The 55,094-nt window shown below is 72.1% G+C and carries 54 protein-coding genes (2 of these 54 cut by a window edge); 38 read left to right on the top strand and 16 right to left on the bottom strand.

What is annotated here, in order from left to right:
* The 4 genes in view from LPC08_RS19015 to LPC08_RS19000 are tightly spaced (at most 14 nt apart) and all read left to right on the top strand, a layout consistent with a single transcriptional unit that may run on beyond the window.
* Positions 1-263, top strand: partial view of an ABC transporter ATP-binding protein gene (locus tag LPC08_RS19015; RefSeq protein WP_230449804.1) — the end only. Its footprint begins 769 nt before the window's first position; 263 of the gene's 1,032 nt are visible here — the last part of the coding sequence; its start codon lies off the left edge, out of view; the stop codon is at positions 261-263.
* On the top strand, positions 260-1,531 hold the full coding sequence (locus tag LPC08_RS19010; RefSeq protein WP_230449803.1) for an ABC transporter substrate-binding protein: 1,272 nt from the start codon (positions 260-262) through the stop codon (positions 1,529-1,531). The genes LPC08_RS19015 and LPC08_RS19010 overlap by 4 nt, the downstream gene beginning before the upstream one ends.
* Before the next feature lie 8 nt (positions 1,532-1,539).
* Positions 1,540-2,481, top strand: coding sequence for an ABC transporter permease (locus LPC08_RS19005; RefSeq protein WP_230449802.1), 942 nt, complete (start codon positions 1,540-1,542; stop codon positions 2,479-2,481).
* 14 nt (positions 2,482-2,495) lie between these two features.
* Complete coding sequence (locus LPC08_RS19000; RefSeq protein ID WP_230449801.1) at positions 2,496-3,392, top strand: ABC transporter permease; 897 nt, start codon at positions 2,496-2,498, stop codon at positions 3,390-3,392.
* Between the two features lie 550 nt (positions 3,393-3,942).
* Here LPC08_RS19000 and acs read toward each other — a convergent pair.
* On the bottom strand, positions 3,943-5,880 hold the full coding sequence (gene acs, locus LPC08_RS18995) for an acetate--CoA ligase (protein ID WP_230449800.1): 1,938 nt from the start codon (positions 5,878-5,880) through the stop codon (positions 3,943-3,945).
* 169 nt (positions 5,881-6,049) lie between these two features.
* A complete protein-coding gene (locus LPC08_RS18990) occupies positions 6,050-7,747 on the bottom strand; it encodes an L-lactate permease (protein WP_230449799.1) in 1,698 nt (565 codons plus the stop codon).
* Between the two features lie 375 nt (positions 7,748-8,122).
* Here LPC08_RS18990 and LPC08_RS18985 point away from each other — a divergent pair, with 375 nt between their 5' ends.
* Positions 8,123-8,941, top strand: coding sequence for an FCD domain-containing protein (locus LPC08_RS18985; protein WP_230449798.1), 819 nt, complete (start codon positions 8,123-8,125; stop codon positions 8,939-8,941).
* Here the strand turns inward: LPC08_RS18985 and LPC08_RS18980 are convergent.
* The 4 genes from LPC08_RS18980 to LPC08_RS18965 form a co-directional block, all read right to left on the bottom strand.
* Complete coding sequence (locus LPC08_RS18980) at positions 8,935-9,231, bottom strand: hypothetical protein (RefSeq protein ID WP_230449797.1); 297 nt, start codon at positions 9,229-9,231, stop codon at positions 8,935-8,937. The genes LPC08_RS18985 and LPC08_RS18980 overlap by 7 nt on opposite strands.
* A gap of 690 nt (positions 9,232-9,921) precedes the next feature.
* Positions 9,922-10,269: a Rieske (2Fe-2S) protein gene (locus tag LPC08_RS18975; RefSeq protein ID WP_230449796.1), complete on the bottom strand. Its 348-nt coding sequence runs from the start codon at positions 10,267-10,269 to the stop codon at positions 9,922-9,924.
* Entirely contained in the window at positions 10,266-10,679 is a 414-nt protein-coding gene (locus LPC08_RS18970) for an EVE domain-containing protein (RefSeq protein WP_230449795.1), read from the bottom strand. The genes LPC08_RS18975 and LPC08_RS18970 overlap by 4 nt, the downstream gene beginning before the upstream one ends.
* Positions 10,680-10,684: 5 nt before the next feature.
* Positions 10,685-10,978, bottom strand: a complete 294-nt coding sequence (locus LPC08_RS18965) for a YciI family protein (RefSeq protein WP_230449794.1) — start codon at positions 10,976-10,978, stop codon at positions 10,685-10,687.
* A gap of 84 nt (positions 10,979-11,062) precedes the next feature.
* Between LPC08_RS18965 and ccmC the strand changes: the two genes are divergently transcribed.
* From ccmC to ccmI, 7 genes are all read left to right on the top strand, one after another.
* Positions 11,063-11,854 (top strand): heme ABC transporter permease CcmC, encoded by a 792-nt coding sequence (gene ccmC, locus LPC08_RS18960; RefSeq protein WP_230449793.1) that lies wholly within the window; start codon positions 11,063-11,065, stop codon positions 11,852-11,854.
* A complete protein-coding gene (gene ccmD, locus LPC08_RS18955; RefSeq protein ID WP_230449792.1) occupies positions 11,851-11,985 on the top strand; it encodes a heme exporter protein CcmD in 135 nt (44 codons plus the stop codon). The genes ccmC and ccmD overlap by 4 nt, the downstream gene beginning before the upstream one ends.
* 2 nt (positions 11,986-11,987) lie before the next feature.
* Positions 11,988-12,497 carry a cytochrome c maturation protein CcmE gene (gene ccmE / locus LPC08_RS18950; protein ID WP_230453114.1) on the top strand — a complete coding sequence of 170 codons (510 nt, stop codon included), beginning with the start codon at positions 11,988-11,990 and terminating at the stop codon, positions 12,495-12,497.
* Between the two features lie 79 nt (positions 12,498-12,576).
* The gene (locus tag LPC08_RS18945; protein ID WP_230449791.1) at positions 12,577-14,547 is read left to right on the top strand and encodes a heme lyase CcmF/NrfE family subunit; all 1,971 of its coding nucleotides are present in this window, start codon (positions 12,577-12,579) and stop codon (positions 14,545-14,547) included.
* Entirely contained in the window at positions 14,544-15,122 is a 579-nt protein-coding gene (locus tag LPC08_RS18940) for a DsbE family thiol:disulfide interchange protein (RefSeq protein ID WP_230449790.1), read from the top strand. Before LPC08_RS18945 ends, LPC08_RS18940 begins: the two co-directional genes overlap by 4 nt.
* Positions 15,119-15,574 (top strand): cytochrome c-type biogenesis protein, encoded by a 456-nt coding sequence (locus tag LPC08_RS18935; RefSeq protein WP_230449789.1) that lies wholly within the window; start codon positions 15,119-15,121, stop codon positions 15,572-15,574. Before LPC08_RS18940 ends, LPC08_RS18935 begins: the two co-directional genes overlap by 4 nt.
* Positions 15,571-16,362 (top strand): c-type cytochrome biogenesis protein CcmI, encoded by a 792-nt coding sequence (gene ccmI, locus LPC08_RS18930; RefSeq protein WP_230449788.1) that lies wholly within the window; start codon positions 15,571-15,573, stop codon positions 16,360-16,362. The genes LPC08_RS18935 and ccmI overlap by 4 nt, the downstream gene beginning before the upstream one ends.
* A 5-nt stretch (positions 16,363-16,367) precedes the next feature.
* Here ccmI and LPC08_RS18925 read toward each other — a convergent pair whose 3' ends face one another.
* A complete protein-coding gene (locus tag LPC08_RS18925; RefSeq protein ID WP_230449787.1) occupies positions 16,368-16,904 on the bottom strand; it encodes a CHAP domain-containing protein in 537 nt (178 codons plus the stop codon).
* 192 nt (positions 16,905-17,096) lie between these two features.
* Here LPC08_RS18925 and LPC08_RS18920 point away from each other — a divergent pair, with 192 nt between their 5' ends.
* Positions 17,097-17,642 (top strand): carboxymuconolactone decarboxylase family protein, encoded by a 546-nt coding sequence (locus tag LPC08_RS18920; protein WP_230449786.1) that lies wholly within the window; start codon positions 17,097-17,099, stop codon positions 17,640-17,642.
* Positions 17,643-17,678: 36 nt separating this feature from the next.
* Here the strand turns inward: LPC08_RS18920 and LPC08_RS18915 are convergent, their stop codons facing one another.
* Positions 17,679-17,945: a hypothetical protein gene (locus tag LPC08_RS18915; RefSeq protein ID WP_230449785.1), complete on the bottom strand. Its 267-nt coding sequence runs from the start codon at positions 17,943-17,945 to the stop codon at positions 17,679-17,681.
* Positions 17,946-18,030: 85 nt separating this feature from the next.
* Entirely contained in the window at positions 18,031-18,588 is a 558-nt protein-coding gene (locus LPC08_RS18910) for a histidine phosphatase family protein (RefSeq protein ID WP_230449784.1), read from the bottom strand.
* 194 nt (positions 18,589-18,782) lie between these two features.
* On the opposite strand from LPC08_RS18910, the gene LPC08_RS18905 reads away from it, so the two are divergent.
* The gene (locus tag LPC08_RS18905) at positions 18,783-19,415 is read left to right on the top strand and encodes a Tim44/TimA family putative adaptor protein (RefSeq protein WP_230449783.1); all 633 of its coding nucleotides are present in this window, start codon (positions 18,783-18,785) and stop codon (positions 19,413-19,415) included.
* 487 nt (positions 19,416-19,902) lie between these two features.
* Here LPC08_RS18905 and LPC08_RS18900 read toward each other — a convergent pair whose 3' ends face one another.
* The 3 genes from LPC08_RS18900 to LPC08_RS18890 all read right to left on the bottom strand — a co-directional run bounded on the left by LPC08_RS18900 (position 19,903) and on the right by LPC08_RS18890 (position 22,629).
* On the bottom strand, positions 19,903-20,601 hold the full coding sequence (locus LPC08_RS18900; RefSeq protein ID WP_230449782.1) for a type 1 glutamine amidotransferase: 699 nt from the start codon (positions 20,599-20,601) through the stop codon (positions 19,903-19,905).
* An 8-nt stretch (positions 20,602-20,609) separates the two neighbouring features.
* Positions 20,610-21,716, bottom strand: a complete 1,107-nt coding sequence (gene mtnA, locus LPC08_RS18895; RefSeq protein ID WP_230449781.1) for an S-methyl-5-thioribose-1-phosphate isomerase — start codon at positions 21,714-21,716, stop codon at positions 20,610-20,612.
* Positions 21,717-21,819: 103 nt separating this feature from the next.
* Complete coding sequence (locus LPC08_RS18890; protein WP_230449780.1) at positions 21,820-22,629, bottom strand: S49 family peptidase; 810 nt, start codon at positions 22,627-22,629, stop codon at positions 21,820-21,822.
* Between the two features lie 101 nt (positions 22,630-22,730).
* Here LPC08_RS18890 and LPC08_RS18885 point away from each other — a divergent pair, with 101 nt between their 5' ends.
* Entirely contained in the window at positions 22,731-23,105 is a 375-nt protein-coding gene (locus LPC08_RS18885) for a hypothetical protein (protein WP_230449779.1), read from the top strand.
* Between the two features lie 569 nt (positions 23,106-23,674).
* On the opposite strand, the gene LPC08_RS18880 is transcribed toward LPC08_RS18885, so the two are convergent.
* Entirely contained in the window at positions 23,675-24,133 is a 459-nt protein-coding gene (locus LPC08_RS18880) for a DUF1489 family protein (RefSeq protein WP_230449778.1), read from the bottom strand.
* Between the two features lie 75 nt (positions 24,134-24,208).
* Between LPC08_RS18880 and LPC08_RS18875 the strand changes: the two genes are divergently transcribed.
* The 20 genes from LPC08_RS18875 (at position 24,209) to LPC08_RS18780 (ending at position 48,873) form a co-directional block, all read left to right on the top strand.
* Positions 24,209-26,530 (top strand): methyl-accepting chemotaxis protein, encoded by a 2,322-nt coding sequence (locus LPC08_RS18875; protein WP_230449777.1) that lies wholly within the window; start codon positions 24,209-24,211, stop codon positions 26,528-26,530.
* A gap of 101 nt (positions 26,531-26,631) precedes the next feature.
* Complete coding sequence (locus LPC08_RS18870; RefSeq protein WP_230449776.1) at positions 26,632-27,174, top strand: hypothetical protein; 543 nt, start codon at positions 26,632-26,634, stop codon at positions 27,172-27,174.
* A gap of 120 nt (positions 27,175-27,294) precedes the next feature.
* On the top strand, positions 27,295-28,326 hold the full coding sequence (locus LPC08_RS18865) for an aspartate-semialdehyde dehydrogenase (protein ID WP_230449775.1): 1,032 nt from the start codon (positions 27,295-27,297) through the stop codon (positions 28,324-28,326).
* A gap of 413 nt (positions 28,327-28,739) precedes the next feature.
* Positions 28,740-29,051: a YMGG-like glycine zipper-containing protein gene (locus LPC08_RS18860; RefSeq protein WP_230449774.1), complete on the top strand. Its 312-nt coding sequence runs from the start codon at positions 28,740-28,742 to the stop codon at positions 29,049-29,051.
* Positions 29,052-29,251: 200 nt separating this feature from the next.
* Positions 29,252-29,701, top strand: a complete 450-nt coding sequence (gene sdhC, locus LPC08_RS18855) for a succinate dehydrogenase, cytochrome b556 subunit (RefSeq protein ID WP_230449773.1) — start codon at positions 29,252-29,254, stop codon at positions 29,699-29,701.
* 13 nt (positions 29,702-29,714) lie between these two features.
* On the top strand, positions 29,715-30,110 hold the full coding sequence (sdhD, locus tag LPC08_RS18850; RefSeq protein ID WP_230449772.1) for a succinate dehydrogenase, hydrophobic membrane anchor protein: 396 nt from the start codon (positions 29,715-29,717) through the stop codon (positions 30,108-30,110).
* A gap of 246 nt (positions 30,111-30,356) precedes the next feature.
* A complete protein-coding gene (gene sdhA, locus LPC08_RS18845; RefSeq protein ID WP_230449771.1) occupies positions 30,357-32,174 on the top strand; it encodes a succinate dehydrogenase flavoprotein subunit in 1,818 nt (605 codons plus the stop codon).
* Positions 32,175-32,189: 15 nt separating this feature from the next.
* Positions 32,190-32,972 (top strand): succinate dehydrogenase iron-sulfur subunit, encoded by a 783-nt coding sequence (locus tag LPC08_RS18840; RefSeq protein ID WP_230449770.1) that lies wholly within the window; start codon positions 32,190-32,192, stop codon positions 32,970-32,972.
* A 100-nt stretch (positions 32,973-33,072) separates the two neighbouring features.
* On the top strand, positions 33,073-34,266 hold the full coding sequence (locus LPC08_RS18835) for a PQQ-dependent sugar dehydrogenase (protein WP_230449769.1): 1,194 nt from the start codon (positions 33,073-33,075) through the stop codon (positions 34,264-34,266).
* Positions 34,263-34,853 carry a c-type cytochrome gene (locus tag LPC08_RS18830; RefSeq protein ID WP_230449768.1) on the top strand — a complete coding sequence of 197 codons (591 nt, stop codon included), beginning with the start codon at positions 34,263-34,265 and terminating at the stop codon, positions 34,851-34,853. Before LPC08_RS18835 ends, LPC08_RS18830 begins: the two co-directional genes overlap by 4 nt.
* Before the next feature lie 63 nt (positions 34,854-34,916).
* Positions 34,917-35,165 carry a DUF2171 domain-containing protein gene (locus LPC08_RS18825; protein ID WP_230449767.1) on the top strand — a complete coding sequence of 83 codons (249 nt, stop codon included), beginning with the start codon at positions 34,917-34,919 and terminating at the stop codon, positions 35,163-35,165.
* A 413-nt stretch (positions 35,166-35,578) separates the two neighbouring features.
* Complete coding sequence (gene zapE, locus LPC08_RS18820; protein WP_230449766.1) at positions 35,579-36,766, top strand: cell division protein ZapE; 1,188 nt, start codon at positions 35,579-35,581, stop codon at positions 36,764-36,766.
* Between the two features lie 20 nt (positions 36,767-36,786).
* On the top strand, positions 36,787-37,374 hold the full coding sequence (locus LPC08_RS18815; RefSeq protein WP_230449765.1) for a hypothetical protein: 588 nt from the start codon (positions 36,787-36,789) through the stop codon (positions 37,372-37,374).
* A gap of 280 nt (positions 37,375-37,654) precedes the next feature.
* Positions 37,655-38,608 carry a malate dehydrogenase gene (mdh, locus tag LPC08_RS18810; RefSeq protein WP_230449764.1) on the top strand — a complete coding sequence of 318 codons (954 nt, stop codon included), beginning with the start codon at positions 37,655-37,657 and terminating at the stop codon, positions 38,606-38,608.
* Positions 38,609-38,738: 130 nt separating this feature from the next.
* Positions 38,739-39,932, top strand: coding sequence for an ADP-forming succinate--CoA ligase subunit beta (gene sucC / locus LPC08_RS18805; protein WP_230449763.1), 1,194 nt, complete (start codon positions 38,739-38,741; stop codon positions 39,930-39,932).
* 3 nt (positions 39,933-39,935) lie between these two features.
* The gene (gene sucD, locus LPC08_RS18800; protein ID WP_230449762.1) at positions 39,936-40,826 is read left to right on the top strand and encodes a succinate--CoA ligase subunit alpha; all 891 of its coding nucleotides are present in this window, start codon (positions 39,936-39,938) and stop codon (positions 40,824-40,826) included.
* Positions 40,827-41,067: 241 nt separating this feature from the next.
* Positions 41,068-42,396 (top strand): MFS transporter, encoded by a 1,329-nt coding sequence (locus LPC08_RS18795; protein ID WP_230449761.1) that lies wholly within the window; start codon positions 41,068-41,070, stop codon positions 42,394-42,396.
* 321 nt (positions 42,397-42,717) lie between these two features.
* Positions 42,718-45,612, top strand: a complete 2,895-nt coding sequence (locus LPC08_RS18790) for a 2-oxoglutarate dehydrogenase E1 component (protein ID WP_230449760.1) — start codon at positions 42,718-42,720, stop codon at positions 45,610-45,612.
* Between the two features lie 18 nt (positions 45,613-45,630).
* Positions 45,631-46,881 carry a 2-oxoglutarate dehydrogenase complex dihydrolipoyllysine-residue succinyltransferase gene (odhB, locus tag LPC08_RS18785; RefSeq protein ID WP_230449759.1) on the top strand — a complete coding sequence of 417 codons (1,251 nt, stop codon included), beginning with the start codon at positions 45,631-45,633 and terminating at the stop codon, positions 46,879-46,881.
* 687 nt (positions 46,882-47,568) lie between these two features.
* On the top strand, positions 47,569-48,873 hold the full coding sequence (locus LPC08_RS18780; RefSeq protein WP_230449758.1) for an MFS family transporter: 1,305 nt from the start codon (positions 47,569-47,571) through the stop codon (positions 48,871-48,873).
* 102 nt (positions 48,874-48,975) lie between these two features.
* Here LPC08_RS18780 and LPC08_RS18775 read toward each other — a convergent pair whose 3' ends face one another.
* Positions 48,976-49,212: a CsbD family protein gene (locus tag LPC08_RS18775; protein ID WP_230449757.1), complete on the bottom strand. Its 237-nt coding sequence runs from the start codon at positions 49,210-49,212 to the stop codon at positions 48,976-48,978.
* Positions 49,213-49,390: 178 nt separating this feature from the next.
* Here LPC08_RS18775 and trpS point away from each other — a divergent pair, with 178 nt between their 5' ends.
* On the top strand, positions 49,391-50,392 hold the full coding sequence (trpS, locus tag LPC08_RS18770; protein WP_230449756.1) for a tryptophan--tRNA ligase: 1,002 nt from the start codon (positions 49,391-49,393) through the stop codon (positions 50,390-50,392).
* A 134-nt stretch (positions 50,393-50,526) separates the two neighbouring features.
* Entirely contained in the window at positions 50,527-51,138 is a 612-nt protein-coding gene (gene metW / locus LPC08_RS18765) for a methionine biosynthesis protein MetW (RefSeq protein WP_230453113.1), read from the top strand.
* A 637-nt stretch (positions 51,139-51,775) separates the two neighbouring features.
* Here the strand turns inward: metW and LPC08_RS18760 are convergent.
* Both LPC08_RS18760 and LPC08_RS18755 read right to left on the bottom strand, forming a co-directional pair.
* Positions 51,776-52,585 carry an IclR family transcriptional regulator gene (locus tag LPC08_RS18760; RefSeq protein WP_230449755.1) on the bottom strand — a complete coding sequence of 270 codons (810 nt, stop codon included), beginning with the start codon at positions 52,583-52,585 and terminating at the stop codon, positions 51,776-51,778.
* A gap of 299 nt (positions 52,586-52,884) precedes the next feature.
* Positions 52,885-53,844, bottom strand: a complete 960-nt coding sequence (locus LPC08_RS18755) for a Bug family tripartite tricarboxylate transporter substrate binding protein (protein WP_230449754.1) — start codon at positions 53,842-53,844, stop codon at positions 52,885-52,887.
* A gap of 170 nt (positions 53,845-54,014) precedes the next feature.
* On the opposite strand from LPC08_RS18755, the gene LPC08_RS18750 reads away from it, so the two are divergent.
* On the top strand, positions 54,015-55,094 hold the 5' portion of the coding sequence (locus tag LPC08_RS18750) for an MmgE/PrpD family protein (RefSeq protein ID WP_230449753.1). It continues 228 nt past the right edge of the window; the window shows 1,080 of its 1,308 coding nt (coding positions 1-1,080); the start codon lies at positions 54,015-54,017; the stop codon falls past the right edge of the window.

The raw sequence follows: 55,094 nt of genomic DNA, 5'->3' as shown, positions 1-55,094 counted from the left end.
TGCTGGTCTCGCACGCCGCGTCCGGGGAGCCGGGCCTCGCGGCACGGGTGGCGATGGTGGAATACCAGGGGACCTACGTGCAGCTCCGCCTGGAGGTGCCGGGCCGCCCCGACCTGATCGCCGTGCTGGCGGACGACGTCTTCGACGCCGCCCCGCTGGCCGAGGGCGACGCGGTGACCGTCGGCTGGAGCCCGGCCGACGCGCACCCCGTGCGTGACACGACCATGGCGGCGCCGGTGAGCGTCGCGGAGGAGGCCGTATGAACGACAAGACCAACGCCACCCGGCGCGGGCTGCTAAAGGGCGCCGCGGGGCTCGGCGCGGCCGTGGCCGCCGGGCGGCTCGCCGCCCCGGCCGTGCACGCGCAGGAGCCGGTGACGCTGCGCTACCTGGGCACGGCGGTGAACCAGAGCGCCGAGATCGCTGCCAAGGTGAAGCAGGACCTGGGCATCACCATCGAGTACATCCCCGTGGTGACGGACGACGTCATCCGTCGCGCGGTGACCCAGCCCAACACCTTTGACCTGCTGGACATGGAGTACTTCTCCGCCAAGCGCGTCCTGCCCTCCGGCAACATCCAGGGCATCGAGGCGAAGCGGATCAAGGAGTTCGACAACATCACCCCCGTCTTCACGCGCGGCACCATCGCGGGGAAGACCATCGGCGACCAGGGCACCGCGCCGAAGAAGGTGCAGTTCCTGACGGGGAAGAACTCCAAGGAGTTCGCCTCCTCGCCCACCGAGTGGATGACGCTGATCCCGACCACCTACAACGCGGACACGCTGGGCATCCGCCCCGACCTGATCGGCCGGCCGATCAACTCCTGGGCGGAGCTGCTGAACCCGCAGTTCAAGGGCAAGGCATCCATCCTGAACATCCCCTCGATCGGGATCATGGACGCGGCGATGGTCGTGGAGGCCACCGGGCAGTACAAGTACCCGGACAAGGGCAACATGACCCGGGCCGAGATCGACAAGACCATGGCGATCCTGACGGACGCCAAGAAGGCCGGCCAGTTCCGCGCCTTCTGGTCCGACTTCAACGAGAGCGTGAACCTGATGGCCTCGGGCGAGACGGTCATCCAGTCGATGTGGTCGCCCGCCGTGACCAAGGTGCGCAGCCAGGGCGTGCCCTGCATCTACCAGCCGCTGAAGGAGGGCTACCGCGCGTGGGCCTCGGGCTTCGGCATGCCGCGCACGCTGGAGGGCCGCAAGCTCGACGCCGCCTACGACTTCATCAACTGGTTCCTCTCCGGCTGGGCCGGCGCCTTCCTCAACCGCCAGGGCTACTACTCCGCCGTGCTGACCACGGCGAAGGCGAACATGGCGCCCTACGAATGGGCCTTCTGGATGGAGGGCAAGCCGGCCGAGCAGGACATCAAGGCGCCCGACGGCTCGCTGCTGGAGAAGGCGGGCACCACGCGCGACGGCGGCTCCTACGAGGACCGCATGGGCGCGGTGGCCTGCTGGAACGCGGTGATGGATGAGAACACCTACCTCATCCGCAAGTGGAACGAGTTCATCGCCGCCTGAGGTCTGAAATGGACATCCACCCCGGCTCGGCCGGAACGGTCGCGGCCGGGGTGGGTGCCCCGGTTGCCAGGTCCGCGGCGCCCCGGCGCCGCACCGGGCTGTGGCAGGCGCTGCCCTTCGCCGCCGTCTTCCTGGTCTTCTTCGTCGTGCCGCTGGCGCTGACGGTGATGGTCTCCTTCTGGGAGTACACCGAGTATTCCATCAACCCGGCCTTCACCCTGGACAACTACCGCGAGGTCTTCGACGGCTGCCTGGCGAAGCTGCCCGACCTCTGCGTCACCTTCGCGACCTACCTCTCGACGCTGCGCTTCAGCCTGATCGTCTGGGCGATCACCCTCGTGCTGGGCTTCGCCATCGCCTACTTCCTGTCCTTCCACATCCGCTCGACCACGGTGCAGATGGCGCTGTTCCTGGTCTGCACGGTGCCGTTCTGGACCTCCAACGTGATCCGCATGATCGCCTGGATCCCGCTGCTGGGCCGCAACGGGCTGGTCAACCAGACGCTGCAGGCGCTGGGCGTGACGAGCGGCCCGCTGGACTGGCTGCTCTATTCCGAGTTCTCGGTCACGCTCGCCTTCGTCCACCTCTACACGCTGTTCATGATGGTGCCGATCTTCAACTCCATGGCGCGCATCGACCGCTCGCTGATCGAGGCGGCGCGCGACGGCGGCGCCAGCGGCTGGCAGACGCTGTGGAGCGTGATCGTGCCGCTGTGCAAGCCGGGCATCGTCATCGGCTCGATCTTCGTGCTGACCATCGTGATGGGCGATTTCGTGACGGTGGGCATCATGGGCGGGCAGCAGATCGCGTCCGTCGGCAAGGTGATCCAGGTGCAGATGAGCTACCTGCAATTTCCCATCGCCGCCGCGAACGCCGTGGTGCTGCTGGGCATCGTGCTGATGATGATCTGGGCGCTGACGCGCCTCGTCGACATCCGGCGGGAGCTGTGACGTGAGCCGTTCCCATGAATAAGCATGGCGAGAGGCGCCCCGCCGCCTTCTGGTGGCTGGCAGCGCTGTTCACCCTCTTCGTGCTGTTCCTCTACGGCCCGATCCTGACGATCATGGTCCTCAGCTTCCAGGGCCCCTCGGGCGGGCTGACCTTCCCGATGAACGGCGTCTCCACCTACTGGTTCTCCCGCCTGTGGCAGGGGGTGGGGGTGGTGGACATCTGGGCCGCCTTCGGCCGCTCCTTCCGCCTCGGGGTGGTGGTGATGCTGCTGACCGTCGCCTTCGCCCTGCCGGCGGGCCTCGCCTTCCGCAAGCGCTTCCCCGGCCAGTCCGCGCTGTTCTACGTCACCATCGCCAGCCTGATCGTGCCCTCCATCGTCGTCTCGCTGGGCATCGGGCTGGAGTTCCGGCTGATCGATGACGCGATCAAGGCGCTGGCCGAGAGCACCGGCTGGGGCTTCCTGAAGGGCTACGAGACGGCGGCCGGGCTCTACACCTCCGCGCTGGGCGCGCACCTGACCTGGACGCTGCCCTTCGGCCTGCTGATCCTCTTCGCCGTCTTCAACCGCTTCAACCCCGCCTATGAGGAGGCGGCGCGCGACCTGGGCGCCAACCCCGGCGGAGTCCTGCGCCACGTGGTCATCCCGATCATCGCCCCTTCCCTGGTCGGCGTGGCGCTGTTCGGCTTCACCCTGTCCTGGGACGAGGTGGCGCGCACCAGCCAGGCGATCGGCGGCCGCAACACCCTGCCGCTGGAACTGCAAGGGCTGACCACGACGGTGACGACGCCGGAGATCTACGCCCTCGGCACGGTCACCACGGGCATGTCGCTGCTGGTGATCGGCGTGGCGCTGGGCTCCATGTTGCTGATCCAGCGGCGGCGCGCGCAACGCATGGCGCCGAAAGGCTGACGCGGATCGCCGCAAGGCAGCCTGTTCCGCGCCGCCCCTTGTCGCTTGTCCGGTAGCGTCGGACCGGGGGGAGGCGCTGCCTCCCCCTCGGACCCCCCTCCGCCGGGGCCACAAGCGGGCCCCGGTCCCCGCTGGGAGTCTGGCTCTCCGTGGTGAGCGTCAGCCTCCGGGCTCAGCCCTGACGGAACGTGGACAGGTGGAACTCTGAAAAAAGCTTTCAGAGGGCGTCAGCGAGTGCGGCGACCGGTCCCGCCGAGGAGCATGACTCCTCGGCGCCTCGACCCCGTCGCAGGCTGTCCCGCGGCAGCGCCGATCGGGTCCAGGGCCCGCAGGGTCCTGGCGGAGTGGGGGTATCGGGGGCGAGGCGGAGCCTTGCCCCCGGGGAGTGGGCGCAACGGCCAACACGGGGCAGCCCGGCGCGCCGCCCGCATCATCGGTGCTCCAGGCAGCAGGAACGCGCCGTGTATCGTGCTTGGCTAGGGCGGCGAGGGTCGCACAGTGCCACCCGCCCTGGCGTGACGAAGGGCTGACCGGGAACGTCCCGGCCGGGTCACGTTGTGACCCGTGTTTCGATGAGGTCCTGGACGACGGTGGGGTCGGCGAGGGTGGAGGTATCGCCCAGGCCGTCGACCTCGTTGGCGGCGATCTTGCGCAGGATGCGGCGCATGATCTTGCCCGAGCGGGTCTTGGGCAGGCCCGGCGCCCAGTGGATGGCGTCGGGCGCGGCGAAGGGCCCGATCTCCTTGCGCACCCAGGCGACGAGCTCCTTGCGCAGCGCCTCGGTGGGCTCCTCCTGGGCGATCAGCGTGACATAGGCGTAGATGCCCTGGCCCTTGATGTCGTGCGGCATGCCGACCACCGCGGCCTCCGCCACCTTGGCGTGGGCGACCAGCGCGCTCTCGATCTCGGCCGTGCCCATGCGGTGGCCGGAGACGTTGATCACGTCGTCCACCCGGCCGGTGATCCAGTAGTAGCCGTCCGCGTCGCGCCGCGCGCCGTCGCCGGTGAAGTAGGTGCCGGGGAAGGTGGAGAAGTAGGTCTGCACGAAGCGCTCGTGGTCGCGGAAGACCGTGCGCATCTGCCCGGGCCAGCTGTCGGTGATGACGAGGTTGCCCTCGGTCGCGCCCTCCAGCCGCTTGCCCTCGCCGTCCACCAGCGCCGGCTGCACGCCGGGCAGCGGCAGGGTGGCGGAGCCGGGCTTCTGCGCCACCGCCCCGGGCAGCGGCGAGATCAGGATGCCGCCCGTCTCCGTCTGCCACCAGGTGTCGACGACGGGGCAGCGCTCGTCGCCCACGACGCGGTAGTACCACAGCCAGGCTTCCGGGTTGATCGGCTCGCCCACGCTGCCCAGGATGCGCAGCGACTTGCGCGAGGCCTTCTTCACCGGCGCCTCGCCGTCGCGCATCAGGGCGCGGATGGCGGTCGGCGCGGTGTAGAAGATGTTCACCTGGTGCTTGTCGATCACCTGCCAGAAGCGGCCGTTGTCCGGCCAGGACGGCACCCCCTCGAAGACCAGGCTGGTCGCGCCGTTGGCGAGCGGGCCGTAGACGATGTAGGTGTGCCCCGTCACCCAGCCCACGTCGGCGGTGCACCAGTAGACCTCGCCGGGGCGGTAGTCGAAGACCGTCTCGTGCGTGAAGCTGGCCCAGACCATGTAGCCGCCGGTGGTGTGCAGCACGCCCTTCGGCTTGCCGGTGGAGCCGGAGGTGTAGAGGATGAACAGCGGGTCCTCCGCGTTCATCCGCTCCGGCTCGCAGACCGGCTCGGCCGCCGCGCAGAGCGCCTCCCAGGAATGGTCGCGCCCCTCCTGCATCGCGACCTCGCCGCCGGTGTTGGCGGCGACGATCACGTGGCGGATGGTCGGGCAGGTCTTCAGCGCCTCGTCCGCATTGGCCTTCAGCGGCACCTTGCGGCCGCCGCGCCGTCCCTCGTCGGCGGTCAGCAGCAGCACGCTCTCGCAATCCTGGATGCGGCTCGCCAGGCTCTCGGCCGAGAAGCCGCCGAAGACGACGGAATGGATCGCCCCGATCCGGGCGCAGGCGAGCATCGCCACCGCCGCCTCGACGATCATGGGCAGGTAGATCGTCACCCGGTCGCCCTTGCCGACGCCCAGGCCCCGCATGGCATTGGCCAGGCGGCAGACCTTCTCGTGCAGCTGGCGGTAGGTGACCCTGGCATCGCTCTTCGGGTCGTCGCCCTCCCAGATCAGCGCGACCTGCTCGCCGCGGCTCTCCAGGTGCCGGTCGAGGCAGGAGACGGAGGCGTTCAGCTCCCCGTCCTCGAACCACTTGATCGACACGTCGCCGGTGAAGCTGGTGTTCTTGATCCGGGTCGGCTCGCGCATCCAGGCAACGCGGCCCATCTCCTCCCGCCAGAACCCCTCCGGGTCCTCCCCCGCACGGCGCACCATCGCCTCGCGGACCTGCTCGTTCACGCGTGTCGTCCCAGCAATCTCGGGCTTGACGGCAATCAGCAGATCGTCAGCCATCCTCTCCCCCCTCCGGAACCCTGTTTGGTGAAGCTTGCCATGATCCGGCCGGATGTCAGCCGGGAGCGATGCATATTCCTGCGCTGGCCATCGCGATCGCGTGACGGCCGGCGCAGGCTTTGGCGGGGCGGGCGGCGTGCCCGCCCCCGGGTCTGGTCCCGCGGCGACGCTACAGCGCCATCAGGGTGAAGGGCCAGAGGTAGGCCTGCGCCATGATCAGCAGGCCGACCAGCACGGCCAGGGCGATGGAATGGAAGAAGACGTAGCGCAGGATGTCCTTCTCGTGCCCGTACCACTTGGTGGCGGTGGAGGCGACGACGATGCTCTGTGCGTCGATCATCTTGCCCATCACGCCGCCCGAGGAGTTGGCGGCGGCCATCAGCACCGGCGAGAGGCCGAGCTGCTGCGCCGTCACCTTCTGCAGCCCGCCAAACAGCACGTTGGAGGCGGTGTCGGAGCCGGTCAGCGCCACGCCCAGCCAGCCCAGCAGCGTGCCGAACAGCGGGTAGATCCAGCCGGTCTGCGCGAAGGCCAGGCCCAGCGTCGCATCCGTGCCGGAATAGCGGGTGACGAAGCCCAGCGAGAGCATCGCCGCGATGGTCAGCAGCGAGTAGCGGATCGCCCAGAAGGTGCGGCCATAGGCCCGGAGCAGGGCCACCGGCCCGTAGCCCATGACGAGGCCCGAGATCACCGCCGCCAGCAGGATGCCGGTGCCGGTCGCGGACATCAGGTTCAGGGCGTAGATCGCGGGCTCCGGATGCGCCTGGGCGACCACGGGCGGCACCTTCATGACCATGTTGTGCAGCCCGGCGACGGGGATGCGCCAGATCCACAGCCCGTCCAGCCAGGCCTTCATCTGCGGCACGCCCCAGGCGAAGACGCAGACGGTCAGGATCAGCCAGGGCAGCCAGGCGCGGAAGACCTGGCCGGAGGTGTAGGGGCCGCCGGGGCCTTCGACGGGCTTGGCGTCCATGTCCATCACCGCCGCGGCACCCAGGGAGCGCGCCGCCACCGGCACCGCATCCCTGTCGCGGGAGGTCGAGAGCCACAGCTCCTTCGGGTGCCAGATGCGCAGGAAGCCGGCGAGGCAGAGCATGGAGATGATCGCCGCCACCACGTCCACCAGCCAGGGGCCGTGGAAGTTGGAGACGAGAAACTGCGGGACGGCGAAGGAGACGCCCGTGACCAGCAGCGCCGGCCAGACCTGCAGCATGCCGCGCCAGCCGGCGAAGGCCACGATCAGCCAGAAGGGCACGATTAGCGAGAAGAAGGGCAGCTGGCGCCCGATCATGGCGGAGAGGTCGAGCAGGTCGAGGCCCGTCACCGCCGCGAGCGCGATCACCGGCGCGCCGAGCGCCCCGTAGGCGACCGGCGCGGTGTTGGCGATCAGCGACAGGCCGGAGGCCGCGAGCGGCGCGAAGCCCAGTCCGATCAGCATGGCGCCCGTCACCGCGACAGGGGTGCCGAAGCCGGCCGCGCCCTCGAAGAAGGCGCCGAAGGCGAAGGCGATGAAGAGAAGCTGCAGGCGCCGGTCCTGGGTGATGCCGGCGATGCTGTCGCGCAGGATGGCGAACTGCCCCTTCTCGTCCGTCAGCCGGTACAGGAAGATGACGTTGAGGATGATCCAGCCGATCGGCAGCAGGCCGTAGGCGGCGCCGTAGACCGCCGTCATCCCGGCCATCTCGCCCGGCATGCCGAAGCCGATGATGGCGATGGCGAGCGCTGCGACCAGGCCCAGTATGGCCGAGACATGCGCGCTGATGCCCAGCAGGCCGATGCAGCCGAGCAGCACCACGATCGGCACGGCGGCCAGCAGCGTGGAGAGCAGCATGCTCCCCATCGGGTCGTAGACCTGGGACCATGTCATGAGGCGGCGTGTCCTCTCCTGGGGGGTGATCGGCAGGCCGCGCGGGCGTGCCGGGGCGTCAGGCGTCGCGGCGGGTGGGCCGGCTGGCCCGCGGCGCCGGTCCGGGCGTTCCCGCCTCCACGGCGCGGCTGGCCGGAACGAAGGCCGCCGGGTTGGCGGCGCACGGGGTGCCAGGGTCCGGGGCCAGCATGCGGGATTCTCCTCCCTGTCCGGCAGGCGCGCCGAAGCCGCCATCGGGGACATGGGTCTTATCCATCTTTTTCGGTTGGTAATTTGTTTTGACCAAAGTGGTCAAGAAGGAAAAATATCGTTTCCGAACTTTTCTTCCTGGTCCACTGCCCTACCCTGTCCTTGGGAAGCGGACAGGAAACCAGCGTGCGGAAGGAACGAGTCAAGCCGGGGCGCGCCGCCGAGGCGGTGGCACGCCACATCGAACAGCTCGTGCGGGAGGGTGCGCTGCGCCCGGGAGAGCGACTGTTGCCGGAGCGCGAGCTGGCCGAACGTCTCGGCGTCTCGCGTCCCACCTTGCGGGAAGGCCTCCAGTCCCTGGAGCGGGACGGCTTCCTGGCCAGCCAGACGGGGAGCGGCACCCGTGTCGCGGCGCTGGGCACCAGCATCACCGACCCGCTGACGCGCCTCCTGGCCACGGACGGCGACGCCTCGGCCGGGGACTACCTGGAATTCCGCGCCATGATGGAGAGCTCTGCGGCGGCCCTGGCCGCCGAACGGGCGACGACGGTGGATCTGGCGGCCATCCACGCCTGCATGGAGCGAATCGATCGGGCGCATGGGCTGCAGGATCCGTCCGACGAGGCGGAGGCGGATGCCGACCTGCACATCGCGATCTACGAGGCCGCCCACAACCTCGTGCTGCTGCACGTGATGCGGGCCCTGTCGGGCATGCTGCGGGAGGGCGTCTTCTACAGCCGGGAGGCCCTCTACGCCCGGCCGGAGGTGCGGGAGCTGCTGCGGGACCAGCACCGGGCCATCAGCGAGGCCATCCTGGCCCGCGACGTGCCGTCCGCGCGCCTGGCGGCGGAGCGGCACATCCGCTTCACCCAGGGGGCGCTGCGGACGATCCGCGAGGCCGAGGCCCGGCTGCAGGTCTCACTGCGGCGGATAGGGGATGGCCGCATCGCCGCCGCGGACAGCCGCGACGGCGACGCGCCCCTCTCCCCCGACCCGGCTCAGTAGCGCGGCGGGCCCCAGGGGCGCGGCGGCGGCCGGTGCCAGTGCCGCGGCGGGGGCGGTGGACGGCGCCAGTGCGGCGGCGGTGGCCGGTGATAGTAGCCCCGCTGCCAGTGGGGCGGTGGCGGCGGCCGGTGCCAGCGCGGCGGTGGCGGCCGGTAATACTGCACCTCCTGCACCAGCCCCGGCGCGGCCTGGGGAGCCAGGGCCACCGGGCCCGCGGCCGCGGGGGCCATCGGGGCCAGCGGTCCACCCAGCAGGCCTGCCAGGACCGCGAGGCCAAGGAAGCGTCGCATCGGCTCCTCCTTCGGATCGCTTTCGATACCCCCACTCAACGCGAGAGGCTGGGCGAGGGCGCGGCCCGAATGCGGCAGGTCCGCGGCAAGGGGCCGAGGCACGAAAAGGTGACCCTGACCCTCGGACCGATGGCCGGATGACCCGTCGTGCTGTGGTGTTCGGGCGGCGGACCGGGAGGGGACGCCGTCCCCTCCCAGACCCTCCCCGGCCGGGGCCACAAGCGGGCCCCGGTCCCCGCTGGGAGTCTGGTGCTGTGCGGCTGTCGTCAGCCTGCGGGCTGATCCCAGACGGAGCGCGGACAAGCGGGACTCCAGAATAGTTTTGAAGGCGTCAGCGAGTGCTGCGGCCGGTCCCGCCGAGGAGCCATGCTCCTCGGCGCCTTGACCCCGTATCAGGCTGTCCCGCGGCAGCGCCCATCGGGTCCAGGGCCCGCAGGGTCCTGGCGGAGTGGGGGTATCGGGGGCGAGGCAGCGCCTTGCCCCCGGGGAACGGGCACCACGCCGGTACGGATCAAGGCTTCGCACCGACCGTATCAGGCGGGGCCGCGCTCCGCTGGTCGGTTGCGGCGGTCCGGGCCGGTTCCAGGGCGCCCTGGATCCTGGCGGACAGGGAGGCTGGGGAGGGGGCAGACCTTCCTCCGGGCCGCAGGCGCGACATCCGCCACAGGCCGGCGAATCGGGCCGTCCTCGTCAGAGACCGGCGTCGGCCGGGACGAGCACGTCGCCCCCGGCAATCCGTACGGGCACCGCCTCCAGCTCATCCCCGGCGCAGGGGCCGGCGACGCAGAACCCGTCCTCCACGCGGAAGCGGGCGCCATGCGCGGCGCAGACCAGATGCTCGCCACGGCCGTCCAGGAAGCGGTCTGGCAGTGCCTCCAGCGGCAGGCCCAGATGCGGGCAGGCGTTCACGTAGACCCGGACCTCGCCGTCCCGCCGCACCGCCACCAGCCCGGTGAAGCCGCCGGGGGCGGGGGGGAAGCCACGGGCGGCCCCCTCGGCCAGCTCGTCCAGGCGGCAGAGGCGGCGTTCGTCGCTCATCCCGTCCAGCCGGCCATCCCAGCCAGGATCGCCCAGTGCTCGTCCGAGACGGGCGAGACGGACAGGCGCGAGAGCCGCACCAGGGCGAGCCCGGCCAGGCGCGGCTCCGCCTTGATCGCGGCCAGCGTCACCGGGCGCGGCACCGGGCCCACGGCACGGACGTCGACGCAGACCCAGCGGCCGCTCTCGTCGGTGGGGTCGGGATAGGCCTCGCGGACCACCTCGACGACGCCCACGATCTCCTTGCCGATGTTGGAATGGTAGAAGAAGGCCCGGTCGCCCGCCTGCATGGCGCGCAGGTTGTTGGCGGCGGCGGCGTTGCGCACCCCCGTCCAGGGCTCGACGCCGTTGGCCACCTGCTGCTGCCAGGAGAAGGCGTCGGGCTCGCTCTTGACCAGCCAGCCCGCCATGCGCGTCAGCCGACCTTGGCGCCGTCCTTGTAGACGGTGCGGAAGGGGCTGACCGTGCTGCGCGCGAAGAGGCCGGCCTCGACATAGGGGTCGGCGGCGGCGAAGGCCCTGGCGGCCTCCAGGTCGGGCTTGTCCACGATCAGGACGCTGCCCTTGGGCTTGCCCTCCTCATCCAGCATGGGGCCGACCATGATCAGGTCCGCGACCTTCTCCTCCAGCCAGACCAGATGCTTCGGCCGCGCGGACATGCGCAGGTCGAAGGAACCGGGCTTGTCCTCGTTCAGGATGACGAACAGCATGCAGGCGAGTCTCCCCCACTCATGAGCGGGCGGCACTCAAGCCCGGATGAGGGCGCGCTTCAATCCTGCGCGGTCCGGGATTACATGGCGCGCGTGAGCGCCTCTTCCAGCCCGATCCGAGCCCCGCGCCCTGGCGGCTGGCACCGCTTCGCCAATCCGGGCCGCTTCCTGCGCCTGACCGACGGGCTGATGCCCTGGCTCTGGGCCGCGGCTGGCCTGACGCTGCTGCCCGCCATCGCCTGGGCGCTGCTCTGGTCGCCGCCCGACTGGCAGCAGGGCGAGACCGTGCGGATCATGTACGTCCATGTCCCGATGGCGTGGCTGGCAATGGGCGGCTACGCCCTGCTGGCCCTGGCCTCCGCCTCGGCCCTGATCTGGCGGCATCCGCTGGCCGATCTGGCGGCACGCGAGCTGTCCCCCCTGGGAGCCGCCGTGACGGGGCTCTGCCTGCTGACCGGCAGCCTGTGGGGCCGGCCGATGTGGGGCGCCTGGTGGGTCTGGGACGCGCGGCTGACCTCCGTGCTGGTGCTGTTCTTCTTCTGGATGGGGCACGCCACCCTGGTCCGCGCCTTCGAGGACGAGGAGCGCGGCGCCCGGATGGGGGCGATCCTGGCCCTGGCGGGGGCGGTGAACCTGCCCATCGTGAAGTTCTCGGTGGAGTGGTGGAACACGCTGCACCAGCCGGCCTCGGTCGCGCGGCTGGGGGCGCCGGGGCTGCACGTGGACATCCTCTACCCGCTGCTGGCCTGCACCGTCGGCTTAAGCCTGCTCTTCGCCGCGCTGCTGCTGTCGCGCACCCGCAGCGCGATCCTGGAGCGGCGGGTGCAGTCGCTGCGCCTGGCCCGCGCCCGGCGCCTGGACGCGGAGGCCGCATGAGCCCCCATCTCTGGTACGTCGCCCTGGCCTGGGGGGCGTCGGCGCTGGTGTTCGGCGGGCTGGTCCTGGCCACGCTGCTGCGCCAGCGTGCCGCCCGCCGTGACCTGGCCGAGCTGGAGGGGCATCCGTGAGCCTGTCGCGCAAGCAGCGGCGCATGTGGGTGGTGGGCCTCTGCCTGCTGGGGCTGGGCAGCGCCACGGGGCTGGCGCTGTCCGCCTTCCAGGACAACCTCGTCTTCTTCCGCTCGCCCAGCGACATCATGGCCGCCGATCCCGGGCCGGACCGCGCCTTCCGCCTGGGCGGGCTGGTCGAGGCCGGCAGCGTGGTGCGGGAGGTGACGGCGGATGGCCGGCCGGAGGCGCGCTTCCGCGTCACCGACGGGCCGGCCGCCATCCCCGTCACCTATGTCGGCGTGCTGCCGGACCTGTTCCGGGAGGGGCAGGGGGTGGTCACCCTGGGCAAGCTCGGCCGGGACGGGGTGTTCCAGGCCAGCGAGGTGCTGGCACGGCACGACGAGACCTACATGCCGCCCGAGGTGGCCGACGCGCTGAAGCGCAGCGGCCACTGGCAGCCGGAGGCCGGGGCGCCGCCGCCGGCGGCCTCCTGGAACACCCTCTCGGCCGAGCCGAAGCGCGGCGGCTGAGGGCAGCGGAGACGGTCATGGCGAGACGCTCGAACGGCGCCGGCGCGCCTGCCTGCCCGAAGCCCGGGCGGCGTCCGGCATGATCCCGGAGCTGGGGCACTTCGCCCTCGCCCTGGCCTGCGTGCTGGCCCTGGCGCAATCCGTCCTGCCGCTGGTGGGCGCGCAGCGTGGCGAGGCGCGGCTGATCGCCGCCGCCCCCGCCCTGGCGCTGGGCGGGCTGCTGGCCATCGCGGCGGCCTTCGGCGCGCTGCTGTGGTGCTTCGCGCAGAACGACACCTCGGTGGTGGGCGTGGTGCAGAACAGCCACTCCGCCAAGCCGCTGCTCTACAAGCTGTCCGGGGCCTGGGGGAACCACGAGGGCTCGATGATCCTCTGGGTGCTGATCCTGGGGCTGTGCAGCGGCGCGGTCGCGGTGTTCGGGCGCGACCTGCCGGGTGCGCTGCGGGCGCGGGTGCTGGCGGTGCTGGGCATGGTCAGCCTGGGCTTCCTGCTGTTCATCCTGGCGACCTCGAACCCCTTCGGCCGGGTCTGGCCGCCGCCGCCGGACGGCCGGGGGCTGAACCCGGTGCTGCAGGACCCGGGCCTCGCCTTCCACCCGCCCATCCTCTACGCCGGCTATGTCGGCTTCGCCGTCACCTTCGCCTTCGCCGTCGCGGCGCTGATCGAGGGCCGGGTGGACGCCGCCTGGGGCCGCTGGGTGCGGCCCTGGGCGCTGGCCGCCTGGGCCTTCCTGACGCTGGGCATCGCGCTGGGCTCCTGGTGGGCCTATTACGAGCTGGGCTGGGGCGGCTACTGGTTCTGGGACCCGGTGGAGAACGCCTCCCTCCTCCCCTGGCTGGCCGGCACGGCGCTGCTGCACACGGCGATCGTGGTGGAGAAGCGCGAGGCGCTGAAGATCTGGGCCGTCTTCCTGGCCATCCTCGCCTTCGGCCTGTCGCTGCTGGGCACCTTCCTGGTGCGCTCGGGCGTGCTGAACTCCGTCCACGCCTTCGCCAACGACCCGGCGCGCGGCGTCTTCATCCTGGCGCTGCTGGGCGCCTACCTGGGCGGGGCGCTGGCCCTCTTCGCCTGGCGGGCGCCGGCCATGGCCCCCGCCGGGCGCTTCGCGCCGCTCTCGCGCGAGGGCGCGCTGGTGCTGAACAACCTGCTGCTCTGCTCGATCGCGGCCGTGGTGCTGGTCGGCACGCTCTACCCGATGTTCGCGGACCTGGTGCTGGGGGCGAAGATCTCGGTCGGGCCGCCCTTCTTCAACAGCGCCCTGCTGCCGCTCTTCATCCCGCTGGTCGCCGCCACCGCCGCGGGGCCGCTGCTGGCCTGGAAGCGCGCCCGGCTCTGGCCGGTGCTGCAACGGCTGTGGTGGGCCGCGCTCCTCGCCGCCGGCGGCTTCCTGCTCTGCCTCGCCCTGCAGGGCCAGCGGCTCGGCCCGGCCCTGGGCTTCGCCGGCGCCCTCTGGCTCGTCGCCGGGGCCGCCGCGGACCTCGCCGGGCGGCTGGCGCTGTTCAGCCGGCCGCGCGGGGCGCTCGGCCGCGCCCGCTCCCTGCCGCGCTCCGCCTGGGGCGGGGCGATCGCCCATGCCGGGCTGGGCGTGACCCTGGCCGGCCTGGCCGGGATGGGGCTGGCGACCGACCGCCTCGTCGCCCTCAAGCCCGGCGGCAGCACCGCGCTCGCCGGCTACACCTGGCAGTTGACGGAGGTGCGGGACGTGGTCGGTCCCAACTGGACCAGCCGCCGCGCGACGCTGCTGGTCACCCGCGACGGCCGCCCGGTCGCCACGATGCAGCCCGAGCGCCGCTTCTTCCCCGTGGCGGGCATGAACACCACCGAGGCCGCCATCCACACCACCTGGCTCTCCGACCTCTATGCGGTGCTGGGCGAGGAGGGCGAGGGGCGCGCCGTCCTGCGCCTGCACCACAACCCGCTGGCGCCGTGGATCTGGCTGGGCGCGGTGGTGATGGCCCTGGGCGGCGGGCTCTCCCTCTCCGACCGCCGCACCCGCGTCGCCGCGCCGGGACGGAAGGCGGCGGCGAAGCCGGCGGCGGTGCCGGCATGAGTGGCGGCGAGGCGATGCCGCGCGGCCGCCGGGCGCTGCTGTTCCTGCCGCTGGGCCTGGCGGCCGGGGCGGGGATCGGGTTCTGGGCGATGCTGCGGGGGCTGCGGGACGGCTCCTACAACCCGACGGGCGTGCCGTCCGCTCTGATCGGCAAGCCGGCGCCGGGCTTCACCCTGACGCCGGTGGAGGGGGTGGAGCTGCCGCCTTTCCCCGCCGAGGCGCTACGCGGGCTGGAGCGGCCGGTGCTGGTGAACTTCTGGGCCTCCTGGTGCGTGCCCTGCGTGATCGAGCACCCGCAGCTGATGCAGCTGCAGCGCGAGGGGGTGCCGGTCTTCGGCATCAACTACAAGGACAAGCCGGCCGATGCCGCGTCCTTCCTGCGACGGCACGGCAACCCCTTCGCGCGGCTCGGCGCGGACGGGACGGGCCGGGTCGGCATCGACTGGGGAGTCTATGGCGTGCCGGAGACCTACCTGATCGACCGCGGCGGCATCATCCGCTGGCGCTGGGCCGGGCCGATCACGCCCGAGGTGGTCGCGCAGGACCTGCACCCCCTGTTGCGGCGCCACGCGTGATCCGGCTGGCCCTCGCGCTGCTGCTGCTGCTCGGCCCCGCCGCCTGGGGGATGAGCCGGCCGGAGGAGCTGCTGCCCGATCCGGCGCAGGAGGAGCGCGCGCGGGAGATCGGACGCGAGCTGCGCTGCATGGTCTGCCAGAACCAGTCCATCGAGGACAGCGACGCCGACCTGGCGCACCAGCTCCGCCTGATCGTGCGCGAGCAGGTGGCGGCCGGGCGCAGCGACGCCGAGGTGCGCGAGTACCTGCATGCCCGCTACGGCGATTTCGTGCTGCTGAAGCCGCCGCTGAACGCCGCCACCCTGCTGCTCTGGGCCACGCCGGCGATCGCGCTGCTGGGCGGGGTGGCGGCGGTGTGGTGGCTGCGCCGGCGCCCGGCCGCGCCGCTGCCGCCCCTGAACGCGGCGGAGCAGGCGCGCCTCGCCCGGCTGGAGGCGGGACGGGACACGTGACCTGGCTCCTGTTCCTGCTGCTGTCGGCGCTGTGCCTGGCGCCGCTGGGCCTGTCGCTGTGGCGCCCGGCCATCCCGCGTGGCCGGCACGAGGCGGACCTCGCCCTCTACCGGGCGCAGCGGGCGGAGCTGGACCAGCAGCTCGCCGAGGGCCGGCTCGAACCCGGCACCCACGCCAACGCCGTGCTGGAGGTGCAGCGCCGCATCCTCGCCGCGCCGCAGGAGGCGCCGGTGCGGGCCGGGCGAGGCGGGGCGGCGCTGGCCACGGCGCTGCTGCTGGTGCCGGCCGCGGCGCTGGGCGTCTACCTCTGGCACGGCTCGCCCGGCCTGCCCTCGGCCACGCTGGGCGAGCGGCGGGAGGCGGCGGCGCAGGAGGAGGCGCTGATCGCCCAGCTGCGTGGCCGGATCGAATCGCTCGACCCGGCCAGCCCGGCGGCTTGGCGGGGCTGGCTGCTGCTGGGCAATGCGGAGCGCTCGCGCGGCCGGCCGGAGGCGGCCCTCGCGGCCTGGGGCCGGGCCCTGTCCGGGCGCTTCGACCCGGCCCTGGCGGCGGACATGGCGGAGCTGGAGCTGGAGCAGGGCCGCGCGGCGCCGGCCGAAGCCTTGCTGCGCCGTGCGCTGGACGCCCAGCCCGGCGAGCCCCGGCTGCTCTTCCTGCTGGGCCTGGCCATGCAGCGCCAGGACCGCCCGGAGGAGGCGCGCCGCCTCTGGCAAGGGCTGCTGGAGGCGACGCCGCCCGGCGCGCCCTGGCGCGGCATGGTCGAGGAGCAGTTGCGCGGCCTGCCGTGAGGCGGTCAGCCCTGGCGGCCGGGGAGGCCGGCGGTCAGCAGGTCGTGGTGGACGAAGCCGTAGGTCGGGAAGACCGTGTTCCCCACCACCCCGGCGGGCGGGTACCAGACGCGCACCTGGGTCCAGTCGTTGCGCGGCGAGACGTCGAGCACCAGCTGGTCCCGCGCCACCAGCCCCTTGAGCCCGCCAGAGGCCCAGTTGGCGTGATCCACCCGGATCTCGCGCGGCGACACGACGCGGGAGACGACGGCGACATGCCCGTCGCGCAGCCGGCCGGCGCTGCGGAAGACCAGGACGCTGTCCACCCGGGGCGTGTTGCCCCGCGCATACCGGCCTGCCGCCGCATCCCACCACTGCCAGCCATCGCCGCGCAGGTCGATGCCGGAGCGGGCGCGGGCATAGGGGACGCAGGAGAGGGTGCCGCGGCCGGCCTCGTAGCCCATCGCCACGGGATCGAGCCGCGGTCCGGCGCAGGCCGCGAGCCCCAGCACCAGCACCAGACCCGACGCGGCGCGCCATGCCCCCTGCATCCGACCGACCATCCCCCATCCCGTGCGGCCGGGGCCCCCACCCCGTCCGGCACCGGCGGAGAGTAATGCGGGCCAGGGCGGTTCCGCGACCGGAAAGCGTCCGCGCCGGGGCAGGCGGTTGGCCACCCCGCCGAAACCGCCCTAGGCTGGGGCAGGCGTGACACGGCCCCGGCAGAGGGCCGCCCATCCGCCGGGAGGGAATGCTTGGCCCGAATCCCCTATGCCGACCCGGACCGGCCGGACCGCAGGCCGCTCGTCGAGCGGATCGTGCGCGAGCGTGGCGCGCTGCTGCACCTCTACGCCATGCTGCTGCACAGCGGCCCTGTGGCCGAGGGCTGGCTGCGCTTCCTCACCGCCATCCGCCACGAATGCGCGCTCCCCGGCGCGCTGCGCGAGATGGTCATCATGCGCATCGCCCACCTGAACGGCGCCCTCTACGAGGCGGAGCAGCACGCGCCGATCGCGCGGCGCGAGGGGCTGAGCGCGGCGCAGGTGGCGGCGCTGTCCGGCGACATCCCGGACGGTCTGTTCGATGCGCCGCAACGCGCCGTGCTGGCCTATTGCGACGCCATGACGCGCGAGATCCACGTGCCGCCGCCGGTCTTCGCGGCGGTGCGCGCCGTGCTGCCGGAGCGTGAGCTGGTGGAGCTGACGGCGACCATCGGCGCCTACAACATGGTCTCCCGCTTCCTGGAGGCTCTGGGCGTGGACGCGAAGGACCCGCTGCCGGGCGTGCCCCGCGGCCGCTGAGCAGGCGGAGCCGGGGCCGCCGGGTCGGGCCGCCGGTCAGGCGCCGGCCTCCCCCAGCCCCGCGAACCAGGCGGCATAGGGGGTGTTGCGCGCCAGCCGGCGGTTGAGGTCGGGCGCGCCATCGGTCCACCAGACCGGCCCGCGCTCGCCCAGCGCCCGCTTGGCGGAATCCACGGCCTGCCGGGCTTCCGCCAGGGCGGCCGCGTCGCCGGCCCGCCGCGCGGTCCCGACCGCCCGGCGGGCGGCCATGAGGTCCCGGGTCAGCGCCGCGCGACGCTCCGCGGGCAGGGCCGGGTCGGCCATCCGCCAGAGCCGGCCGCGCACGACGAGGTAGCGGCCATCGGGGGTGACGGGATGGCCCAGGGGCCGGGGAGCCTGCCTGGCCGCGTCAGTGGTGCTTCCAGATCACCTCGGCCGGTTCCGGACCGGTGGGGTCGCAGCGCAGCCACTGCCCGTTCGTCACCGACTGCCCGGTCATCGCCAGGATGAAGCCCCAATGGCTGACCACCACCGTATGGGCCCAGTCCGGACGGACCGCCATCTCGCCCCGGAAGCGCCGGGCGCGGGCGGCGACGGCTTCGGGCGGCTCCTCCTCCTGCGGCCACCAGACCTCCTCGATCGCGGCGAAGTCGTGCTCCGGCCAGTCGGCGGTCAGCCGGCTGATCGGGCTGCCGACGTCGCAGGTGAAGGCGTAGCGCTCCCGCACCAGGGGCTGGACCAGCACCGGCAGGCCCAGGCGCTTCGCCAGCGGGGCGGCGGTCTCCAGCGCCCTGGTATAGGGGCTGGCGAGGATGCGGGTGATGCCCTCCCCGGCCAGGGCCACGGCGGCGGCTTGTGCCTGCTCGTGGCCCAGGGGCGTCAGCCGCGGGTCCTGGATGCCCGGATCCTTCCGGGTCGCGGTGAAGTGCAGGTTGAATTCGCTCTGGCCATGGCGCAGCAGGATCATGCGGCGAAGTTGGCGCGGGCGCCGGGATGCGGCAATGGGCGCTGCCGGACCGATGATCGGGCCGGAGGCCCCTTGGCCGTGCGTGACGGTCGGGGCGATCCGGCGTTGTGTGAACTGCTTGTCATCCCCAGATGGGCATGACAGAGGAGAGAATGATGCAGGGCGGCTTTCCCCTAGATCTGATTCTGTTCGGGATGGTCGCGGCATTCCTGGTGCTGCGGCTGCGCTCCGTCCTGGGCAAGCGCACGGGCTTCGAACGGCAGCCGGAGGCCCAGGCAACCCCAGGCTACAAGCCCCGCGCCATCGAGGGCGAGGCGGCGGAGCTGCCCCCTGCCGCGGCCACCGCCGGCACCCGCTACGCCGTGCCCGATGCACGCAGCCCGGCCGGACAGGCGCTCGCCCGCATCCGTGCCGAGGATCCGGGCTTCGACCCGCGCGCCTTCCTGGGCGGCGCGGAGGGAGCCTTCCGCATGATCGTGGAGGCCTTCGCGCGTGGCGACCGCACCGTGTTGCGCGACCTGCTGGGCGACGAGACCTGGGCCGGGTTCGAGCAGGCGCTGAACGCCCGCGAGGCGGCGCACCAGACGCAGCGCACGGAGATCCGCGCGCTCCACGAGGCGTCGATCGAAGCGGCGGACCTGCGCGGCAGCACCGCCGATGTCACCGTGCGCTTCGTCTCCGACCAGGTGAACATGACCTCCAACGCCGACGGCACGCCGGTATCCGGAACCGATGCCGTGACGGAGCTGAACGATCTCTGGACCTTCCAGCGCGACCTGCACAGCAGCGATCCGACCTGGAAGCTGGTGGGCACCCGCTCGGCCTGAGCCAGCCCGCCCGCCTCAACTGAAAGGGTCGGTCCCCACGGGACCGGCCCTTTTTCTTGTCCGGCCGCCCTAGGGCCCGGCTCATACGGGCGGCGTGATGCGCCGGTGCGGGGGGCGCCCGTGGCCCGGGGGCAAGGCTCTGCCTCGCCCCCGATACCCCCACTCCGCCAGGACCCTGCGGGCCCTGGACCCGATGAACGCTGCCGCGGGTCAGCCGGACACTGGGTCGAGGCGCCGAGGAGCATTGCTCCTCGGCGGGTACGGTGTCCGTTCTCGCTGACGCGCTCTGAACCTTTTTCGGAGTCCCGCCTGTCCGCGCTCCGTCAGGGTTCAGCCCGCAGCTGACGGCGGCCATGAAGCACCAGACTCCCAGCGGGGACCGGGGCCCGCTTGTGGCCCCGGCAGGGGAGGGTCTGGGAGGGGACGGCGTCCCCTCCCGGTCCACCGCCGGAACACCACAGCGCAACAGGCCCTGCTGCTGCCGGTATCAGGCAGCCCGTGCGAGGCCGGTGACGCCGCAGCGGTTCAGCACCTCGTCCAGCAGCGCCTCGCGGGCAGGGGCATGGGACACTTCGCGCGCACGGGTCAGGGCGAGTTGGGCCTGCGTGTCCACGCCGCGCAGTCGCTCGGGCGGTGTCATCGCGATCCAGTCGGCGATGCAGCCGGCATTGGCCTCCGGGTGGAATTGCAGCCCGACGGCGCGGCGGAACTGGAAGGCCTGGATGGTGTCGTCGGCGCGGGCCAGCACCTCGGCACCGGGCGGCAGGCGGACGTGGTCGCCGTGCCAGCGCATCCAGGGGCCGCGCCAGACGGAGGCCGCGCCGCCCGGGGCCGCGCCGTCCACGATCTCCGTCCAGCCGGCGTGCAGGGTGCCGGTGGCCTCGACGCGGCCGCCGATGGCGGCGGCGAGAAGCTGGGCGCCGAAGCAGATCCCGAGATAGGGGCGATCCGCCGCCACCGCACGGCCGAGGTAGCCCACCTGCCAGCGGATCCAGTCGTCGCCGTCATAGACCGCCTTGGGCGAGCCCAGGCCAACGAGGAAGTCCGCCGAATCCAGCGCCGCCGCGTGATCGGCCAGCGTCGGGCCGGGCAGGATGTCGAGCCGCGCGCCGCGCCGCGCCAAGGCCTCCCCCAGCAGGCCGAGGGGCGCGAGGGGGGAGTTCTCGATGACGGCGACGCGCAGCATGGCGGGGACTATGCCGCCTCGGGATAGAGGCCGGCCAGCCCCGCGGCGGACGCGTCGCAGCGGCCGCGCTCCGTCACCAGCCCGGTGACGAGGCGCGCGGGCGTCACGTCGAAGGCGGGGTTGGCGGCGGCGCTGCCCTCGGCCACCACGCGCACCGTGGCGATGCCGCCATCGGCGAGGCGGCCGGTGACCTCCGTCACCTCCGCGCCGGATCGCTCCTCGATCGGGATCTCCCGCACCCCGTCCGCCACGCGCGGGTCGTAGGTGGAATGCGGCAGCGCCACCCAGAAGGGCACGCCGTTGTCCTTCGCCGCCAGCGCCTTGAGGTAGGTGCCGATCTTGTTGGCCACGTCGCCGTTGCGGGTGACGCGGTCGGTGCCGACGATGACGATGTCCACCTGCCCGTGCTGCATCAGGTGGCCGCCGGCATTGTCCGAGACGACCGTGTGCGGCACGCCGTGCGCCCCCAGCTCCCAGGCGGTCAGCGCCGCGCCCTGGTTGCGCGGGCGGGTCTCGTCCACCCAGACATGCACCTTCATGCCCGCGTCGTGCGCCTGGTAGATCGGCGAGAGCGCGGTGCCGTAGTCCACGGTCGCGATCCAGCCGGCGTTGCAGTGGGTGAGGATGTTCACCGGCTCCTCACCGCGGCCCTCGGCGGCCTTGCGGGCGGCGATCTCCTGCAGCAGCGGCAGGCCGTGCTCGCCGATGCGCCGGTTGGTCTCCACGTCGTCGTCGCAGATCGCCTTCGCCTCGGCATAGGCGGCCTCCGCCCGGCGCTCCGCTGGCTGGTTGCGCAGCGCGTCGAGCATCCGCTCCAGCGCCCAGCGCAGGTTGATCGCGGTCGGGCGCGTCTCCGCCAGCATGGCGGCGGTGCGCTCCAGATTCTCCGTCGAGGGGTCGCGGCGCAGGGCGAGGGCGAGGCCATAGGCGGCGGTGGCGCCGATCAGCGGCGCGCCGCGCGTCTGCATGGAGCGGATGGCGTGCGCCACCTGCGCCTCGTCGGTCAGGCGGAGGGTCTCCACCGCCCAGGGAAGCTTCGTCTGGTCGAAGATGCGGACGGACCAGCCATCCTCATCCACCCAGATGCTGCGATAGGGGACACCGGCGATCTTCATGCGGGCGCATATGGCCCGCCTGGCGTCGCAACGGGATGAAGAAGCCATGCAGGGAAGGAATGATCCGCCTGCAACCCTGCGTCCCGCCTCGACGCGCCGGTGCCTACAGCCCCAGCCGGGCGCGGGCGCCGCGCTCCTCCATCACCGACAGCCCCGCTCCGGCCGCCGCCGCGAAGATGCGCCAGGGCCAGCGCGGGCGGCGGGCGTTCAGCCAGACCAGCCGGGCCTCCTCCCCGAAGCGCGTCGCGATCTCGCCGTGCAGGTCGCCCAGCCGGTCGGCCAGGCCCAGCGACACCGCCTCCCGCCCGGCCCAGAAGCGCCCGCTGAACAGGAGGGATTCCTCGCCGACCAGGCGCTCGCCCCGGCGGGCGCGGACCCAGGCCTTGAACTCCTCGTGCAGCGCGGCCAGCAGGTCGCGCAGCCGCTCCTGCTGCTCCGGATCGGCCGGGCGGAAGGGGTCGAGGAAGGATTTCTGCTCTCCCGCCGTCACCACCCGCCGTTCGACCCCCAGCCGCTCCATCGCTTCCTGGAAGCCGAAGCCCTGGGAGATGACACCGATCGAGCCCACCACCGAGGCCGGGTCGCAGACGATCTCATCCGCCGTGCAGGCCAGCCAGTAGCCCCCCGAGGCCCCGGCATCCTCGATGCAGGCGATCACCGGCACGCCCCGCTTCTCCGCCAGTTGACGGATGCGCGTGGCGATCAGGCTGGACTGCACCGGCGAGCCGCCGGGCGAGTTGATGGCCAGCACCACGCCGGCCAGCCGCTTCAGGGCGAAGGCGCGTTCCAGCGCGGGGGCGAGGGAGGCCGCGTTCAGTACCGGCCCGCCCAGCCCGGGCGCCCGCGGCGCGATGAGGCCGGAGAGACGGAGGACCGCCACCTGCGGCCGGCGGTCGAAGAAGGGGAATCGCATCCACCCCCATCTGGCCCGCCCGCGGCACCGCGCCAAGCTGCCCGGCGGCCGCCACAATGCGGGCTTGCCCTCGCCACGCCCCGGCGCCAAGCATCGGTCCCATGCTGACACGACGGGACTGGCAGGGCGTGGGAATCGTGGTGCTGGCGTTGGGGGCAATGGCCCTCTACCGCCACCTCTACGTGGAGCCGCGCGAATGGGGGGCGGCCTGCCTCGACCTGGCCCGGGCCCCCGCGGCCTGCACCCCGCGCGCCGCCCTGCTCTGGCTGCAGCACTGGCAGCTCTGGGGCGGCGCGGCCCTGGCCCTCGGGCTGTGGTCCTTCCTCGGCGCGCCCTGGGCCTTGCGAGTCGCCGCCGTCGCCCTCGGGATCATCGCCGTGCTGAACTACAACGCCACCTGGGGCATGCTCGGCGCCGCCCTCGCCGCCTGGGCCTGGATCGGCGCCTCCGCCCGCGCCCGCCCGGCGAAGGCCTGACCCAGGGCCTCGCTCCGGCACCCCGCCTGTCCGCATTCTCCCCGGGGTTCGGCTCGCAGGCCGATACGGACGGCGGGATACCTCGATCCGTGCCGGCGCGGGGTGCGCCCGTGGCCCGGGGGCAAGGCTCTGCCTCGCCCCCGTACCCCCACTCCGCCAGGACCCTGCGGGCCCTGGACCCGATCAGTGCTGCCGCGGGACAGCCGGACACGGGGTCACAGCGCCGAGGAGCATGGCTCCTCGGCGGGCACGGCCGCAGCACTCACTGACGCCTTCAAAGCTATTCCAGAGTCCCGCTTGTCCGCGCTCCGTCTGGGATCAGCCCGCAGGCTGACGGCAGCCCTGTAGAGCCAATTCCCAGCGGGGTCCGGGGCCCGCTTGTGGCCCCGGCAGGGGAGGGTCTGGGAGGGGACAGCGTCCCCTCCCGGTGCCGACGCCGGAACACCACAGCATGACGGGTCGGGTTATCCACCCGTCGGTATGACACCCAGCACACGGAGCCAGACCCCCAGCAGGGTTCGGGCCCCGCTCGTGGCCCCGGTGGGGGGGGGTAGCGGGGCGCGGCGCCGTCAGAGCAGGCCGAGCGACCGCAGCTCGCGCCGGAGCCTGGGGGGCAGGGCTTCCAGCCCCTCGGCGGGGGCGGCGTCCTGCGCCAGGTCGGCCGGCGCGGCCTCGGCGGCGAGGTAGCGCCAGCCCTGGAACGGCTTCACCGGCCGCATCTCCACCGGGACCAGGGCCGGGTCGAGGATCAGCGCGGCGCAGGGCAGCCCGTCCTTCGTGTCCTCCTCGATGGCGTGCAGCCGCTGGCGGACCTGCAGGAAGCCGCTGACCACCCAGTAAATCGAGCCGCCTTCCAGCAGCTCCGCTGCGCGGCGCGGGAAGACGCGGGTGCGGTGGAACAGCCGGCCGCCCTCCCGCAGGCGCTCGGCTTGCAGGCGGCGCAGCTCGGCCACGTCGCGCGGGCCCACGGAGAGCTTGAGCAGGTTCAGCACGGCCGCGCATCTGCCGTCGCGGGCGCGGTCGCGCAAGGGCCGCCGTTCAGCGGGCCTTCACCCTCGCCTGCGATCCTGCCGGCTCGACGGACCGCCGGGAGGCAGCTGACCATGGCCCTGATCCGCAACCTTTCGGTGGGGCGGAGGCTCGCCGCCTCGGTGGCGCTGACGATGTTGCTGCTCGCCCTGCTCGCCGTGCTGGTGCAGTGGCAGATGGCCGGCGTGACGGCGCGTCAGGACCGGCTGGCCCAGGTGCTGCGGGCCGACGAGCTGCTGAACCGTGCCCTGGTGGAAAGCCAGCGCATGCCGGTGCTGAGCCGCGACCTGCTGGCCTCGCAGACGCCGGCGGAGCTGGACGCGGTGGCACAGGATGCGGCGGGCGCGCTGGAGCGCACCCGCTCCCTGGCGCGCCAGGCGGCGGCCCTGGCCCCGGAGCCGGCCCTGGGCGAGGCCGTTCTTGCCGCGCTGCCGGGGATCGACCTCTATGGCCAGGGCGTGGCGGCCGTGGCGGAGGCGCGCCGGGCGCTGCTGGAGGCGCGGGAGGCCCGTCTCTTCGCCGCCAGCGCCGCCTACGACCAGGCCTTCGAGGCCGTGCAGAGCGGCATCGAGTACGAGACCCCCGGCCCCGCGGAGGCGGAGATGCTGCGCCAGCGCCTGATGGTGCTGCATGGCGCGGTGAACGAGCTGCGGATCGGCGTGCAGCGCTACCTCGCCACGGCCGAGGAGGGGCAGCCGCGCCGCATCCGCCGGGCCGTGGGGCAGTTGCGCGTCTATCGCCGCGGCGTGGTGTCCCAGGCCATGTCGGACCGGCTGCGCCAGGACGTGGAGCGCCTGGGGGGCCTGGCCGATGCCATGTCGGAGGCGTCCGAGGCCATCCTCGCCGCCGCCGAGGCGAGCAACCGCGCGCTGCGGGAGCAGGTGGCGGCGGGGCAGCAGGCGACCGAGGCGGCCATGGCGGGCGCGATGGAGGGCATGCGGGCGCTGGCGGCCGCGGAGCAGGCCTCCGTGCTGCGGGCCACCGGCCGCACGCGCGACCTGACGCTGCTGCTGGCCGGCGGCACCGCGCTGCTGCTGGCGTTGTCGGGCTGGGCCACGGCGCGCGCCATCGGCGCGCCGCTGCGCCGGCTGGCCTCGGGGATCGCGGCGATCGCCGCCGGGGATGCGGGGCAGGCGGTGCCGGACCAGGGGCGCGGCGACGAGATCGGGATGATCGCACGCGCGGTGGAGCAGATGCGCGCCACGGTGGGCCGCGCCTTCGCACAGCAGCAGATGATCGAGCAGCTGCCGCTGGGCGTCATGACCGCCGATCCGCGCGACGGCTTCCGCATCGGCTACCTCAATGCCGAGATGCGGCGCGTCCTCGACCAGCTGGCCCCTGCGCTGCCCTACCGGCCGGAAGAGGTGGCGGGCAGCAGCATCGACATCTTCCATGCCCGGCCGGAGCACCAGCGCGCCCTGCTCTCCGACCCGGCGCGGCTGCCCTGCCGGGCGCGGGTGCGGCTGGGCGGGGAGGTGATGGACCTGCAGGCCAGCGCGATCCTCGATCCCGCCGGCCGCTACGTCGGTCCCATGCTGACCTGGGCCATGGTGACCGAGCAGGCCCGGCTGGCCGATACCTTCGAGCGCGAGGTGGGCGGGCTGGTGGACGGCGTCGCCGCCCGCGCCGCGGAGCTGCGGCAGGCGGCGGAGAGCGTGGCGCAGGAGGCGCTGGCCTCCGGGCGGCAGGCCGGCGAGGCGGCGGAGGCCTCGGGCCAGGCCAGCGCCGATGTCCAGGCGGTGGCGGCCGCGGCGGAGGAGATGGCCGCGACGGTGGACGAGATCACCCGCCGGGTCGGGGAGGCGGCACAGGTGGCCGAGCATGCCGTGGCCGAGGCGCGCGCCACCGACGCGACGGTGCGCGGGCTGAGCGAGGGCGCGCAGCGCATCGGCGAGGTGGTGCGGCTGATCGGGGAGATCGCGGGGCAGACCAACCTGCTGGCCCTGAATGCCACCATCGAGGCGGCAAGGGCCGGGGAGGCGGGCCGGGGCTTCGCCGTGGTCGCGGGCGAGGTGAAGGGGCTGGCGGCGCAGACGGCGAAGGCAACGCAGGAGATCGCCGCCCAGATCGCGCAGATGCAGGCGGCCACCGGGCAGGCGGTGGAGGCGATCCGCGGCATCGGGGCGACGGTGGAGCGCACCAGCGAGATCGCGACCGCGATCGCCGCCGCCGTCGAGGAACAGGGCAGCACCACCCGCGAGATCGCCCGGGCGGCGGCGGAGGTGGCGCAGGGTACCGCGACGGTCACCCGGGCCATCGGCGGGGTGCGGGCGGCGACGGAGGCCACGGACGGGGCCGCCGCGACCATGCTGCAGGGCAGCGCCGGCCTTGCGGCCTCGGCAGACGGGCTGCGGCGCAAGGCGACCGACTTCCTGTCGGCGGTCCGCGCGGCCTGATCCGCCGCGAGACGTGATGGAACCGCCATGATTCCGGCGCGATCAGACCGCAGCATGCATTGCGCGGTGCCGGGTGCGCCGCCGGGAGCGGGAGGTTGGCCGTGAAGGGCTGGGCGATCATCGGAGCCATGGGGCTGGGGGCGCTGGCCGGCTGCGCCGATCCGGGTGGCTATCCAGGCTTCGGCGGGCCCGGGCCGGTCTATGGCGGCGGCGGGTATGTCGGGGGCTATAGCGCTCCGGCCTATGCCCCGCCCGTCTATGCGGCCCCCGTCTATCCCGCGCCGGGCTATGCCTATGCCCCGCCGCCGCCGCGCTATGACGACTGGCGCGGCCGTCCGCCGCCGGGCCGGGGCTGGTCCAACAGGGCGGTCCAGGACGAGTATGAGCGCAATCCCAACCTGCGGGCGCAGCAGGAGCTGGTGAACCAGCAGGTCCGCCAGCAGCAGCGGGCCCAGGACCCCAACTGGCAGGCGGCGCAGCAGCAGCGGGCGGCGGCGGTGGCCCAGCAGCGGCAGCAGCAGGCGGCCGCCGCGGCACAGGTCCAGCGCAACCAGGCGATCGCGGACGAATACCGCCGCAACCCCAACCTGCGGGCGCAGCAGGAGCTGGCGAACGAGCTGGCCCGCCAACAGCAAGGACGCTGATCCGGCTGCGGGCCCTGCGCGGCCCAGGGCCGATCTTTCCGGGCTTGCGTGGCCCGGCCCCGGGACCCTAATTCCGCCCGCGTTAGGACAGGGGCGGAAGCCCGGGAAGGGTTCAGGGTCATGGGCTACAAGGTTGCGGTCGTCGGCGCCACCGGTGCGGTGGGGCGCGAGATGCTCAAGACGTTGGCCGAGCGGAACTTCCCCGCCGACGAGGTGGTGGCCCTGGCCTCCGGCCGCTCCGCCGGCGCCGAGGTCTCCTTCGGCGAGAGCAAGGTGCTGAAGGTCCAGAGCCTGGACAAGTACGACTTCCACGGCACCGATATCGGCCTGTTCAGCCCCGGCGCCTCCGTCTCCGCCGTCCATGCCCCGCGCGCGGCCGCGGCCGGCTGCGTCGTGATCGACAACACCAGCCACTTCCGCATGGAACCGGACGTGCCGCTGGTGGTGCCGGAGGTGAATCCGCACGCCCTGGCCGGCTTCCGCAAGCGCCGCATCATCGCCAACCCGAACTGCTCGACCATCCAGATGGTGGTGGCGCTGAAGCCGCTGCATGAGATCGCGCGGGTGAAGCGGGTGGTGGTCTCGACCTACCAGTCCGTCTCCGGCGCGGGGAAGGAGGCGATGGACGAGCTCTTCGCCCAGACCCGCGGCGTCTTCGTGAACGACCCCGCGACGCCGGAGCAGTTCACCAAGCCGATCGCCTTCAACTGCATCCCGCACATCGACAAGTTCCTCGACGACGGCTTCACCAAGGAGGAATGGAAGATGGCGGCGGAGACGCGCAAGATCCTCGACCCCGACATCGCCGTGGTCGCGACCGCGGTGCGCGTGCCCGTCTTCGTCGGCCATGGCGAGGCGGTGCACGTCGAGTTCGAGGGACCGATCACCGAGCAGCAGGCCTGGGAGGCGCTGCGGGCATCCCCGGGCATCACCGTGCTCGACCGGCGGGAGGATGGCGGCTACGTCACCCAGGTCGAGGCGGCGGGCGAGGATGCGGTCTATGTCTCGCGCCTGCGCCGCGACCCGACGGTGGAGAACGGCCTGGCCTTCTGGTGCGTCGCCGACAACCTGCGCAAGGGCGCGGCGCTGAACGCGGTGCAGATCGCCGAGGAGATGGACCGCCAGGGCCTGCTGGTCCGCGAGACGGCCTGATCCCGGCGCCGGGCATCGGAAGCGGTGCCCGGAGCGGCGCTCCGGAAAGGCTCCCGCCGGTGCCGGATGCCATCCGTGGATGATGGTGCCGGAGGAGGTCGCGGCCCATGCGCCGGGTCACCCGCCGGGTGTCATGGGCCAGGCGCCAGCCGGCTGCGCCGCGCCACCCGGGGGAACGGGGGCTGCCGGATGGCGCACCGCGAGAGTGGCGGGCCGCTGGCCCGGCGGCGACTCCGGGACGGGCGCTGGTCCGGTCCGCGTCGCCGGTCCGCCCGCGGGTTGCCACGGCGCCGGACCGGCCCCGGGCTTTGCCCAGTAACAGTTTCGGGACGATCCAACCCGCCTCGCCTCCGACGCGCTGCCGCCCCAAAGGTGCCCTGGTCCGCGACCAGGGTGCCGGGATGGAGGGTGCCATGGAGACGAACACATTGCGCCGGATGCTGCGCCCCGCCGCCCTGGGGCTGCTGTTCCTGGGACTGGCGGGGTGCAGCAACCCCTACGACCCCGGGCAGCGCGCGGTCGGCGGTGGCCTGCTCGGTGCCGGTGCCGGTGCCGCGATCGCCGGGGCGACGGACGGCAATGTCGGCGCGGGCGCGCTGATCGGTGGCGCGATCGGGGCCATCGGCGGCGCCGCGACCACGCCGCGCCGGCCGGACTATTATGGCTACGGCTACGGCTATGGTCCGCCGCCGGGCTATTACGGACGGGGTTACCGCGGCTGGTAGGCCCTTCCCCCGCGAACTTTTCTCATTTGCAGTAACCCGTGGCACTTTGCGGGTCCATTCCCGGATACGGGGCCTGCCATACGGCGGGCCCCGCGTTGACGCGTCGCAAAACAGGAACATAAAAGGAGCCGGCGCTGCTTCCGCCGGGCCCGACCCGGTCCGTCCGCGGAAGGGCTGCAAGGCGATACGGGAACGGTGCGATGGCAGTCGGGCACGACGCGCGCGAGGCGATGATGACAGGCCGTCGGTCGGACGGCACCCCGGTGCGCCGCCCGCTCTCGCCGCATCTGCAGGTCTACGACATGCTGCAGATGACCAGCGCGCTTTCCATCAGCCACCGCATCACCGGTTGCGCCTGGGCCTTCGGCCTGATCTTCCTGGTCTGGTGGCTGGGCGCGGCCGCCGCCGGGCCGCGCGCCTTCCACAACGCCGCCTGGTACTTCAGCTCCTGGCTGGGCGTGCTGGTGCTGTTCGGCATGACCGGCGCCGCCTGGTACCACACGCTGAACGGCATCCGGCACCTCGCCTGGGATGCCGGCTGGGGCTTCGACATCCCCACCACCTACCGCAGCGGCCGCTGGGTGCTGATCGGCACGGCCGTCGCGACGGTGCTGACCTGGATCATCGCCATCGTGGCCTGGGCGCGCTGAGGAGAGACGGCCGATGAGCGAGCAGCAGACCGCCCTCCGACTCCAGGCGCCGCTCAAGCGGGTGCGCGGCCTGGGTTCCGCCCATAGCGGCGTGCACCACTGGTGGGTGCAGCGCCTGACCTCCATCGCCCTGCTGCCGCTGACCATCTGGTTCGCGCTCTCGGCGGCGAGCCTCGCGGGCGCGCCCTATGAGCGCGTGGTGACCTGGATCGGCCGGCCCTTCAACGCCGTGCTGCTGCTGCTGATCATCGGCATCGGCTTCCAGCACACCGCGGCCGGGCTGCAGGTGGTGATCGAGGACTACGTGCGGCCGGAGAGCCGGCGGCAGATCGCCGTCTGGACGGTCAAGGCGCTCTGCACGGTGCTGGCGCTCTACGCCGCCCTCGCGGTGCTGCGGATCGCCGTCTGAGGCAGGGGACGCCGCGTGGGGCAGGCTGCGTCAGGGGCGCCGGCCTCGCGGACGGGACCGGGGACCTCGGCCCGGCAGGGATGATGGGGGCCATTGGCCCCACGGATTGGACCGGGGCCTTCGGCCCCGCGGATATGACAGGGGCCTCCGGCCCCGGGGAAACAGGTGCCGGGCGGCGCCAGGGCTTCGGGCGGAAGGCTTCCGCCGGCCCCGACACCGCGCGGACGGATGGACGAGGCGGTTGAGATGAACGCGATCGGCAAGCCGGGACTCGGCGGCGGTTCCTACCGCGTGGTGGACCACACCTACGACGTGGTGGTGGTCGGCGCGGGCGGCGCGGGGCTGCGCGCCACCTTCGGCATGGGCGCCGCGGGCCTCAAGACCGCCTGCATCACCAAGGTCTTCCCCACCCGCTCCCACACCGTGGCGGCACAGGGCGGCGTCGGCGCCGCGCTGGGCAACATGGGCGAGGACGACTGGCGCTGGCACATGTACGACACCGTGAAGGGGTCGGACTGGCTCGGCGACCAGGACGCCATCGAGTACATGTGCCGCGAGGCGATCCCGGCCATCATCGAGCTGGAGCACTACGGCGTCCCGTTCTCCCGCACGGAGGACGGCAAGATCTACCAGCGGCCCTTCGGCGGCCACATGCAGAACTACGGCAAGACGCCGGCCATGCGCGCCTGCGCCGCCGCCGACCGCACCGGCCACGCCATCCTGCACACGCTCTACCAGCAGTCGCTGAAGCACAACTGCGAGTTCTTCGTCGAGTACTTCGCCCTCGACCTCATCATGGACGAGGAGGGCGCCTGCCGCGGCGTCATGGCCTGGTGCCTGGAGGACGGCTCCATCCACCGCTTCCGGGCGCAGACGGTCGTGCTGGCCACCGGCGGCTATGGCCGCGCCTGGTTCTCCTGCACCTCCGCCCACACCTGCACCGGCGATGGCGGCGGCATGGTGCTGCGCGCCGGCCTGCCGATGCAGGACCAGGAGTTCGTGCAGTTCCACCCGACGGGCATCTACGGCTCGGGCTGCCTCGTCACCGAGGGCGCGCGCGGCGAGGGCGGCTACCTCACCAACTCCGAGGGCGAGCGCTTCATGGAGCGCTACGCCCCCACGGCGAAGGACCTCGCCTCGCGCGACGTCGTCTCGCGCGCGATGTCGATGGAGATCCGCGAGGGCCGCGGCGTCGGCCCACTGAAGGACCACATCCACCTGCACCTGGAGCACCTGGGCGCGGACCTGCTGCACGAGCGCCTGCCGGGCATTTCCGAGACGGCGAAGATCTTCGCCGGCGTGGACGTGACCAAGGAGCCGATCCCGATGCTGCCGACCGTCCACTACAACATGGGCGGCATCCCCACGAACATCCATTGCGAGGTGTTGCGCCCCACGGCCGAGGACCAGGACGCGGTGGTGCCCGGGCTGATGGCGGTGGGGGAGGCGGCCTGCGTCTCCGTCCACGGCGCCAACCGGCTGGGCACCAACTCCCTGCTCGACCTCGTCGTCTTCGGCCGCGCCGCCGCGCACCGGGCATCCGAGACGATCAAGCCCGGCGCGCGCCAGGCGCCGCTGCCCTCCGATGCGGGCGACAAGGCGCTGGCGCGGCTGGACGGCATCCGCAACGCCAAGGGCGGCACGCCGACCTCCGAGCTGCGCGTCAGCCTCCAGCGCACCATGCAGGCGCATGCGGCGGTGTTCCGCACCTCCGAGCTGCTGAAGGAGGGCGTGGACAAGATGGAGGGCGTGTGGGACGGCCTGTCCGACCTGCGCGTCTCCGACCGCTCGCTGATCTGGAACAGCGACCTGATGGAGGCGCTGGAGCTGCACAACCTGATGGGCAACGCCATGGCCACCATGGTCGGCGCCGAGGCCCGGCACGAGAGCCGCGGCGCGCATGCCCACGAGGACTATCCCGAGCGCGACGACGTGAACTGGATGAAGCACACCCTCGCCAAGGTGGACGAGAACGGCAAGGTGGACCTGTCCTATCGCGACGTGAAGATGCGCACCCTGACCAACGAGGTTCAGGTCTTCCCGCCCAAGGCACGCGTGTACTGAGGACCTGACAGAGCCATGGCCACCTTCGCTCTCCCGAAGAACAGCACGGTCCAGCAGGGCAAGACCTACAAGGCCGAGCCCGGCGCCAAGAAGGTCCGCTCCTTCAAGATCTACCGCTGGGACCCGGATACCGGCGCCAACCCGCGCTACGACACCTACGAGCTCGACCTGGACAAGACCGGGCCGATGGTTCTCGACGCGCTCATCAAGATCAAGAACGAGGTCGACCAGACCCTGACCTTCCGGCGTTCCTGCCGCGAGGGCATCTGCGGCTCCTGCTCGATGAACATCGACGGGCTGAACACCCTCGCCTGCCTCAAGCCGATCGAGGACGTGCAGGGCGAGGTCCGCATCAACCCGCTGCCGCACATGCCGGTGGTGAAGGACCTGGTGCCGGACCTGTCGCAGCTCTACGCGCAGTACCGCTCCATCGAGCCCTGGCTGAAGTCCGACACGGCGCCCCCGCCGGACGGCGAGCGGCTCCAGTCCAAGTCCGAGCGCGCCAAGCTGGACGGGCTGTGGGAGTGCATCCTGTGCTTCTGCTGCTCCACCGCCTGCCCGTCCTACTGGTGGAACGGCGACCGCTACCTCGGCCCGGCCGTGCTGCTCCAGGCCTATCGCTGGATCGCTGACTCGCGCGACGAGGACACGGGCGGCCGCCTCGACAACCTCGAGGACCCGTTCCGCCTCTATCGCTGCCACACGATCATGAACTGCGCCCGGACCTGTCCGAAGGGGCTGAACCCGGCCGAGGCCATCGGCCACATCAAGCAGCTGATGGTCGAACGCCAGGGCTGACGCGCCGCGGCCCGGCCAACCTCCGGTTGCCGGGCCGCCGCAGCCTCTGCCATTCTTCCTCCCGGAACCGGGGCAGCAAGCCCCGCGCCGGGAGGACACCATGCGTCACCGCCTCATGCCGGGCCTCGCGCTCGCGCTCTCCTTCGCCGTGCCGGCCCTCGCGCAGCAGCCTCCCGCCCCGCCCGCCTGGACCCAGGGCCGCAGCGCCGCCCAGGCCAACAGCACCCTTGCCCCCCATGCCCCGCGCCTGACCGCCACGCCGGCGGACCAGATCCCGCTCGCCCGCCTGCGCGTGCCGGATGGCTTCCGGGTGGAGCTCTGGGCCAGCGGCATGCCCGGCGCCCGGATGATGGCGCGCGGCGAGGACGGCACGATCTACGTCGGCACCCGCACCATCGGCCGCGTCTATGCGGTGCAGGAGGAGGGCGGCCAGCGGCGGCACCGCATCCTGGCGCAGCGCCTGGACCAGCCGAACGGCGTGGCGGTCCGGGACGGCGCGCTCTACGTCATCGCCATCAACCGGGTGCTGCGCTTCGACAACGTGGCGTCCGGCACGACGGCCGAGCCGGTGGACCTGACCGCCGCCTTCGCCCTGCCGACCGAGGCGCATCACGGCTGGAAGTTCGCGGCCTTCGGCCCGGACGGGAAGCTGTACATGAACGTCGGCGCGCCCTGTAACACCTGCGACATCGACGAGAACCGGCATGCGCTGATCCTGCGCTACAACCCGGACGGCTCGGGGCGCGAGGTGGTGGCGCGCGGCATCCGCAACTCCGTCGGCTTCGACTGGCAGCCGGGCAGCAACGTCCTCTACGCCACCAACAACGGCCGCGACTGGGCGGGCGAGGACGCGCCACAGGACACGCTGCACCGGCTGGAGCCGGTCGGGCAGCACCACGGCTTCCCCTTCTGCTCCGGCAATGGCTGGCAGGACCCGGAGCACGCGCAGCGCCGGTGCAGTGAATTCCCGCCGCCGGTGGCGGAGCTGGGCCCGCATGCGGCGGCGCTGGGCATGCGCTTCTACACCGGCACCGCCTTCCCCGAGGCCTGGCGCGGCCGCGCCTTCGTCGCGCGCCACGGCTCGTGGAACCGGGAGCAGAAGGCCGGCTACGACGTCGTCACCGTCCGCATCGGTCCGGACGGCAAGGGCGTGGTCGAGCCCTTCCTGACCGGGCTGCTGGAGGGCAACCAGTTCCACGGCCGGCCCACGGACGTGCTGATGCTGCCGGACGGCTCCATGCTCGTCTCGGACGAGCAGAACGGCGCCATCTACCGCGTCTCCGCCACGCGGTGAGGCATGGTGCGGTCCTGGCCCTGCTCGGCGCGCTGGCCGCGCCGGGTGGGGCGGAGGCGGCGGATGCGCGCCGGGGTGCCGCCCTGGCGGCGGAGCGCAACTGCGCCGCCTGCCATGGCGAGCGCGGCCGCTCGGCCATGCCGGACATCCCCTCCCTCGCCGGGCAGCAGCCGGGCTTCGTCACCATCCAGCTCGTCCTGTTCCGCGAGGGGCTGCGCGACGTGCCCGCCATGCAACCCGCCGTGGAGGGGCTGACGGACGCGCAGATCGAGGATCTGGCCGCCTGGGCCGCCGCCCTGCCGCCTGGCCCGCCCCCCGACCGCCCGCGCCGGGATGCGGCGCGCTTCGCGGCCGGGGCGGCCGCGGCGCAGCGGGGGCGCTGCGGCATCTGCCATACGCCGGACTACCGCGGCCAGCAGCAGGTGCCGCTGCTGGTCGGGCAGCGGGAGGACTACCTGGCCCGGACGCTGCGCGAGTATCGCGACGGGGTGCGGGTCGGCTCGGACACGCAGATGAACGCGGCCCTGCACGGCGTCGCCGATGCCGATCTGGACGCCCTGGCGCATCACCTGTCGCACCTGCCCTGAGCCGGGACCGCATCCCGGCCGCCCGCTGCGCCGTTTCCCCGTCCTGGGAGCGGGAGGACGGCCATGGTGGACACGACGCTGCTGCAGGAGGGGTTGCCTGTGGTGGATTGCCGGGGCGAGCGGATCGGCACGGTCGATCACCTCGATGCCGGCCGCATCCGCGTGGTGGCGGCGAATGGCGAGCGCGGCTACGTCCCGCTGGCCGAGCTGTCCCTGATCGAGGCGGACAAGGTGCAGACACAGACCACGCGCGAGGAAACGCTCGCCCTCATGCGGTCCGTGGGCAGGGACGAGGGGCACACCGAGGCCTGACGCTGGCCCTGGGCTTGCGGGCGGGGGCTTCCCTGGCCGGCCCCCTTGCCTGGCGGGAGCAGAGCCCCTGCACCCCCCAATCATGGAGGCCGGGTCACGCCGGGGCTCCAGGCTCCCCGGCGACTGTGGCGTTGCGAGGATCGGCGGACCGATGAACCACGCCTGCGGACCGCCCTCGGGGACCAGCGCTGCTCCTACGCCGGAACGACCCGCCATATCCGGGCCGAGGCCCAGGGTCCCCAGGGTCGGGACGGCGTGATCACGGATGGATCGGCGCGGTGCGGAATCCTTGCCGGGCTGGGCATTTCCTGAAGCTTTTCAAATCTTCCAATGGGATGGCCTGACCTCTTCACGGTTACGTTGAGCATCACGTGGTTGCGAGCGGCCTGCAACCCGGCTATGCCCTCCCACCGATGGACGGACAGACCCCGGCCCCCGCTGCCCTCGGCGTCATGACGCCGACGGCGCCCGGCCCGCTCCCCGCCTACCGCGCCAAGGTCGCGGCGGGGGAGTTGCGGCCGGACGCCGCGCAGGCGCTGGCCGCGGAGAAGCTGCAGGACCTGTGGCGCCGCACCCGCGGCTATGACCCGAGGCCCGGCGCCGCGCCCGAGGAGAGCGGCTTCCTCTCCCGCTTCTTCCGCCGCAAGCCGGTGGACGAGGCGCCGGGCGACGTGCCGACCGGCCTCTACCTCGTCGGCGAGGTCGGGCGCGGCAAGTCCATGCTGATGGACCTGTTCTTCGCCACCGCCGAGGTGCCGCGCAAGCAGCGCATCCACTTCCACCAGTTCATGCAGGACTGCCACCGGCGAATCCACGCCTGGAAGAAGGAGAATCCGGGCGGCGAGGACCCGATCCCGCCGCTCGCCGACAGCATCGCGGGCAAGGCCGCGCTGCTGTGCTTCGACGAGTTCCAGGTCCACGACATCACCGACGCGATGATCCTGGGCCGGCTGTTCGAGGCGCTCTTCGCCCGCGGCACGGTGGTGGTGGCGACCTCCAACACCGCGCCGGACGACCTGTTCAAGGGCCGCCCCGGGCGCGACGCCTTCCTGCCCTTCATCGCGCTGATCAAGCAGCGGCTGGAGGTGCTGTTCCTCCAGGCCAACCAGGACTATCGCCGTGACCGGGTGCGCGGCCTGCCGACCTGGCATTCCCCTGATGACGGCCGCGCCGAGCGTGCCCTCGACGCCGCCTTCCGCGAGCTGACCGGCCAGGCGCGGGGCCGGCCCGAGAGCCTGACCGTGCTCGGCCGCAAGGTGGAGATTCCGCAGGCCGCCAACGGCGTGGCGCGGGCAAGCTTCGACGAGCTGTGCGGCGCCTTCCTGGGGCCCGGCGACTACCTGGCCATCGCCACGCATTTCCACGCCCTGGTCCTGGACGGGGTGCCCCGTCTCGGCCCGGAGAACTTCGACAAGGCGCGTCGCTTCGTGACGCTGATCGACGCCCTGTACGAGCACCGCTGCAAGCTGGTGGCGAGCGCCGCCGACCAGCCCGACCGGCTCTACGAGCGGGGGGAGAACGCGCACATGTTCCAGCGCACCGCCTCCCGCCTCATGGAGATGCAGAGCCAGGAGTACCTGGCCCTGCCGCACCTCACCTGAGACGCATGAGGGGGACAAGCATGCGCCGTACACTCCTGATCCTGATCACGGGCTTCGGCCTGCTGGCGGCCGGCGCGGGGGGCGCCGATGCCGCCCGCAGGGGCGAGGCGAACCGGGGCGCCCAGGTGACCCGCACCGCCAAGGCGCCGGCGCCCGCGCGTGCCACTGTCGCCCGTGCCACTGCCGCGCGCGCGACCGCCGCCCGTGCCACGCCCGCCCGCTCGGCGGCCCGTGCCACGCCGGCCCGCCAGACCGCCCGCGCCGCCGCGCCGTCGCGGCGGGCGAGCGCCTCGGTCGCCACGCGCCGCGGCGAGGGCCGCGTGGTGGCCGCGCGCAGCGCCGGGCGCCAGACGGCCAAGGCCGCCCGCTCCGCCGGGCGGCAGGCCGTGGCCGCCGTGCGCGTGCAGAAGGGCTCCCGCATGGCCCAGGCCGGCAGCAGCTCGCTGCGCCGTGTGGGCTTCGTGGGCTCGGCCGCCGCGGCCACGCCGCGCCGCTCCTGGCATGCCGGCCTGCCGGCGGCGGATGGCGACCAGATGGCCTGCCCCGAGGGGACCATGGCCACCCTGGCGCGCGGCCATTCCGACACCATCCGCTGCATGCCGCTCTGAACCGCCGCTCCGGCGGGGCGCCGGCCCCGGGGCGGGGGAGGGGGAAAGCCCCAGGCCCCGCGTCCGGCGGCCCGGTCCGGACCGGCACCTAACCTGTCGAACGAGGCCCGGGGGAGAGCCCCCGGGCCTCGTTCCGTTCCGGGCCTGCCACCTTCCCGCGACGCCCGCGGCGGTTTCGGCGGCCCGGGGCGGCCCGGGCGCCTTGCCGGGGCGGGCGGGCGGGTCTAAGCGCAGTGCCAGCCCTCTATTGCAGTGCAACGCTACGTCCGAAGGAACCCCCATGGCCCGCAAGAAGATCGCCCTGATCGGCGCCGGCAACATCGGCGGCACGCTCGCCCACCTGATCGGGCTCAAGGAGCTCGGCGACGTGGTGCTGTTCGACGTCTTCGGCGGCGTGGCGGCCGGCAAGGCGCTGGACATCATGCAGTCCAGCCCGGTCGATGACTTCGACAGCGCCATGACCGGCGGGTCCGACTATTCCGCCATCGCGGGCGCGGATGTGGTGATCGTCACCGCCGGCTTCCCGCGCATGCCGGGGATGAGCCGCGACGACCTGCTGACCAAGAACGCGGGCGTCATCAGCCAGGTGGCGGATGGCATCAAGACCCACTGCCCCGACGCCTTCGTCATCTGCATCACCAACCCGCTGGACGTGATGGTGTGGGTGCTGCAGCAGAAGTCCGGCCTGCCGGCGAACAAGGTGGTCGGCATGGCCGGCGTGCTGGACAGCGCTCGCTTCCGCCTGTTCCTGGCGCAGGAGTTCAACGTCTCCGTCGAGGACGTGACCGCCTTCGTGCTGGGCGGCCACGGCGACACCATGGTGCCGCTGACCCGCTACTCCACGGTGGCCGGCATCCCCGTGCCCGACCTCATCAAGATGGGCTGGACCACCCAGGAGAAGATCGACGCGATCGTCGCCCGCACCGCCAATGGCGGCGGCGAGATCGTGAAGCTGCTGGAGAAGGGCTCCGCCTTCTACGCGCCCGCCGCCTCGGCCATCGCGATGGCCGAGAGCTACCTCAAGGACAAGAAGCGCGTCCTGCCCTGCGCCGTGATGCTGAACGGCGAGTACGGGCTGAACGACTTCTACGTCGGCGTGCCGGTGGTGATCGGCGAGGGGGGCGTGGAGCGCATCGTCGAGGTGCAGTTCACCGCCGAGGAGAAGGCGGCCTTCGACAAGTCCTGCGACGCGGTGAAGAAGCTGGTCGAGGACTTCAAGAAGCTCGGCGTCTGACGGCGGGGGCCGGGACCATGGTCCCGGCCCTTTCCTTTCCGGGGGACCGGGCGAAGCCCCGGCCCATCCACCCGTCGGGGACCGGGGCGCGCCGCCCCGGACCCGCCCAGATCAGGGAAGCGGTGCCCGCATGAACATCCACGAATACCAGGGCAAGGAGCTGCTGCGCCGCTACGGCGTCGCGGTGCTCGACGGCCAGGTCGCGAAGACCCCCGAGGAGGCCGAGGCGGCGGCGAAGAAGCTGCCCGGCCCGGTGGTGGTGGTGAAGAGCCAGATCCATGCCGGCGGGCGTGGCGCGGGCCGCTTCAAGGACGACCCGAACGGCAAGGGCGGCGTGCGCGTCGTCAAGCCGGAGGACGCGAAGGCCGCCGCGGCCGCGATGCTCGGCCACACGCTGGTGACCAAGCAGACCGGGCCGGACGGCAAGGTGGTCAATCAGGTCTATGTCGAGGCCGGCTGCGACATCAAGCGCGAGCTGTACCTTTCCCTGCTGGTGGACCGCGAGACCTCGCGCATCACCATCATGGCCTCCACCGAGGGCGGCATGGAGATCGAGGAGGTGGCCGAGCACCACCCCGAGAAGATCCTCAAGGTCGCGATCGACCCCGCCGCCGGCATCCAGGGCTGGCATGCCCGCAAGCTGGCCTTCGGGCTGGGGCTGGAGGGCAAGCAGGTCGGCGTCTTCACGAAGTTCGTCACCGCCATGTACGCGGCCTTCACCGACCTCGACATGGCGATCGTCGAGATCAACCCGCTGGTCGTGACCGGCGCGGGCGAGGTCGTGGCGCTCGACGCCAAGGTCTCCTTCGACGACAACGCGCTGTTCCGCCACAAGGACCTCGAGGCCCTGCGCGACGACAGCGAGATGGACCCGAAGGAGCTGGACGCGGTCAAGAACGACCTGAACTACGTGGCCCTCGACGGCGAGATCGGCTGCATGGTGAACGGCGCCGGGCTCGCGATGGCCACCATGGACATCATCAAGCTCTACGGCTCCTCGCCGGCGAACTTCCTCGACGTGGGCGGCACGGCGACGGCCGAGCGCGTGACCGAGGCGTTCCGGATCATCACCTCCGACAGCAACGTCAAGGCGATCCTGGTCAACATCTTCGGCGGCATCGCCAAATGCGACATGATCGCCAACGGCATCGTGGTCGCCAGCAAGAACCTGCACCTCTCCGTGCCGCTGGTGGTGCGGCTGGAGGGCACCAACGTCGAGCTGGGCAAGAAGATCCTGGCCGAATCCGGCCTCGCCATCATCCCCGCCGACAACCTCGCCGACGCCGCCCAGAAGGTGGTGGACGCCGTGAAGAAGGCCGCCTGAACCATGGCCATCCTCGTCGACAAGCACACCAAGGTCATGACCCAGGGCTTCACCGGAGCCCAGGGCACCTTCCATGCCGAGCAGGGCATCGCCTACGGCACGAACTACGTGGGCGGCGTGACCCCGGGGAAGGGCGGGCAGACCCATATCGGCCTGCCGGTCTTCAACACGGTCGCCGAATGCGTGGAGGCGACGGGCGCCGACGCCTCCGTCATCTACGTGCCCCCGCCCTTCGCCGCGGACTCCATCCTGGAGGCCATCGCGGCGGAGGTGCCGCTGATCGTCTGCATCACCGAGGGCATCCCGGTGCTGGACATGGTCAAGGTCAAGCGCGCGCTGGACGGCTCGAAGTCCCGCCTGATCGGGCCGAACTGCCCGGGCGTGATCACGCCCGAGGCCTGCAAGATCGGCATCATGCCGGGCCACATCCACAAGCGCGGCTCGGTCGGCGTCGTCTCCCGCTCCGGCACGCTGACCTATGAGGCGGTGGCGCAGACCACGGCGGCGGGGCTGGGCCAGTCCACCTGCGTCGGCATCGGCGGCGACCCGGTGAAGGGCACCGACTTCCAGGAGGTGCTGGAGATGTTCCTGGCCGATCCCGAGACCAAGCAGATCGTCATGATCGGCGAGATCGGCGGCCAGTCGGAGATCATCGCGGCGGAGTTCCTGGGCCGGGAGAACAAGCCCGGCTCGGCCAACTACAAGCCCGTGGTCGGCTTCATCGCCGGCGCCACGGCGCCTCCGGGCCGCCGCATGGGCCATGCCGGCGCGGTCATCTCCGGCGGCAAGGACACCGCCGCGGCGAAGATGGAGGCCATGCGCGCGGCCGGCATCCATGTCGCGGAGAGCCCGGCGGCGCTGGGCTCCACCATGATCAAGGCCGTCAAGGGCTGACCGGCCGGCGCCCGGCCGCCTTCGGGCGGAGCCGGGCGCCAAGCCTGCCGACAAGATACCCTTGCCGACAAGACACCCGCCGGACACCTGCCGGCGCGGGTCACTCTTGTATCTTTCCCGTGTCTGAAGGCCGCCGCCCCAGGGGTGGGCGGCCTTCTCCGATTTGCCGCCTCGGAACCGCCTGTCCCGCCCGCCTCGCCGGAGGGTGGCGGCTGCCCGGGGGCCTGACACGGGAAACGCCATGACCGGCCCAGAACCAGCCATCTCCCCGGGCCTCGCGGCCACCGCTCCTGCCGCCTCGAAGGTCGGCACCGTGCTGCGGGTGACCAGCGGCAACTTCATGGAGATGTTCGACTTCTTCCTGTTCGGCTTCTACGCCACCCACATCTCCAGGACCTTCTTCCCGGCCGGCAGCGAGTTCGCCTCGCTGATGCTGACCTTCATGACCTTCGGCGCGGGCTTCCTGATGCGCCCGCTCGGCGCGATCCTGCTCGGCGCCTATGTCGACCGGATCGGGCGGCGCCGGGGCCTGATCGTCACCCTGGGCATCATGGCCTGCGGCACCATCCTGATCGCCTTCGTGCCCGGCTATGCGACGATCGGCCTGCTGGCGCCCTTCCTGGTGCTGGTCGGGCGGCTGCTCCAGGGCTTCTCCGCCGGCGTCGAGCTGGGCGGCGTCTCCGTCTACCTCTCCGAGATGGCGACCCCCGGGCACAAGGGCTTCTACGTCTCCTGGCAGTCCGCCAGCCAGCAGGTGGCGATCATGGCCGCCGCGGCGCTGGGCTTCGCGCTGAACCGGGCGCTGCTGCCGGCGGAGATGGCGGAATGGGGCTGGCGCATCCCCTTCCTCATCGGCTGCATGATCGTGCCGGTGCTGTTCTATATCCGCCGCTCGCTGGAGGAGACCCAGGCCTTCCTGCACCGCACCCACCGGCCGACGGCGGGCGAGGTCTTCGCGACCCTGGGCCGGAACTGGCGCATCGTGCTGCTGGGGATGCTGCTGGTGGTGACCACCACCGTCTCGTTCTACGCGATCACCGTCTACACCCCCACCTTCGGCAAGACGGTGCTGGGCCTGACCGACACGCAGAGCCTGGCGGTCACCTTCTGCGTCGCCCTGTCCAACTTCTTCTGGCTGCCGGTGATGGGGGCGCTGTCGGACCGCATCGGGCGGCGGCCGGTCCTGCTGGCCTTCTCGGCGCTGACGGCGCTGACCGCCTATCCGGCGCTGGCCTGGCTGGTCGGGCACGTCACCTTCCTGAACATGCTGCTGGTGCTGCTGTGGCTGTCCTTCCTCTACGGCAGCTACAACGGGGCCATGGTGGTGGCGCTGACGGAGATCGTGCCGCCCGAGGTCCGCACGGCCGGCTTCTCGCTCGCCTACTCGCTCGCCACCGCCCTGTTCGGCGGCTTCACCCCGCTGGTCTCCACCTGGCTGATCGAGGCGACGGGCAACAAGGCGGCGCCGGGCCTGTGGCTGGCCTTCGCCGGGGCCTGCGGGCTGGTGGCGACGCTGATCGTCTACCGGCCCCGCGGGGCCCTCGCGCCGATGGCCGGCCGCGCCGCCTGAGACGGGCCACGCCGCCGGGAGGGAGCGCCGCGCTCCCCGCCCCCCCCCCGGGGGGCTCCTGCGCGGCGCCGCCTGCCCGCCTGGGGGCGATGCCCGCCGCCCCGCCCGCCCCTCATCGGGGCCCGGCGCCCGCCCATGGCCCCGACGGGGCGCGCGGCGCCCCTGGCGCGGGACTGCCGTGCTTCGGCGCCATGTGAAGCGCGGTGCCATGGTGGTGCCATCCGTCCTATGTTAACCGGCGTCGCCCCATGAAGCGGGCGTCTTTGGTTTTCTGAGCCGTCCGCCCGTCCGGGGTCAGGCCGGGAATGCAGGAGGACAGCGATGCCGGGTGTGGACATCCTCGCGACCGCGATGACGGGGGGCAACGCGGCCTTCCTCGCGGATCTCTATGCGCGCTGGGTGGAGAACCCGACGAGCGTCGATGCCTCCTTCCAGGAGCTTTTCGCCGCGCTGAACGACGACGCGGTGGCCATCCTGCACGACGCCTCCGGCGCCTCCTGGGCCCCCCGCCCGCGCGGCGGCTTCGCCCCCGAGGAGCCGGCGCCGGCCCCCGCCAAGGGCGGCAAGGGCGAGGCGAAGGCCGCCCCCGCCGCGGCGCCCGCCGACCCGGCGGTGGCGCGGCAGCAGGTGCTGGACAGCATCCGCGCCCTGATGCTGATCCGCGTCTACCGCGTGCGCGGCCACCTGGAGGCCAGCCTGGACCCGCTGGGCCTGCAGAAGATCAAGCCGCACCCGGAGCTGGACCCGAAGACCTACGGCTTCACCGACGCCGACTGGGACCGCCCGATCTTCATCAACCAGGTGCTGGGCCGCGAGACGGCCACCCTGCGCGAGATCGTGGCGGTCTGCCGCGCCTCCTACTGCGGCTCGATCGGCGTCGAGTTCATGCACATCCAGGACCCCGACCAGAAGGCCTGGATCCAGCAGCGGATCGAGGGCGCGCCCTGGCTCGGCGCCTTCGGCAAGGCGGATAAGACCCGCATCCTGGAGCAGCTGACCGAGGCGGAGGGCTTCGAGGCCTTCTGCGCCCGCAAGTACGTCGGCACCAAGCGCTTCGGGCTGGAGGGCGGTGAGTCCGCCATCCCGGCCATCCGCCAGGTGATCCACACCGCCGCCGAGGGGGGCGTGGACGAGGTGGTGATCGGCATGCCGCACCGCGGCCGCCTGAACACCCTGGTCAACGTCGTCCGCAAGCCCTTCGTGCAGGTCTTCTCGGAGTTCAAGGGCGCGCCCTCGCACCCCGACGACGTGCAGGGCTCGGGCGACGTGAAGTACCACCTGGGCACCTCGACCGACGTGGAGGTCGCGGGCCGGCAGGTCCACCTGTCGCTGCAGCCCAACCCCTCCCACCTGGAGGTCATCGACCCGGTGGTGGTGGGCAAGGTGCGCGCGCGCCAGGACATGGCGGGCGACACCAAGACCCGGCGCAGCGTCATGGGCATTCTGATGCACGGCGACGCGGCCTTCGCCGGCCAGGGCGTGGTGTACGAGACCCTGGCGATGAGCCAGCTCATCGGCTACCGCACCGGCGGCACCGTCCACATCATCGTCAACAACCAGATCGGCTTCACCACCACCCCGGCGCATGCCTATTCCGGCCTGTACTGCACGGACGTGGCCAAGAGCATCCAGGCGCCGATCCTGCACGTGAACGGCGACGACCCGGAGGCGGTGGTCTTCTGCGCCTGCATGGCGGCCGAGTACCGCATGCTGTTCGGCGCGGACATCGTGCTCGACATCGTCTGCTACCGCCGCCACGGCCACAACGAGTCGGACGAGCCGGCCTTCACCCAGCCGCTGATGTACGCCCGCATCAAGGAGACGCCGACCACCCGCACCAAGTACGCGGCGCGGCTGGTGGCCGAGGGCACGCTGACCGAGGACGAGACCAGGGCCATCCAGGAGCGCTTCGACGCCACGCTGGAGGAGGCCTTCCAGGCCAGCCAGAGCTTCAAGCCGAACAAGGCCGACTGGCTGGAGGGGCACTGGGCCGGGCTGAAGGCCGCGGGTTCCGAGGACGGGGACGAGGACCACGCCACCGCGGTCGGGCTCGACACGCTGCGCGAGGTGGGCGGCGCGCTGTCGCGGGTGCCGCAGACCTTCAACGCCAACCCCAAGATCCTCCGCCAGCTCGAGGCCAAGAAGCAGGCCATCGAGACGGGCGAGGGCATCGACTGGGCGACCGGCGAGGCGCTGGCCTTCGGCACGCTGCTGCTGGAGGGGCACCGGGTGCGCCTGTCGGGCGAGGACGTGCAGCGCGGCACCTTCTCCCAGCGCCACTGCGTCCTGATCGACCAGAAGGACCAGGCGGAGTACATGCCGCTGAACAACATCCGCGAGGGCCAGGCGCGGATGGAGGCGTTCAACTCGCTGCTGAGCGAGATGGGCGTGCTCGGCTACGACTACGGCTACACGCTGGCGGACCCGCAGACCCTGGTGCTGTGGGAGGCGCAGTTCGGCGACTTCGCCAACGGCGCCCAGGTGGTGATCGACCAGTTCGTCGCCTCGGCCGAGACCAAGTGGCTGCGCATGTCCGGCCTCGTGATGCTGCTGCCGCATGGCTATGAGGGGCAGGGGCCGGAGCACTCCTCGGCCCGGCTGGAGCGCTACCTCCAGCTTTGCGCCGAGCGGAACATGCGGGTGGTCAACATCACCACCCCGGCCAACTACTTCCACGCCCTGCGCCGGCAGATGAAGGCGAACTACCGCAAGCCGCTGGTGCAGATGACGCCCAAGTCGCTGCTGCGCCACAAGCTGGCGGTGTCCAGCCTGGCCGATTTCGGCCCCGGCTCGGCCTTCAAGCTGGTGATCCCGGAGATCGACGCGATCGGGCCGGAGGAGAAGGTGAAGCGCGTCGTGCTGTGCACCGGCAAGGTCTACTACGACCTGCTCCAGGCCCGGCGGGAGGCGAAGCTGGAGGACGTGGCGATCGTCCGCGTCGAGCAGCTCTACCCCTTCCCGGAGAAGACGCTGCCGCAGGTCCTGGCACCGTACCGCAACGCCGAGGTGATCTGGTGCCAGGAGGAGCCCGAGAACATGGGCGCCTGGAATTTCGTCGACCGGCGGATCGAGAAGGTGCTCAAGGGGCTGGACATCAAGGCCAAGCGGCCGGAATACGCAGGCCGAGTTGCGGCCGCGAGCCCGGCGACCGGTTCGGCCAAGGCCCATGCCCAACAGCAGCAGGCCCTGGTCAACCAGGCGCTCGGCCTCTCCTGACGGGACGGAAAGAGACCGATGAGCGACATCCTGGTGCCCACCCTGGGCGAGAGCGTCAGCACCGCCACCGTGGCCCGCTGGCTGAAGAAGGCCGGCGAGGCGGTGAAGGCCGACGAGCCGTTGGTGGAGCTGGAGACGGACAAGGTCACGGTCGAGGTGAACGCCCCGACCGCCGGCGTGCTGGAGGCGATCGCGGCCGATGAGGGCGCCGAGGTCGAGGTCGGCGCGCTGCTCGGCAGCATCGCGGCCGGCGGCACCGCCGCGGCCGCGGCGCCGAAGCCGGCCTCCGCCCCCGCCGCCGAGACCCCGGCCGCGCCGAAGGTCGAGCCCGCCCGCCCGGCCAGCGGCCCGGTGAGCCGCCCCGGCGGCGCCGAGACGCCGCAGAAGCAGGAGCACGCGCCCCTGCCGGCCGCGGCCAAGCTGATGGCGGAGGGCGGCCTCGCCGCCAGCCAGATCGGCCAGGGCAGCGCCAAGGACGGCCGCATCGCCAAGAGCGACGTGCTCGCCTATCTGAACCGCCCGGCCCCCGAGCCGGCGAAGGCGGCCCCCAAGGCCCCGCGCGCGCCGGAGGCGGGCGAGGAGCGGGTGAAGATGACCCGCCTGCGCAAGACCATCGCCAGCCGGCTGAAGGAGGCGCAGAACACTGCCGCCATGCTGACCACCTTCAACGAGGTGGACATGACGGCCGTGATGGCGCTGCGCAACGAGTACAAGGACGCCTTCGAGAAGAAGCAGGGCACCAAGCTCGGCTTCATGTCCTTCTTCGTGAAGGCCTGCGTCGCCGCGCTGCAGGAGTGGCCGGCGGTCAACGCGGAGATCGATGGCGACGAGATCGTCTACAAGCACTTCGTCAACATGGGCATCGCCGTCGGCGGCCCGAGCGGCCTGGTCGTGCCGGTGCTGCGCAACGCGCAGGACCTGTCCTTCGCCGAGATCGAGAAGGCCATCGCCGGCTTCGGCAAGCGCGCCCGCGACGGGCAGCTCAAGCTGGAGGAGCTGTCGGGCGGCTCCTTCACCATCACCAATGGCGGCATCTACGGCTCGCTGATGAGCACGCCGATCCTGAACCCGCCGCAGTCGGGCATCCTGGGCATGCACAAGATCCAGGAGCGCCCGATGGTGGTGGGCGGCAAGATCGAGGTGCGGCCGATGATGTACCTCGCCCTCTCCTATGACCACCGGATCGTGGACGGGAAGGAGGCGGTGTCCTTCCTCGTGCGCGTCAAGGAAGGCATCGAAGACCCGCGCCGCCTGATGCTCGGCCTGTAATACCAACGGCGGGATGACCTGACCTGTCGTGCTGTCGTGTTCCGGCGGTGGACCGGGAGGGGACGCTGTCCCCTCCCAAACCCTCCCCTGCCGGGGCCACAAGCGGGCCCCGGACCCCGCTGGGAGTCTGGTGCTTCGTGGCCGCCGTCAGCCTGCGGTCTGAACCCTGACGGAGCGCGGACAGGCGGGACTCCGAAAAAGCTTCAGAAGGCGTCAGCGAGCGCGGCGGCCGTACCCGCCGAGGAGCCAAGCTCCTCGGCGCTGTGACCCCGTGTCAGGCTGTCCCGCGGCAGCGCCAAATGGGTCCAGGGCCCGCAGGGTCCTGGCGGAGTGGGGGTACGGGGGCGAGGCAGCGCCTTGCCCCCGGGCCACGGGCACCACGCCGATACGGATCGGCGCATCGCGCCATCCTTGTAACACCCGCGCCCGACAGGGCCGGGGAGGGGGCGGGGCTTCGGCCTCCGCCCCTTTTTCATGGCGGTTGCCATTCCCGGTCATGTGTCATGCCGATGACAGCCCGGCGGGATGCTCCGGTGCACAGCCGCGGGGGCGGGCGTAGAGCGGGGGTGGAACGGCGGACCCGTGGCAGGGCCGGCTTCCGGACCCAGGCTGGCCTGGGTCCCCGGCCGGGGGAATCGGCCGTGGGCCCGGACCAGCCCCACCCCCAGTCTGGACGGGATACGGACGATGGACAGCGGCGCGATCGTCGTCGGCGAGGCCCATGAGATGCGCAAGCGCATCCGGGCCATCGTCGGCGCGGCTTCCGGCAATCTGGTCGAGTGGTACGACTTCTACGCCTATGCCTTTACCGCGCTCTACTTCGCGCATGCCTTTTTCCCCAGCGGCAACACCACCGTCCAGCTGCTGAACACGGCGGCGGTCTTCGCCATCGGCTTCCTGATGCGCCCGATCGGTGGCTGGCTCTTCGGGCGGTTGGGCGACCGGAAGGGGCGCCGCTTCTCCATGCTGGTCTCGGTGCTGATGATGTGCGGCGGCTCGCTGCTGATCGCGGTGCTGCCGACCTACGAGACCATCGGCCTCGCCGCGCCGGCGCTGCTCCTCCTCGCCCGCATGGCCCAGGGCCTGTCGGTGGGCGGCGAGTACGGCACCGCCGCGACCTACATGAGCGAGGTGGCGACGCAGAAGAACCGCGGCTTCTACTCCTCCTTCCAGTACGTGACTCTGATCGGCGGCCAGCTCCTCGCCGTGCTGGTGGTCGTGGTGCTGGAGCTGCTGCTGACGACGGAGCAGTTGCGGGCCTGGGGTTGGCGCATCCCCTTCGTGATCGGCGCGGCGACGGCGGTGGTGGCGCTCTACCTGCGCCGCTCTCTGCACGAGACCTCGACGGCGGAGAGCCGGGCGGACCGCAAGGCGGGCACGATCCGGGCCCTGTTCGACCACCCGCGCGCCTTCCTGACCGTGCTGGGTCTGACGGCCGGCGGCAGCCTGGCCTTCTACACCTTCACCACCTACATGCAGAAATACCTGGTCAACACCGCCGGGTTGCCGGTGAAGACCGTCAGCGTGCTGATGGCGGTGGCGCTTTTCCTCTATATGGCCATGCAGCCGCTTTTCGGCGCTCTGTCGGACCGGGTGGGGCGGAAGAATCTGCTGCTGGTCTTCTGCGCCGGCAGCCTCGTCACCACGATCCCGCTGCTCGGCGCGCTGGGCACCGCCGCCTCGCCGATGACGGCGCTGGGGCTGCTGCTCGTCGCGCTGGCCATCGTGAGCTGCTACACCTCCATCAGCGGCGTGCTGAAGCCGGAGCTCTTCCCGGCGGAGATCCGGGCCCTCGGCGTGGGGCTGTCCTATGCCATCGCCAACGCCCTGTTCGGCGGCACGGCCGAGTACGTGGCCCTCAGCTTCAAGAATGCGGGGGTGGAGAGCCACTTCGGCTGGTACGTGACGGGGATGATGGTGATCGCCACCATCGCCGTGCTGCTGATGCCGGACATGCAGAAGCACGGCTACATGCGCGAGGAGCACTCCTGAGCGGCGGGGAGACACGGAAACGGGGCATGGCCGGCCGCCATGCCCCGTCCCGGGCTCCGTCGCGGGCCGGGCCGCCCGGTGCCGGGCTCCGGCGCGCCGCGGTCAGATGATCCGCAGGCGCCCCAGCACCCAGCCGATGCCCAGGGCGATCAGGGCCGACTTCAGCGGCTGGTCGCGGATGCAGTCCTCCAGCTGGCCCATGGCGTTCTGGGCCTGGCCCTCGAACTGCCGCATCTGACCGCGGGCCTGGGTGTCCCGGTTGCCGGTCATCTCGCCGACCTTCTCCTCGAGCTTGCCGTAGCCCTGGCGCACCGCGCCGGTCACGCGATCGGAATCCATGCTGCCTCTCCCATCCTCTGGCCGCCCGGCGGGAAACGCCGGGCCTTGCCCGGACGGAACGCGGGGAAGGCCGCGTGGTTCCGGACGCCACACGACATCTGGGCGGCGGGGTTGACGGGGCGCGGGGGGCGCGGGATGACCCGGACCCCTTCCACAACAGCTCCGGTCTCCACCCCCGATGCAGCGCGTCTTCTCGGGCATCCAGCCCTCCGGCATCCCCACCCTCGGCAACTACCTCGGCGCCATCCGCAACTGGGTGCCGATGCAGAACGGGGATTCCTCGCTCTTCTGCGTGGTGGACCTGCACGCCATCACCCAGCCGCAGGACCCGAAGGAACTGGCGAAGCAGACGCGGGAGATGGCGGCGGCGCTGATCGCCTGCGGCCTCGACCCGGAGCGCTGCATCCTCTTCGTGCAGAGCCACGTCCATGCCCATGCCCGGCTGGCCTGGATCTTCAACTGCGTGGCCCGCATCGGCTGGCTGAACCGCATGACCCAGTTCAAGGACAAGGCGGGCAAGGACCGGGAGAGCGCCTCCTCCGGCCTCTACGTCTATCCGAACCTCATGGCCGCCGACATCCTGGCCTATCACGCCACCGAGGTCCCGGTGGGCGACGACCAGAAGCAGCACATCGAGCTGGCCAACGACATCGCCGAGAAGTTCAACCACGACACTGGCGAGGACTTCTTCCCGCGCATCGAGGCCCGCATCCAGGGCGTCGCCGCCCGGGTGATGAGCCTGCGTGACGGCAGCAAGAAGATGAGCAAGTCCGACCCCTCGGACCAGTCGCGCATCAACCTGACGGACGACGCGGACACGGTCGCGCTCAAGATCCGCCGCGCCAAGACCGACCCGGAGCCGTTGCCCTCCGAGACCCGCGGCCTGGAGGCCCGGCAGGAGGCGCGCAACCTGGTCGGCATCCTGGCCGCCATCACCGACAGCACGGCCGATGCCGTGCTGGCCGAGCATGGCGGCAAGGGCTTCGGCGCCTTCAAGGAGGTGCTGGCCGAGGCGCTGGTGGCGAAGCTCTCGCCCATCCAGGCGGAGATGAAGCGCCTCCTCGACGACCCGGCGGCGGTGGATGCCGCACTGCGCCGCGGCGCGGGGAAGGCGGCGGCCATCGCCAACCCGATCGTCACCCGGGCGGAGGAGTTGGTGGGCTTCCTGCCCGCCCGCTGAGCCCGCGGTTCGGAAAGCAGCTTCACGCCTTCGGGCGTGAGCGCCCCGCGGCGAACCTCTTTCGCCGCCGCGGGGCAGGGGAGGAGGACGCCGTGCCCGATACCGCGCAGCCGGTGCGCTATGTCGCGAAGAACATGCGGCTGGACCTGCGGCTGATCGCCGAGATGATCCCGCAGGGCGCCCGCGTGCTCGACATCGGCTGCGGCGACGGCGCGCTGCTCGACCACCTGACGCGCGAGAAGGGCGCGGATGCGCGGGGCATCGAGATCGACATGGCCGAGGTCGCCCGGGCCGTGGGCAACGGGCTGGCGGTGATCCATGGCGACGCCGACACCGACCTGGCCTTCTACCCGGACCAGGCCTTCGACTACGTGGTGCTGTCCCGCACCTTCCAGGCGGTGGAGAAGCCGCGCGAGGTGCTGCGGCAGATGCTGCGCATCGGCACCCGCGCGGTGGTGTCCTTCCCGAATTTCGGCCATTGGCAGATGCGCTGGCGCTTGCTGGTCACCGGCCGGATGCCGGACACGGACACCTGGAACCGCCCCTGGTACGAGACGCCCAACATCCACCCCTGTACCATCCTGGACTTCTTCGCCCTGTGCGAGAAGGACGGCTACGTGGTGGAGCAGTGGCTGGCGGTGGACGAGCACGGGCTGCGCGCGCCCTGGCGGAGCTGGGTCCGTCTGGCGAACCTGTTCGGCGAGCAGGCCCTCTTCGTGCTGCGCCGGGCGGACACGGCAGGCTGATCCGGCGCGGCCCCTCCCCAGGCACCCACCTCCTGCCAGGGCGGATGCCAGCCAGTGACCCGGGCGGGCCGCAGGTTCGCGGCGCCGCGTCGTATGTCATGCTGGCGGGATGGCCTGATCTGTGGTGTTCCGGCGGTGGACCGGGAGGGGACGCTGTCCCCTCCCAGACCCTCCCCTGCCGGGGCCACAAGCGGGCCCCGGTCCCCGCTGGGAGTTTGGTGCTGTGCGGCAGCCGTCAGCCTGCGGGCTGAACTCTGACGGAGCGCGGACAAGCGGGACTCCGAAGAAGCTCAGAAGGCGTCAGCGAGGGCTGAGGCCGTACCCGCCGAGGAGCATGGCTCCTCGGCGCATCGACCCCGTCGCAGACTGTCCCGCGGCAGCGCTGATCGGGTCCAGGGCCCGCAGGGTCCTGGCGGAGTGGGGGTACGGGGGCGAGGCAGCGCCTTGCCCCCCGGGGAACGGGCACCACGCCGGCACGGATCAAGGCATCCCGCCGTCCGTCTCACACGGCCGCACATGTCGCGGCGTCCGTGGCGGGGGCCGGCGGCCAGCATGGGCTTGGAAGGGCAAGCGGCATCGCCCCTAGTGCCGGGGGACGCGACCTGCTTCGCCAGGCGGAGGGATTGAGGTTGCCCCCTCAGATCGCGCCACCCGGATAGGTGCCGCGGAATCCCAGTGTGCGGCTCAGCGCGTCGGCCTGCCGCCGGAGCAGGCTCGCGAGTCGCGCCTCGTCCACCGCCTCGGCGCGCATCTGCGGGATGGTGAGGCAGAGACTGGCGATGACCCGCCCGTCGGCGCGGAAGACGGGTGCGCCCATGCCGAAGGCGCCGACCACCTTCTCCCCGCGCGACGTGACATAGCCGCGCTCCAGGAAGGGGCGGAGCTCCTTGCGCAAGTCCTCCAGGGTCGGCGCCGGGCGGCCGGTGCCCGGCGAGGGTTCGCCGCGGGCCAGCGCCGCCGCCTGCTCCTCCTTCGGCAGAAAGGCGAGGATGGAGCGTCCGGTCGCGCCCCAGAGAAGGCTGTGCGCGGTGTAGAGCTGCATCTCGTAGCGCAGGGGGTGGGAGGAGTTGATGCCTTCCAGCAGGCTGACCTGATGCGTCGCGGGCAGATGAACGACGAAGAGGCAGGCCTCGTTGCAGCGGTCGACGATGGCCTGCATGAAGGGCCGTGCCACATCCTTCAGCGTGCGGCTCGACGCGATGAGCCAGCTGATCCGCGCCATCTCCACGCCGACCTGGTAGCGACGGGATGCAGGATCGTGGTGCACCATGCCCTCGCTGCCGAGGAGATGCAGCAGGCGGTGCACCGTGCTCATGGGCAGGCCGAGCGCGTCGGCGGTCTGCTTGATCGTCACCTCCTGTCCGGCTTCGGCCAGGAAGCGCAGGAGGTGCACCACCCGCTGGACCGTGCCGGCGGTCTTCGCATCCGCCCCGCTCGCTGCGCTCATCGATTCCCCGCCGCCATGGAGGGCGCAGGATAGCGCAGACTTTAATTCCGTTCAACGGAATAAACGGCCGTTTGGCGGAGCTGCTGGACCTTCAGTTCGCCTGGCGCTTCTCCGACGAGGCGCTGCTGGTCCGCCGGGTGAAGACCCCGGATGTCCGGCGCTTGGCCGGCCGGGCCTTCCCCTGCCGGCCAAGGCTGCGCGCCGCTTCGGCGGGGCGTCCGACGCCGGGCGGGAGGTGGGTGGCCACCCCGCCGCCGGCCATGACCGCGGGATGCCCCTTCATTGGCGCCGTCACGCTCTCACTGGGCGGGTGCCAGGTCGAGCTCGTCCAGGACAGGGGTCCAGAGGCGCAGTTCCCGTTCCATCTCACGCTGCGCCTCGGCCGGGGTCGAGGTGAGGACGGTATAGCCGCGCTCCCGGAACCCACGCACGATCTCTGGATCCCGCAGGATCGTGTTCAGCGCCGTATTGAGGGTGGTGACGATGGGAGCCGGGGTGGCGGCAGGGGCGAAGAGGAGGAAGCGCAACCCGGACCCGGCGTCGTCCACGCCCTGCTCCAGCGAGGAGGGAATCTCCGGCGCCAGCTCGTCCCGCTTGCGCGCGTGCACGGCGAGGGCCTTGAGCCTGCCCTCGCGGATCAGGGGCAGCACGGAGCTGAGGCTGAAGACCGCGAAGTCGACCTGGCGGCCGATCAGATCCGTGACGGCCGGCGCGGTGCCGCGATAGGGGATGTGCTCCACCTGCGCGCCGAGGGACTTGGCGATCGCCATGGTGCCGAGGTGCTGCGGCGTTCCCACGCCCGCCGTGGCGAAGGTCAGCGGCCTGCGCTTCGAGGCCGCCATCAGCTCCGGCAGCGTCGTGACGGCGAAGGAGGGGCTGACGACGAAGACGTTCGGCGTCTCCGCCATCATGCCGATCGGGGCGAGGTCCTTGAGCGGATCGTAGCGCACGTCGGAGATCGTGCGTGGGTAGACGCTGATGATCGTGGCCTGCGCCAGCAGCGTGTAGCCATCCGGCGGTGCTTTCGCGACGCGGTCGGTGCCGATGCTTCCCGACGCCCCGGCGCGGTTATCGATGATGAAGGGCTGGCCCAGCGCCCGCTCCAGCCGCGGCGTCAGCAACCGCAGCAGCACGTCCGTGCCGCCGCCGGGCGGGAAGGGCACGACGATCTGCACGGGCCGCGTCGGATAGGCCTGGGCCAGGGCGGGGCGTGGGGCGAATGGCGCCAGTGCCAGAGCTGCCAGTGTTCTGCGACGCATGGCGTCCTCTTCCCCTCTGCATTCCGATATTCGGAATATGTTTCTGTTGACCGGCATACTGGCGGCTGATAAGGCCTCTGTCGAGCAAAAAGACGCCGTCGCTCCGGGGCGACCGGGCCGAGAGGAACGATATGTCCGCGACATTCATGTCCGTTCTCTGCGAAGCCGTGATGGCAAGCGACGGCGGCGCCCCTGGCACGCGTGCGCTGCTTGGTCGTGCCATCGCCGACACCCTGGCCTGCGCCGCCGCCGGCGCGGCCGAACCTGCCGCACGGACGATGGTCGACGCCTATGCTGCCTTCTCCGGCACGCGCGCCTGGTCGGGGGACCGCCTTCTCGGCGAGGAGGCCGCGGCCATGGCGGATGCCGTCGCCGGTCATGCCCTCGATTTCGACGACGTGTTCCTGGAGAGCGCGACGCATGCGAGCGTGGTGATCCTGCCGGCGATCCTCCGCCTGGACCGGCAGGACGATCCGGACGAGACCCTCGCCGCCTTTGCCGCCGGCCTGGCCACGGCACTCGCCGTCGCGCGGCGCCTGGGGGCGGGCCACTACCACCGCGGCTGGCATGGCACGAGCACGATCGGCATCTTCGCCGCCACGGCCGCCGCGGGCCGGCTGTTGCGCCTGGACGCACGCCGCCTCGCCTGCGCCTTCGCCATGGCGGCGGCGCAGTCCGGCGGGCTGCGGCTGAACTTCGGCACCATGGCCAAGCCCGCCCAGGTCGGCTTCGCGGCCGCCGCTGGACTGCGCGCCGCGCGCCTTGCCGCCGCGGGCGTCACCGGCAGCGCGGACATCTTCGGTCCTGGAGGCTTCGCGGAGCTGTATGGCGCCGAGGACGCGGCCATCATGCCATCCGCCGACTCGTTCCTGCCGCGGCCGGACTTGATGTCGCTGAAGCTCTACCCCTGCTGCTACGCAGCGCACCGCCTGATCGGCGTCACGCTCGATGCGCGCGCGGCGCTCGGCTCCGCCCTGACCGACGCGGCGCGACTACGCGTGACCGCACCGTTCCGCAGCCTGGAGGTGCTCCGCTACGACCATCCGACCAGCGGGATGGAGGCGAAGTTCTCCGGCCGCTACTGCATCGCCGCCGCCTGGCGCGACGGACCACCGGGCGTCGCGCATTTCGGCGCCACCCCGCGAGAGGCGGTGCTGGAGAGGATCGACCACGTGGAGCTGCGCGAGGATCCGGCGCTCGACAGTGGCGGCGACATCACCTTCGGACATGTCGTGCTGGAGGTGTTGGAC

The sequence above is a fragment of the Roseomonas sp. OT10 genome (assembly GCF_020991085.1).
GTDB classification, from domain to species: Bacteria; Pseudomonadota; Alphaproteobacteria; order Acetobacterales; family Acetobacteraceae; genus Roseomonas; species Roseomonas cutis.
Note: the sequence above shows the minus strand (reverse complement) of the source record. Positions and strands in the feature narration are given on the sequence as shown.

What these genes read in the sequence shown, in the direction of transcription:
- zapE (WP_230449766.1), top strand. Translation starts at nt 35,579, where the DNA reads ATGGACGGACAGACCCCGGCCCCCGCTGCCCTCGGCGTCATGACGCCG.
- LPC08_RS18990 (WP_230449799.1), bottom strand. Translation starts at nt 7,747, where the DNA reads ATGACATGGTCCCAGGTCTACGACCCGATGGGGAGCATGCTGCTCTCC.
- ccmC (WP_230449793.1), top strand. Translation starts at nt 11,063, where the DNA reads ATGGCGCGCGTGAGCGCCTCTTCCAGCCCGATCCGAGCCCCGCGCCCT.
- mdh (WP_230449764.1), top strand. Translation starts at nt 37,655, where the DNA reads ATGGCCCGCAAGAAGATCGCCCTGATCGGCGCCGGCAACATCGGCGGC.
- LPC08_RS19005 (WP_230449802.1), top strand. Translation starts at nt 1,540, where the DNA reads ATGGACATCCACCCCGGCTCGGCCGGAACGGTCGCGGCCGGGGTGGGT.
- LPC08_RS18840 (WP_230449770.1), top strand. Translation starts at nt 32,190, where the DNA reads ATGGCCACCTTCGCTCTCCCGAAGAACAGCACGGTCCAGCAGGGCAAG.
- sucD (WP_230449762.1), top strand. Translation starts at nt 39,936, where the DNA reads ATGGCCATCCTCGTCGACAAGCACACCAAGGTCATGACCCAGGGCTTC.
- sdhD (WP_230449772.1), top strand. Translation starts at nt 29,715, where the DNA reads ATGAGCGAGCAGCAGACCGCCCTCCGACTCCAGGCGCCGCTCAAGCGG.
- LPC08_RS18775 (WP_230449757.1), bottom strand. Translation starts at nt 49,212, where the DNA reads ATGGATTCCGATCGCGTGACCGGCGCGGTGCGCCAGGGCTACGGCAAG.
- LPC08_RS18795 (WP_230449761.1), top strand. Translation starts at nt 41,068, where the DNA reads ATGACCGGCCCAGAACCAGCCATCTCCCCGGGCCTCGCGGCCACCGCT.
- LPC08_RS18910 (WP_230449784.1), bottom strand. Translation starts at nt 18,588, where the DNA reads ATGATCCTGCTGCGCCATGGCCAGAGCGAATTCAACCTGCACTTCACC.
- odhB (WP_230449759.1), top strand. Translation starts at nt 45,631, where the DNA reads ATGAGCGACATCCTGGTGCCCACCCTGGGCGAGAGCGTCAGCACCGCC.
- trpS (WP_230449756.1), top strand. Translation starts at nt 49,391, where the DNA reads ATGCAGCGCGTCTTCTCGGGCATCCAGCCCTCCGGCATCCCCACCCTC.
- LPC08_RS18825 (WP_230449767.1), top strand. Translation starts at nt 34,917, where the DNA reads ATGGTGGACACGACGCTGCTGCAGGAGGGGTTGCCTGTGGTGGATTGC.
- LPC08_RS18965 (WP_230449794.1), bottom strand. Translation starts at nt 10,978, where the DNA reads ATGCTGTTCGTCATCCTGAACGAGGACAAGCCCGGTTCCTTCGACCTG.
- LPC08_RS18865 (WP_230449775.1), top strand. Translation starts at nt 27,295, where the DNA reads ATGGGCTACAAGGTTGCGGTCGTCGGCGCCACCGGTGCGGTGGGGCGC.
- mtnA (WP_230449781.1), bottom strand. Translation starts at nt 21,716, where the DNA reads ATGAAGATCGCCGGTGTCCCCTATCGCAGCATCTGGGTGGATGAGGAT.
- LPC08_RS18940 (WP_230449790.1), top strand. Translation starts at nt 14,544, where the DNA reads ATGAGTGGCGGCGAGGCGATGCCGCGCGGCCGCCGGGCGCTGCTGTTC.
- LPC08_RS18755 (WP_230449754.1), bottom strand. Translation starts at nt 53,844, where the DNA reads ATGCGTCGCAGAACACTGGCAGCTCTGGCACTGGCGCCATTCGCCCCA.
- acs (WP_230449800.1), bottom strand. Translation starts at nt 5,880, where the DNA reads ATGGCTGACGATCTGCTGATTGCCGTCAAGCCCGAGATTGCTGGGACG.
- sdhC (WP_230449773.1), top strand. Translation starts at nt 29,252, where the DNA reads ATGGCAGTCGGGCACGACGCGCGCGAGGCGATGATGACAGGCCGTCGG.
- LPC08_RS18945 (WP_230449791.1), top strand. Translation starts at nt 12,577, where the DNA reads ATGATCCCGGAGCTGGGGCACTTCGCCCTCGCCCTGGCCTGCGTGCTG.
- LPC08_RS18970 (WP_230449795.1), bottom strand. Translation starts at nt 10,679, where the DNA reads ATGGCGGGCTGGCTGGTCAAGAGCGAGCCCGACGCCTTCTCCTGGCAG.
- LPC08_RS18760 (WP_230449755.1), bottom strand. Translation starts at nt 52,585, where the DNA reads ATGAGCGCAGCGAGCGGGGCGGATGCGAAGACCGCCGGCACGGTCCAG.
- LPC08_RS18860 (WP_230449774.1), top strand. Translation starts at nt 28,740, where the DNA reads ATGGAGACGAACACATTGCGCCGGATGCTGCGCCCCGCCGCCCTGGGG.
- LPC08_RS18980 (WP_230449797.1), bottom strand. Translation starts at nt 9,231, where the DNA reads ATGCGACGCTTCCTTGGCCTCGCGGTCCTGGCAGGCCTGCTGGGTGGA.
- LPC08_RS18885 (WP_230449779.1), top strand. Translation starts at nt 22,731, where the DNA reads ATGCTGACACGACGGGACTGGCAGGGCGTGGGAATCGTGGTGCTGGCG.
- LPC08_RS18815 (WP_230449765.1), top strand. Translation starts at nt 36,787, where the DNA reads ATGCGCCGTACACTCCTGATCCTGATCACGGGCTTCGGCCTGCTGGCG.
- LPC08_RS19000 (WP_230449801.1), top strand. Translation starts at nt 2,496, where the DNA reads ATGAATAAGCATGGCGAGAGGCGCCCCGCCGCCTTCTGGTGGCTGGCA.
- LPC08_RS18975 (WP_230449796.1), bottom strand. Translation starts at nt 10,269, where the DNA reads ATGAGCGACGAACGCCGCCTCTGCCGCCTGGACGAGCTGGCCGAGGGG.
- ccmD (WP_230449792.1), top strand. Translation starts at nt 11,851, where the DNA reads ATGAGCCCCCATCTCTGGTACGTCGCCCTGGCCTGGGGGGCGTCGGCG.
- LPC08_RS18790 (WP_230449760.1), top strand. Translation starts at nt 42,718, where the DNA reads ATGCCGGGTGTGGACATCCTCGCGACCGCGATGACGGGGGGCAACGCG.
- LPC08_RS18925 (WP_230449787.1), bottom strand. Translation starts at nt 16,904, where the DNA reads ATGGTCGGTCGGATGCAGGGGGCATGGCGCGCCGCGTCGGGTCTGGTG.
- LPC08_RS18905 (WP_230449783.1), top strand. Translation starts at nt 18,783, where the DNA reads ATGGTCGCGGCATTCCTGGTGCTGCGGCTGCGCTCCGTCCTGGGCAAG.
- LPC08_RS19010 (WP_230449803.1), top strand. Translation starts at nt 260, where the DNA reads ATGAACGACAAGACCAACGCCACCCGGCGCGGGCTGCTAAAGGGCGCC.
- sucC (WP_230449763.1), top strand. Translation starts at nt 38,739, where the DNA reads ATGAACATCCACGAATACCAGGGCAAGGAGCTGCTGCGCCGCTACGGC.
- LPC08_RS18875 (WP_230449777.1), top strand. Translation starts at nt 24,209, where the DNA reads ATGGCCCTGATCCGCAACCTTTCGGTGGGGCGGAGGCTCGCCGCCTCG.
- LPC08_RS18915 (WP_230449785.1), bottom strand. Translation starts at nt 17,945, where the DNA reads ATGGCCGACCCGGCCCTGCCCGCGGAGCGTCGCGCGGCGCTGACCCGG.
- sdhA (WP_230449771.1), top strand. Translation starts at nt 30,357, where the DNA reads ATGAACGCGATCGGCAAGCCGGGACTCGGCGGCGGTTCCTACCGCGTG.
- LPC08_RS18900 (WP_230449782.1), bottom strand. Translation starts at nt 20,601, where the DNA reads ATGCTGCGCGTCGCCGTCATCGAGAACTCCCCCCTCGCGCCCCTCGGC.
- LPC08_RS18835 (WP_230449769.1), top strand. Translation starts at nt 33,073, where the DNA reads ATGCGTCACCGCCTCATGCCGGGCCTCGCGCTCGCGCTCTCCTTCGCC.
- LPC08_RS18780 (WP_230449758.1), top strand. Translation starts at nt 47,569, where the DNA reads ATGGACAGCGGCGCGATCGTCGTCGGCGAGGCCCATGAGATGCGCAAG.
- LPC08_RS18890 (WP_230449780.1), bottom strand. Translation starts at nt 22,629, where the DNA reads ATGCGATTCCCCTTCTTCGACCGCCGGCCGCAGGTGGCGGTCCTCCGT.
- metW (WP_230453113.1), top strand. Translation starts at nt 50,527, where the DNA reads ATGCGGCTGGACCTGCGGCTGATCGCCGAGATGATCCCGCAGGGCGCC.